Below are 57,671 nucleotides of genomic sequence, written 5' to 3' on the forward strand. Positions count from 1 at the left end.
TAATCCTAAAATAAAAGCTAATAATATAAATCCATCTAATCCTATATATTGTGCAAATGGATTTAGAAAGTTTGCTACATGACTTATTATACTCATATCACCTATATAAATATTACCAAGTATCCAAATGGCTACTCCTGCAGGGGCAGCTATAGCTACTGCTCTTCCTAAAACGAATATTGTTCTATCTATTATTGAAGTATATAAAACACTTCCAAACTTCGGTTTTCTATAAGGTGGTAATTCTAATGTAAAACTTGAAGGAATCCCTTTAAGAAGAGTTTTAGATAATAAATATGATACCCCTAATGTTATAAAAATTCCTAAAATAACTATTAATGAAACCATAAGTGCTGGTATTATACTTGATTTATCATTTATTGTTGCAACTCCAAAAAATACGGTAGAAACAGCTATCAAAGTAGGAAATCTACCATTACAAGGTACAAAGTTATTGGTTAAAATAGCTATAAGTCTTTCTCTTGGAGAGTCTATAATTCTGCAACCTATTACCCCAGCTGCATTGCACCCCAATCCCATACACATAGACAAACATTGTTTTCCATGAGCACAAGCTTTTTTAAATACATGATCTAGATTAAATGCTACTCTTGGAAGATACCCAAAATCTTCTAGCAACGTAAATAACGGAAAAAATATTGCCATAGGAGGAAGCATAACAGAAATAACCCAGGCCATGGTTTTATATAGACCTAAAATTAAAACTCCATGAAGCCACTCTGGTGCGTTTAATTTAATGAAAATATCAGTTAATACATCTTGAAATTTAAATAACATATCAGCCAAAACTTGTGATGGAACATTAGCTCCTGCTATAGTTATCCATAAAACAACGGCTAACATCAGTATCATAAGAGGAATTCCAAATCTCTTTGAGGTTATAATGTCATCTATTTTCTTATCCCTATCAACCTTTTTATTTGATATTTTTACATAACTGTCCCTTAAAAGTTCTGCTTGTTTATAGTTTTTAGAAGTTATATCTTCTCGTATCTCTTTATTATTAATTGAATCAATCAAATCTTTGTTTTTTTCTATAATATTCTTTATTTCGTCGTTTCCTAAATACTCTTCTACACCCTTTATTATAGACTCATCACCATCAATTAATCTTAATGATAACCATCTAGAGTTTAAATCAATACTTAATTCCTCAACATCCTTTTGAATTATATCTATAGCTTTTTCAATTTTAGGGTAATATTTTATATAATTATGCTTAACTGTCCCCAACCTTTTAAACTTTTCAGCAACCTTTTTATCTATTTCTTCCTTTAAGTTATCCATTCCTATATTGTTTCTAGCAGAGGTTAAAACAACTGGAATTCCTAAATCTTTTTCTAAGCCTTTTCCATCTATAGTTATTCCTTTTCTTTCTGCTTCATCTATTAGATTTATACACAAAATCACATCGGAGGTTATCTCCATAACTTGAAAGGCTAGATTTAGATTTCTCTCTAAACTGGTTGCATCAACTACAACTATAGTTAGGTCAGGTTTTCCAAAACATATAAAATCTCTTGCTACAGCTTCTTCAACAGAGGTTGCAAATATAGAATAAGTTCCTGGAAGATCTACTAAAATATATTTTTTATCTTTATATTGAAATTCACCTCTAGCATTAACTACAGTTTTTCCTGGCCAATTACCCGTGTGCTGATGTAACCCAGTTAAGGTATTAAATACAGTACTTTTACCGGTGTTAGGATTACCAGCTAATGCGATCACATACTCTCCGTCATTTTTATCTATATTAAACATGTCTTTTAAAGCATCTTTTTTAACAGATTCATAAGTAAGCCCCATAATATTTACCTCCTAGGCTACTTCTATTAATAAAGATTCTTCTTGCCTAAGAGCAATCATGGTTTCTCTTACCTTAAAAACTGTAAGATTATTTTTAGGCCCTTTTCGAACAATTTCAATAACTGTCCCCTTAACAAAGCCTAAAGCTAACATTCTTTCTCTCATTAATCCATCGCTTAATAAATTTTTAATCATAACTTTTTCTCCAACTTGAAAATCACATAATCGTTTCATAATCTTACTCCTATCAATTAATTTGTTACTTAGGTTAAACATCTTAACCTAAGCTAACTCTTACTTAATAACCATAGTATGTATTTTATCTAAAGTAGTGAATATATTTTACTAATGGAGAACTAATAATAAGGATGGTTTTTAAATGCAGGAAAAATTTTTTACCTTCTCTCAATATATGAAAAATGACACTAACATAATTTCAGCTTCTGCCGAGGATTACATAGAGATGATTTATAGACTTTCTCTAAAAAATGGTTTTACAAGGGTGAATGAACTTGCGATTTCATTAAATGTTCAACCGCCATCTGTAACTAAAATGGTAAAGAAATTATCTTCTCTTAATTTAATCAAATACGAAAAGTATGGAGTTATAATCTTGGAGGAAGAAGGCAAATACATTGGAAAGCTTTTATTAAAGCGTCACAATACAATTGAAAATTTCTTAAAGCTTTTAGATATTAATGATAAGGTGCTAGAAGAAACTGAAAAGATGGAGCATACTATAAGCAATGATGTACTTAATGGAATATGTAAGCTTTTAGATTTCTTTGAATCAAATCCAAGCTTAAAAGAAGAGTTATCAAAACATATTAGAAGTGATATTGAAGAATAGCATCTTATTAATTTGGATAATATAACCTTATAAGCTACTGTTGTTGGAAGGAATGATATTATGAACACAGAAAACCCTATAATATGCGCAAAATGTAATACTAAAGATTTTGTAATGAAACGTGAAGCTACTTACTTATACACCTATGATATAGATAATACGAATATCTTAAGGTCACTTATGAATGCTGAAGAAACACCTTATACCTTTAATAATAGAGAGATGGTTGGAGAAGATGATTTTCTTATATGTAAAAATTGTGGTGAACGTTACTCTTACTCTTTAGATAAAGTTAATTCAAAAATCAAACTAACAATTGTTCAAAGAGCAATTAGATCTGATTATCAAGATGTACCTGAATTTTTAGGATGATAGAACAGATGGGCCTAAGCTTAGGCCCATCTGCTTATTTCTTAACTATCTTATTACTTTCTAATTTTTCTTTTTTAGTTCTTTCAACAAATCGGCCCATGAAGAAGGCAATTATCCCCACTCCTATAGCTGTTTGTACACAAAATAATAAACTTTCAGTTTCACCTGGAATTTCTCCACCTATCCATCTTTCCATAACAGGCGTCGCCCATGGTTCATATTCTTCCCCTGTGATTTCAGAAATAACCTGACTCCCAGCATCATCAGAGCCTCCAAATTCAGCACCTTTTAAAATAAATAATGGTACAAGAACAATCAATATGGTAATAAGTAATAGTATGATAACTTTTTTCTTAGTTTTTGTCATTATTTCTCACTCCCCTTTAAAAAACCTATACCTTTTAACTCTGACTTTGCATATGTTTCAAGGCCTATGATAATAATTACACTTAAGATTCCCTCAATAATTGCAAGTGGAACTTGAGTAGGTGCAAACACTCCAAGGAACTTAACTGCTGATGCTAAAACACCACCAGTTTCAGATGGGTATGCAATTGCAAGTTGAATACTTGTTACACAATAAGTAAATAAGTCTCCTAGTGCCGCTGCTAAAAAAATTGAGAAGTGTTTATTAACCTTTGATTTTTGAAGCAATTTATATATTCCATAAGCAAGGAATGGACCTGCGATAGCCATAGAAAAAGTATTGGCCCCAAGGGTTGTTAAACCACCATGAGCGAGTAATATAGCTTGAAATAGAAGTACAATTATTCCGAGAATACTAACCATGCTTGGTCCAAATAAAATAGCACCAAGACCTGTACCTGTCATGTGAGAAGAACTTCCTGTTACTGATGGAATTTTTAAAGATGAAAGCACAAAAACAAAGGCTCCTGCCATTGCAATAAGTGTTATAGCTCTTCTGTTTTCTGCTATAGTTTTTTTAAGTGAAATATACCCTAAAACTAAAAATGGAAGACTTATAACTCCCCATAAAATACAGTACTTTGGTGAAAGGTATCCTTCCATTATATGCATAGCATTTGCTACAGGCGTTACTCCAAAAATTATTGCAAAAGCTATCGCAATAATTATAAACTTCTTTTCTTTTTTATTCATATTATTTTCCCCCTTGATTTCTTAATCTAAAAAATATTCTTTAATTCCTGAACTGTTTTAGGATAGAGATTTTCATCTTTTAATAATTCTTTTTCTAAAAGTAAATCATAAACCTCTAACATAGTTGGCTTTTTAAGGTTTGCTTTTTCTAAAACTTCTTGATTCTTAAATATTTCTATAGGTGTACCATCAGCTATGATTTTTCCATCAGAAAAAACAACAACTCTCTCTGCCCATCTATAAACAAAATCAACATCATGGGTAGATATGAGCATGGTTTTCCCTTCTAAGCTTAACTTATCTAAAACGTCCTCAAGCATTATGGAGTTTACAGGGTCTAACGATGCTGTAGGTTCATCAAAAATTATGATTTCAGGTTTCATAGCGATAATATCTGCAATACTTACTCTTTTCTTTTCTCCTCCACTTAAATAATGAGGAGGCCTATCTTGAAAATCTAATAGATGCATGTACATTAGGGCCTGATGCACCCTATCTAGCACCTCTTGTTTTGAAAGTTTTAGGTTCATGGGCCCAAAAGCGACCTCTGATTTTACAGTAGATGCTATTATCTGATTATCAGGATCTTGAAACACAATCCCTATATTTTTTCTTAGCTCTTTCATGTTTTTCTTGTTTATGATGGTACCTCTATATGTGATTTCTCCATCATCAGCCATGAATACCCCATTCATGTTTAAGAAAAAAGTTGATTTCCCAGAACCATTAGATCCTACTACTGCTATTTTTTCTCCTTCATGAACCTCTAGATTTACTCCCTCTAAAGCAACTTTTCCATTTCCATAGGTGTAATGTAAATCCTCTATTTTTAATATTACTTTCTTCATAAAAATCTCCTCTTACTTTGTAAAACTCCAAAGCCCAACTAAAAAAATTACAAACACAAATGCCCAAAACATTAGCTTTTTATCTAGCTTTTTTTCTTCCTCTAAAAATATAAGTTCCCCATCATAACACCTTGCTTCCATGGCATCATAATAGGCATTTGCTTTCTTGAAGGAAACAATCAACATGTTGCTCCCAATCCTTCCAAAGGTATAATAAGAAGTTTTGATGTCACAGTACCCAAGACGGGCCTCTGCTGAATTTTTCATTTTAGTTGATACATCCATCAAAATGAAAATATATCTATAAATCATATTCATAAGTTCTATAATAAGTTTTGGAACATGGGCCTTTCTAAGTACATATATAACCTCAGAAGATGGAGTAGAAAGTGACATCATTTGAAGAGCACTTATAGCTCCTAAAATCTTTAGAAGTAAAAATAGCCCTTTTGTAAGCATCTCTTTTGAAGTAAACACATACCCAACACCTAGATAAAGGTTGTACTCTCCTACTGGATTTTTTGAAATATCCACACTTATGGTAAAAACACTTAGTAAAATAAATACAATAGGAATCATAAGTACTGATAAATAATCTCTTAAAGAAAGACCACCTTTTATAATAGTAAGATAGGCCATCCCTAAAATTACTGAAACAGATACGTATGGGTTATCTAATAAAATACACACAGCTATCACGGTCATTGAAAAAATCATCTTAAAACTTGAATTCCAATTTTTTATCTTTGAAGTATAAGCATAAAAATCAATTGAAATATTTTCTCCATGTTTATGTCTTATTCTTTTATTACTTTTTTTCCTTAAGATATTGTTTTTTCCCACCTAATGACTCCTTTGAATCTTATTTCATCTACTCTACAAGCCTTAACTCTATTCATAAATACTTAAATTCCCCCTTATATATATACTAATAATATTGATTCGCCAAAATTATTCTAAAAAAAAGCCCCTCTAACTAAAAGTTAGAAGGACACAACAAAAAACTATACCCATATAAGTATATTAAGTACATCTTTATTATGACTCCTCCATCGCTCGTAGAGATTTTAGTCAAAAATATAGGCAGGTCTTCTGACTCAAAGATCATAATTTAAGTACGTCTTCCCTAAAACTTAAGTGACATCTTGTACCTAAACTCCCTTAATACAGCTACGGGATAGCTCAGGATTCCCACCTGATTCCCTTTTAATCAATCACGTTACTGATTAAACCTATATTTCATTATTAAATTTACTAATAGATTCCAATATTATCATGGTAAGAATACCATTATTATGCTGAAAAATCAATACTACATTTAAAATAGAGTTTGAATAAGTCTATCAGATGGTGATGGAATAACTTCAGCATTAACAAGTAAACCCTTCTGTTCCATCTCAGCTTTCCCTGCTTCTATCCCTACTTCTACTGCTCCTACATTACCTGTAAAAGTAAAATAGGATTTCCCTCCGAGGCCTGTACCAAGTCTAAGTTCTATAGGTTCTAAACTTGCAGATTTTAAGATTTTATCTGCTGCAACTACCATGTTAGCTATTGAAAAAGCTTCAATTACACCTAAAGCTTGAACTTTCTCTGGTATTGTTGCCCCAGTAATTGCTGGAAAAACTAGAGGACTTACATTTGGTATTATTATTGAATCAATCCAAAACTCATCTGCGGTTTTTTCTCCAACACTTACTGATTCCTTAACTGACTCCACATCTCCAGTAACTATTGCAATATATTTTCCTGGACATGTGGAACTTGCAGTAACTATCTCAACATCAGAAACCTTAACCATTTGGTCTGAGGAAAAAATACCTCTTGATATACTTGTAAATTCAACTATTCCTATTGCGTTAGCCATATTAATTCCTCCTTATAGATATAAACTCATTTGTGATTTCTGTTATAGTTCCTGATATACTTGCATGAATAGGTGCACCTAAACTGCCTTCTGGTATACCTCCTATTAAATCTCCTGCTTCAACATGGGTCCCTACTGAAACAACTGAAGTTGCTGGAGCACCAACATGTTGACTTCTTAGTACATGTACCTCTTCAGGTTCAACAAAACCATCCATGAAAGGAGCAGGTCTATCAAAACTTTTTAATCCAAGTCTTGCAATAAGTCTTTTACTTGGTACCAATCTATATTGACGGGCCTTTCTTGGTTCAAACTTATCTTTGATTGGCCTATATTTAATCTTTTGCTCAAAAAGCTTTTCTTTAAAATATACATTAGAGGCCTTAGGATAAAGTCCTGCTGGACAAGAAAATAACTCACATAAATTACATTGACAACATAGTTGAGCATTTTTTTGCCCCTCAACATTTTCAAGATTATAGGCCATAGCTCTCATCATCTTATGAGGCTGGGTATCATGTCCCAAAAGATAACGTGGACACATATCTGTACACATTCTGCATTGTTCACAAGAAGCTCTATTTACTCTTCTAGCTTGATTCATTTCCGTTGATTTTTTACGTATTAAGGAATGTTCTTTTTTAAGTATTACAAAACCCTTATTTTTCTTAGTTACATATCCATCTAGATTTTTCATAACTGGGCCCATCATGGGTCCACCATCAATAACTGCATAATCATTAAACTCTGTTATACCACTAAGTTTTAATACATCAATTATCTTAGTCCCAACTGGTACACAAGCTGTTATTGGACTTGGTACATCACCTGTAACAGTTATATATTTTCTGGTTACTGATTTTCCAAGTGATGCATTATAAATGTTTAGTGAAGTTTCGCTATTTACAACTACACATCCTACTTGAATGGGAATTCCAGCCTCAGGAACAACTCGTCCTGTTAATTCATAAACTAAAACCTGTTCATCTCCAGCAGGATAAATATCAGGAAGTTCTTTAACCTCAATCTTTTCATTAAGGTTAAATTCAATTATTCTATTTCTCAAAATAGAAATTACCTCTTTATGTTTTTCTTTTACTCCTATAATTCCTTTCTTTGCTGAAACTAGTTCTCTTGCAGCTTCAAACCCCTTAATTATTTCATTAGGATATATTTTCATAAGCTGCTGATCCACCCTTAATAATGGTTCACATTCAGCTCCATTTAAAAGTATAAATTCTGCCTTACCAGATAGTTTTGCATGAGTAGGAAATCCTGCCCCTCCTGCACCAATAACTCCTGCATATTTTACTTTATCTAAAAGATTCATAGTTTGTACTCCCCCCCTTAATTTTACAGTAATAATGTTAAACGGACTTTAATGAAATCCTAGCAGGATTTCTACAGTAATAATGCTAAAAGGATTTCTACTGCACTAATGCTAAAAGGATTCTAATGAAGTCTTTGCAAGACTTCTACAGCAATAATGTGTGTAACGTTTTCAAGTTATCTGTTTAAAGGTATTGTAGCACAAATTTAAAGTTGACAGTTAGTAATATTAAGTACTCTTAGAGGTCTGTTTTTTACCTAAAAAAGTCTCTATGAAAATTTAAATACTCCACCTATTCCTTTTTAAGACCTTGGTCGATTATTACAAAATTTCGTGCTTTTATTACATAATTTTAGCTTGTACGTATATACATGGTATAATATAGTAAAGATTATTTATATTAAAAGGAGGAGTTATTTATGTTTTCATTTAAAAAAGAAGATGTTTGGATTGGCTACTCTTTAAAGGATTTATCAAAAGTTATTAGAGTATTATTAGATAATAATATAGAATATACAAACAATAAAGTTAGTACCTTAAGAAATGATGAAAGTACAAATTTAAGAAGATATGATGAAACTCAATATACTATAACTGTAAGTAAAAGAAATGCCAAGGAAGCTAAATATCTTATAAATAATGTTTTAAGTAAAGATGTCTAACTAGTGCTTTCTTTTAATTATCTAATATAAAATACATAAATACCATAAAAGGAGGCTTTCCTATGTCAACTATAGGTGAGAGAAGCTTTGAAGGTTTCTCGAATGAAACTATAGATTTTTTAAAAAATCTAAAAGAAAATAATAATAAATTGTGGTTTGAGGAAAATAAAGAAAAATATATACATCATTTACTTACTCCAATGAAATACTTAGTTATGGATTTAAGCAGTTTTATCCTTTCTATTGACCCTTTGCTTGAGGTAACTCCATCTTCTGGATACACAATCTCAAAAATTTACCGTGACACAAGATTTTCAAAGGATAAATCTCCTTATAAAATTAGGATGTGGATAACCTTTAAAAGAAGATCAAAAGAATGGTCCTCAAATCCAGCCTTCTTTTTTGAGCTGTCTCCTGATTCCTATAGATATGGAATGGGGTTTTTTCAAGCTAACCCAACTACTATGAAAATATTTAGAGAAAACATTGATGCCTCCTTAGATACATTCAAAAATGCAATATCTTTTTACTCAAAACAAGATGTTTTTGTTGTTGAAGGAGATAAATATAAACGAATTTTAGATAAAGAAAAAACTGAAGATATAAATGAGTGGTATCAAAGAAAAAACTTATATTTAGTTTGTAATAAAGAAATAGACAACTTATTATTTTCAAAAGAACTTGTTGATAAGCTAATCGCTGATTTTAGCTTAATAAAAGACTTCTATACTTATCTGAACCAACTTAAAGATTAAATAAACCATATTTTTAAATAAAATCTAATAAAAAATAAATTGCCCTATTGTATTTAGAAAACTCTATTGTTATAATATAACTACAAGCTGATATTACAATATAAGTTTTATCTACAAACTCTTATACATATGAAGTTATATACGCAGTTTAAATGTAGCAATTATCAAAATATAATTTATTTCAATATTCATATTAAGAATGCAAGTTTTCAGCTTGCAGGCAGAGTTTGTAAACGACTTCCCTAAAAATGTATATTATAGGAATAGGATTCTTCATGAAACCTATTCCTTTTTTTATATAAGTTTGTATTTTTGCTTTCTACTCCTTATGTTTGATGGTACAGTATAAGTTATTAACTTATGTTCTAACAACTTACAAATAGCTCTTTTTAGATTCCCACTCTTATCTCCATATCCTAGATAGTTTGATAGTTCTTTCTTTGATAAAGGTCCCTGAGCCAAAAGTTCTAATATTTTCTCTTCTCTTTTGTTTAAAAGAATATCTCTTTGTTCCTTTTTATTTGATTGCACAGCTTGTTTTTCTTTTTCATCCATAAAATGAGAATTTACATATAATTTGACCATGAAATATGATCTCTTCTCATCAGTTTCAAATATAGGTTGTTTTGAATTATTATTTTTCATTGCTTTCATGATTTTTGATAGACCTGTAGCTATCCCCCTTGATAACTTAAGGTTTTTTAAACTTTCACCTATTCTCTTGTTTCTATATCTTCTAACTAAAACTTCGCCTTTATATATATCCTCTTTTTTTATAAACTTATCTGGTCCTGGATAATTTATAATAACAATTTTCTCCCTATCTATTTTTATTTCTGTAGGTGTACCATTTAAATAGTCTCTATGATAAAAAGCATTTACAACAGCTTCTTTTATCGCCTCTAATGGATAGTTGTAAACTCTATCCCCTTCTATATATTTTAACATTATCACGTAGGTTTCCATATATCTTAAAACCCCTCTTATATTCTCATGAATAGGCCCATCAAAAGTCTGTTCTATGATCTTATCAGAAGTAAGTCCTACAATGTGTACCAACTGCAACTGACATCCTTGAATAAAATTTTCTGGTTTCTCATTAAACATCAAAAGTCCTATGTTTTTAGGTTTTAGTTCATCATCAATCATATCTAGCTCTTTTAGTAACTTTTCTTTTGAAGTCTTTAATCTTTCTTCAAATAATGGACTTTCTATATCATAAAGATATTGTCGTATGAATCCCAATCTTAAATCCTCAATATTTCCTTTTGGATGTACCATGTCATCATAAGAGGTTACTTCAAACTCATTTATTTTTACCTTGTTGCTTTCATATTTTCTCATAGATCTCATCATCTCCTAATTAAAGTTCCATGTATTATATGTTAAGGTATTAATTTCGGTTAAAAAGACAAAAAACTCAGCTTCACTGAGTTTTTTATTTTTGATATTGATTGTACCAATCAAAATATCATACTATATGATTTTATTTATTAAATATGCATTTTGTTTCTGCACCAAAACACTTGGTACATGAAATACATTTTGCTGGTGTCTTATCACCACTTATCCAACGATTAACAAGCTCTGGTTCTCTTATGAAAGGTCTACTAAGAGAAACGTACTCAATTTTTGTTTCCTTAATAATATCTGTTAAGTTATCTATATCTCTATGACCGCCAACACATATAACTGGAATGTCCACTTCTTCTGCAATTTCTTCTGCATGTTTTCTAAAATATGCTTCTGTTTCTGAAGTTACTCTTCTAATTGTTCCTTCATTAGCTCTAGATCCTGCTGTCCCCCCGCTAATTTCAACAGCACTTAATCCTGCTTCCTCTAACACTTTACATACATACTTACACTCTTCAAGATTTAATCCTTGCTCCATAAAATCTTCACAATTTATTTTTGCTAGAATAGGATAATCAGGATCAACTGCTTCTCTAATACCACTACAAATCTCCACAACCACTCTTGCCCTATTTTCTATATTTCCACCATATTCATCAGTTCTTCTATTAAAATAAGGAGTTAAAAAGCGACTAAGTAAATATCCATGTGCTACATGTAATTGCACTCCATCAAAACCAGCTTTTTTTGCTCTTACTGCTCCATTAACAAAGCTTTCTTTCATAATTTCTATATCATCTTTAGTCATTTCTTTTATTCCAGGCATTGATGCTAAATCTTCAATTACAGTAGGCGCCCATAATGCACCTTCATTATTACTTCTGTTTTGAGCTCCATTACAAACAAGTTGCATAATAATATTAGTATTATGCTTATGCACGACATCTGTAAGTTCTTTATACTCTGATATAAATGAATCATTATAAATTGCCATTTGTCCTGGAACAATTTTTTCTATATCTGTTACATTTGTTAGCCCAGTTATAATGGTTCCAACGCCGCCTTTTGCAAGTTCTTCATAATGATTAATAAGCCTTTCTGTAACATGTCCTAAGCTATCAGCTCTACCATCATGAGTTGCTGAACGAACAAATCTGTTCTTCATATTCATTCCTGACAATTGTGTTAAATCAAATAATGTTTTCATAAAAATACTCTCCTCTTAATTAATTTTTAAACATAGCCAATAAATTATCTACTATATGATGTAACTTTTCTTTGCTCACTGAAGTTCTAGTATATACCCTAATTCCAAGCAGTGTGCTATGTAAAATTCCCGCTAAATCATCCGCATTAAAGTTTTTTGAAAATTCTCCTGTCTGTTGTCCTTTTCGAACAAGTTCCGCAAAAAGACTCTCTGTTCTTAAAAAAGACTCTTCTGTCTTTTCCTCAACCTCTCTATCTCTTAGCGCCAGTTCAGTAGTTGCATTTACAAGTAAACATCCTAATGATTTATCTTTTTCTCCTCCAATAGCATATTCAAAAATAGTTTCTATAGCTTTACTTGAAGTTTCAGCATTTAGCGTTTTTTCTTTTATCTTCTCTTGGATATATTCTTTATAGCAATCTATAGCTTTAAGATATAAGGTATGTTTATCACCAAAGGTATCATATAAACTTTTTCTATGTATTCCCATATGATCCACTAAGTCTCCCATAGATGTCTTCTCATAACCTTGCTCCCAAAATAATTCCATCGCTTTATGAAGAGCAACTTCTTCATCAAACTCTCTGCTTCTTCCCATTTTTACCTCCCAACATATACTTTCTTTATTTGAACTTATTTTCATAATTTAGAATTAAAGAATGACCGTTCTTTAATTTATATACTGAGTATATCAATAAGAGAATGAACGGTCAAGTATTTTTTTATTTAATTAAATAGTTAAAACCCCAATATAACAATCACTACAAATGATCTCGTTATATTGGGGTTTTATAATGTTTTTATTTCACTATGACTGTTATAGCATTTACACAAAAACTTACTCTAAAAGTAATCTAATATTTATATCACTCCAAGTATCTTGCTATAAAGAAAAAACTTAAATACTCCTATTCTCTCCTTAGAGTAATGTGGAAACTTATTATAAAAATCTATTATAAATTTTAGTTCCTTCTCATCAACAGAAGTATTACTATACCTAGCCTTTATAAATATATAAGTTACGCTATTAAATTCTGATAAATTGGAGTTTTCTACTACTCTCATCGAATATTTTAGCGGAGTCTCTCCTGGTTCAAGCTTAAGTCCTTGAACAGAAAGAGCTTTTAAAAAATAATCATAAAATTCTAATACTTGTTCTTCAGTAGTTAATTTTTTTAATTTATCCATATAATATCTTCGTTTAATTGGAGAAAAGCCTGCTATCCATAATACTGATATTAAAAATATAGCTAAGCCAACTTTTAAACCTAGGTTTTTAGGATCAGAACTTTTATTAACTGTTTGAGTTTCCTCTTCCTTCTCTTCTCTTAAATTCTTGTTGGTACTTGAGGAGCTTTCATTTCTCTCAGGTTGATTTTCTCTATTATCTACAGGATTATTTATAGGATTAGCAACAGCTTCTTGACTTAAATTTTGTGAAAATGCTGCTGTAGGTTCAAAAGGAATCCAACCTAAACCTTCAAAATAAACCTCAACCCAAGCATGTGCTCTATTATTTGTAACTTGATATGTTGTACCATAAGTTGGACTATTGGGAAGAACATATCCCTCAACATATCTAGCCGGAAGTCCTAAAGAGCGAGTTAAAATAGTCATAGCTGAAGCAAAATATGTGCAATAGCCAACTTTTTTATCAAACAAAAAGTAATCTACAAAATCACTCCCTTGAGGTACACTTCCAGGTTTTAAGGTGTATTTATAGTTTTGAGATAGATAACTTTCAATGGCTTTTACTTTATCATAATCACTTTTTTGCTTAGATGTTATTTCTAAAGCTAGTTCTTTTACTCTACTTGGTACACTAGCTGGAACTTCTAAATATTTCGAATACCTATCATTTGAAATCTCATCATACTTTTTAATATTCCATTGTGATGATGAACTTAAAGCATACTGACCACTCTTTTTAGCTCCACTTAAATAATCTCTATATAGTCCTCTGCTGCTTTTTGAACCTAGATAATCCAGTTGTTCTCTATTTTTATTGATATCATAGACATTCACCATATACTCAAATCGTCTATCAAATAAAATGTCACTAGATACTACTCCATAATTATCAACAAAAACTCTTGTATTTTTATCACCAAAATTTAACTCCTCAGTTTTTGATGGTACAAAAATCGTATTTGTTTGTAGATTTTCATAAGTGATTTTTATTGGTACCTTATCAAAAAGCTCATCTAAAAAAATAGGCCCATCAAGTATAAGTTTGCTTCCTTCCGATAGTTCAAGTAAATCCTCATTAAATGATAAAAGTGTATTCACTTCCCCTAAATTCGTAAGCTCTGAATCACTAGTTTCCCAGGAGTAGCCAGTATATGTATCTCTTACTGCACCCTTTAAATATATACCTCCCCTAGGGGACTCCACACTCATCACTAGTGTATTATCAAGATCTGTATCTCCTCCTAGTTTTGAACCTTTAGGATTAAACCCTGTAGAACTTAAGTTAAAAGGTTTTGTGGTATTTATATTTAGTTTTGTTCTAACATAGCTATGAGCTGACTTTATCTTTAAGTCCATCCACTTCCACTTTATGTCTTCATTGCTTAAAGGAGGAATCATATAGGCAAATATAAAAATCACTAGGCATATTGGAAGAGCTGAAAGTAAAAATGATGCTGGAACTTCACTAGAACTTCTTTTATCTTTAGGAATATTTCTTATGTATATATGCTTAAAATAGGAAAGCAAAATCAGAAATACATAAAGATAAAAAGATGATTTAATAAAGAATTTATTGATCCATAGTATGGAAAATAAAGTTCCCCCCACAATCAATAGAAAATAGAAGTTAAACTTTCTAACTGTAAATATATATACTAACAGTGAAACAACAATAGCTATTCCAAAAAAGATGTATTTTTGATGTTCTATTGTAGGAGTTTCTTCTCCAGTTATATAACTTTCGATAATCTTAAAGGTTTGTTGATTTTTGATAAAATAAAGAAATAAACCTAATGAAATTAAGAAAAAAGCTAAAGCTGAAATTTTTTCATTTCTTTTATCTCTTAATATGATGGTGTATATGGAGGTAAATATAGAAACCACTATAAATACATATAATGAGTTATAACTTGACTTCATAACTGTAATCTGAATAATTGAGTGGATAAAGCTGAAGCTAAAGAATATACTCATTATTACATTTATAAAAGTATTCTTAAATTTTTTCATCTATTATATCCCCTCCATTTTCAAGCACAGTTTTTATATCACTTGTTATATTTATATAATATAAGCTTATTCCAATCTCCTTTAGCCCTTTTAGAATTCCGCTTATATCCTCACTTTCGCCTTCAATCTCTTTGGGAGATACATAAATTAATCCTATATTATTACTAGCCGTTTTTACCTTATATAAAACTTCATAAAGTGAATAACTTATATTTGAAGTTGCTATAAGTATGTTTTGCATATTTACATTTTCATCTACCATAAGGGTGATAATATCTTCAATATTTATATCTTGATTAAACTTAACTGTGGAAAAAAATCTATAAAGATTTTCAAAATCCATAGGGCTTCTGCATTCCAAATTAACTATCTTTTTGTCGTAATAAGAAAATTTAACTTCAGCACTAGTATCTATCAGATATTTTAAAACCCCAATTGAAGCCTCAATTTGTTTATCTTCAATTAGGTTATTCGTTTCTTCTTTATAAGAGTTTTTCTTAAGGTCAAATATAAACAGTAGATTCTGAGCTTCAGTTCCTTCAAACTTCTTTACCATCATCTCATTCATCTTTGCTGTAAGCTTCCAATGTACCCTATTTAAGCTATCTCCATAATTATATTTATTTATTTCATCAACTACAGAAGTATCCTCATATATACCCTTGTGATTTAAAGAGTTATAAGCGTGCATATCTTCCCTTACATAAAATCTTTCTATATTTATAACTCTAGGATAAACCTTGACTTTAAGAGGTTTTTTAGCTTTATATCTTAATTTAAATATTCCGAGGAAGTCCCTCATTTCAATGGTCTTAACTCCTACTTGAAATTCTCCTCTATATTTATAAATATACTCAAGCTTAAATCTTCTTTTACTAAAAGGAGGGATGAACACATTTTTACTTGACGCCTTTTGGGATTTGTTATTAGCGCTGTCATGTAATTCTATATTCACATATGGAAGAAGAAATAATCCATTGTTTATAACAGTTAAGATGTACTTTACCTTTTCCCCCTTTTCAACTGAGTTTCTCTCTAGTTCTTGTGAATATTTAAAACCAAAATATCCAAAAACAAGATTTGAAAATGATACTATAGGAAGGGTTAGTACTGTATATAAGAGCATATATGGAACCTTACCTCCATAATAGTATACAAACATCAGTACCATGAAAAGAATGAATATATATGAAACTCTATTTGCTTTCATCTATCTCACCATAGGAACGCGTACACTTTGTACTATATCTTTAAGAATATCTTCTGGTCCAATTTTCTTAAGCTTTGCTCCTTGACTTAAAACTAATCTATGAGAAAGTACTGGTACCATCATTTTTATAATATCATCAGGAATCACATAATTTCTGCTATTATAGAAAGCCCACGCCTGTGCTGCTCTAAATAGAGAAATAGATCCTCTTATACTTGAACCTATAACTACATCAGGATGATTACGAGTTTTCTCAACTATAGCTACTATATAGTTTCTTAAGCTTTCATCTAAATGAATCTTTTTGATTTCTTCTTGAACCCAAATTATATCACTGCTATCTGCAACAAAACTAAGATTATTAAGTGGATTTTCATACTGAAGATTTGCAAGTATTCTACTTTCATCTTCATTTTTAGGATAACCTATTGATATCTTCATTAAAAATCTATCAAGTTGTGCCTCTGGAAGGGGATAAGTACCTAGATACTCTATTGGATTTTGAGTTGCAAGAACCATGAAAGGTTTAGGAACCTTATATGTTGTACCATCAACTGTTACTTGATTTTCTTCCATTACTTCAAGTAAACTTGCCTGAGTTTTAGGTGAAGTTCTATTTATTTCGTCTGCAAGTATTATTTGACTCATTATTGAACCATGACGATACTCAAACTCTCTAGTCTTTTGATTAAACATAGTAAATCCAGTTATATCTGATGGCAAAATATCAGGTGTAAATTGTATTCTCTTAAAACTTGCATTTATTGATTTTGCAAGAGCTGAAACAAGACTAGTTTTCCCAACACCAGGGATATCCTCTATAAGAACATGTCCATTACACGCCAAAGAAATTACAACTAACTCAACAGTTTCTCTTTTTCCTATTATTACATTCTCAACATTATCAACAATTCTTTCTAGTATGTTCGCAATATCCTTCATTATTCACCTCGATTATCTAACTTTTCTGTAATTATATCCAATTTTCTTACATATTATAATTTTATCACATAATTCTACTTTTTTTCAGTTAATATATGTTATCATGTGGTGAAAAAGTGGTTACAGAATTTTTGAGTATTACTTAATATTTTATCATTTTATAAAGATGAATGTGTAAGTTTAATAGTATTCCATCCAACATTTATATAAATATTATTTCAGTATATTTTCCCATATAAGTCATATATAATAAAGAAAACATTATTTTAATAAAATAGTTTATACACCACATCAGTTATAAATTTATAGGGGTGAATTATATGAGTGACAACAATAATAAAAATAATAACAATTACTATTTTCCTATTTTTGTCGGAATTGGACTTTTATTTGGAATATTATTTGACCAATTAGCACTTGGACTATGTCTCGGTATCGCAATTGGACTTGCTTTAGACAATAAAAAGAATAAATAAAAAGGAGTTACTTGAACTCCCTTTAATCTTTCTTTTCAGTATAATACTCACTTATTAAATCCACATATCTTATAGCTTCTCTAAGTTTAGCTCCAGTAACTATCCTGTATCGCTTAGCAGCCATGATTTTCTCACCTTTTAAAATGAGGTTTTTTAATTCAATGTCTTCTAGTTCTGTTACTAGACCATGAATTCCATCAAACTTTATTGTTTGTTTAACCCATATTGAAGAACTCATTTTTATGCCTAGAAATATTAGTATCATTATATATAGTACTGATAACAAAAAAACTTTTACAATATTATAACTTGGTACACCAAATATGTAATTTGTGAGTACATGCAATCCAATAATTAATATTATCATAAATGCAGTAAACTGCACTGTTCTAAATACTATAAATTTTTTCTCACCTACAGTTTTTTGTTTGTTCCATACTTCTCTTTCTTTCTCTATCTTGTTTTCACTCATAAAATCCCCCTATAGTTATCAAAATTAAAATATAAAAAACGCCGCCCCAATTATCGCATATACTGCTAATAGTTGAACTCCTTCAAGCCAATTTGATTCTCCATCACTTGCTACTCTATTAGCTATAAGTACTGCAACTATAAGAGATATAAGCTCAAACTCATTAAAAACTATATCCATAGGAGTAAATAATAAGCTTAAGAATATAAGTACTGGTGTTACGAATAAAACTATCTGCAGGCTTGATCCTATAGCAATTTCAATAGCTACATCCATCTTATTTTTTATTGCCATCACTATAGCAGTGCTGTGCTCAGCTGCATTTCCTATGATAGGAATAAGAATTATACCAACAAAGAAGGTGCTTAATCCCAAAGCTTCTGTCATTGGTTCCACTGCACTTACTAAAAATTCACTTTCTACAGCTATTAAAACTGTTGCAAATACTAAAACCAAAATAGATTTCTTTAAAGACCACTTAGCCTCTCCTTCTTCTTCATGCTCAACTGCGTAAACATCCTTATGAGTATAAAAATTAAAAAATAAACTGAGTAAATAAATAATAAACATGATTGCAGCAACTACAATACTTAAGCCTTCATATGTACTATTTAAAAGTTCTGGACTCACCGTATGAGTAAATATTGCAGGGATAGCAAGTCCAATTACTGCAAATAAAAGCATACTTGAGGATACTTCTACTACCTTTTTATTGAAGGTTTGAGTTTTATACTTTATTCCTCCAGCTAATATACTAGCTCCAAGTACCAAAAGTATATTTCCTATAACAGATCCTGCTATAGAGGCTTTAACCACATCAAACAGTCCTTGTTTTAGTGCAAAAAATGATATTATAAGTTCAGTAGCATTACCAAAGGTTGCATTTAAAAATCCTCCAAGCTTAGGGCCTGTGTATACTGATATTTCCTCAGTTGCCTCTCCCATTAATCCAGCTAAAGGTACTATTGCAAGTGCTGCAAGTAAAAACATTATTGTAGGTGAAAAGTGTAAAAACTCCCCAACTATGCTGATTGGAATAAAAATTAATAGGTATCTTAATATCTTCATAAGTCTTCACCAATATGTAGGGTGTACTAGATAATTCCAGTACATCTTAGATAATAACCTTTCTTTGTTTAAGTATTTTTATAATGATTACAGTTATAATTCCACCAGCTATTGCAGTTATGAATTGAGTAAAGCCCATTGACACTGCAAGTTTTGCTAATATTTTTTCTGGTAGGTTTAATCCAAATACATACACAAGCTTTGTAGCTGATAAATATAAGAATATAAATTTAATAAATGCCCCTGCTAAAATTCCTATATAAAGACCAAAATTTTTATCTTTTAATAACCCAAATACAACTACATATAAAATATTTCCTATCATTATAAAAGGTATAAAAGGCATCATTGGTGAGGCAAGTTGTCCAACAAGTAATGCCATTATAGGTGTTAAAGCTCCTGTTATTCCTCCCCATTTAGTTCCACAGATAAATGCTGTTAACAGAAGTACACTGTTTACTAAAGGCCCAACTAAAAATTGGTTTACTTCTGGAACATTTTTTCCTATAAACTGTACCACTATAGCTATTGCTAATAGTATTGCTGCTCTTACGATATTTTTTGTATTTTTATTTTCCACGACATTCCCTCCTTTTAATAAAATTATATACTTATATTATATTATTTTCCATATCAAACAATTAGAAGCCATCAGAATTTAATTCCTAATGGCTTCTTCAAAATATATTCTAAAGGTAGTTCCTTCTCCAACTTCACTTTCTACTTCTATTTTTGCAGAATGCATCTGCAGTATACTTTTAACTACTGTAAGTCCAATACCATTGCCTTCTGTTTTGTGCCTGCTTTTATCTCCTCTATAAAGCCTTTCAAATATAAAAGGCAAATCCTCCTTATTAATACCTACTCCATCATCCTGAATCTCAACTATACTTTTATTATTCTCCGAGTATAATCTTATAGATATGTTACCTTTTTCTTTAGTGAACTTTATTGCATTTGATATTAGGTTTATAAAAACTTGCTTTAACTTATCAACATCAGCAGAAATACTAAAGTCATTTTTTGATTCTACAAAATAACTAAGTTGTATATTCTTTCTTTTGGAAATCATATAATAATCCTTACATATATCATCTAGTAGTTCTTCTAAATTTATTATTTCAAAGTTGTATCTTATGCTTTCTGATTCAAATTCCTTTAGAGTATCTAGATTATTTAGAAGTTTTCCAAATCTTATAACTTCCTCATTTAGATAACTAAGTCTTTCATCTGTAACTGGAAAAACTCCGTCTATCATTGCTTCTAGATTATTTTGAAGTACATTTAGAGGCGTTCTTATTTCATGGGACATATCAGAAATAAGTTGTTTTCTAAGTTTGTCTTGATTACTAAGTTTTTGAGCTAATACATCAATACTGCTTTTTAGCTCTTCTAATTCTTTGATATTAGTTTTCATGTTTGATGTACCTTCAAATTCCCCATTAGATAAATTTACAGACCTATCTATAACCTCTTTAATAGGAGATGTAAACTGTTTAGAGAAATACATACTTATACCTATTATTAATATCGTAGCTGATATTCCACTTAAGATGATACTCTTATTTATAGATGACTTAAAGTTGATATCCTCTTCTGTTAATAATACAGAGGAATATTGTCCTATGTCTACATATCCAACTATTTGATTATCAACAACTATATCAAATTTTTTAGTTGAATATACTCCATTATTCTCCATCATCATGGAGTTAAACTTTATATCTTTAGGGTCCATGCCCCATACAACATCCTTATTTTTATCATAAAGAGTGATGCAGTAACTTCCCATATAAGCTTCATGAGCTAACTCTTTTCCCGAACTCTCACTCCACTTTCCATCTTTCTTATATACTTCCTGCATGTAATCAACTATTCTTTCATACCTCTTATCTTGTATATCCTGCATGTATTTATTAAACTTATTATTTATAGTAAGATTAACAAACAGAATTATAAAAAGAATAGCTATAATAGAGCATGCAACAAACAGTATACTTAATCTTCTTCTAATTGATTGCACTAACTATCACCACCAAATTTATAACCTACCTTCATTACAGTTATTATATATTTAGGATTTTTGCTATCTTCCTCTATCTTCTTACGGAGATTTTTAATATGTACATCTATTGTTCTATCATATCCATCAAAATCTAAGCCAAAAACCTTATCTATAAGTTGTTCTCTTGTTAGTACTTTTCCGTTATTTTTTGCTAATACATATAAGATATCAAACTCATTGGGAGTAACTGATATCCCTTTCCCATCTATCAAGACACGTCTTTCATCATAGCTTATTATGAGTTTACCATCATTAAAAGAAAGTATATCGGCTTTATCCAAAGCTCCTATTCTTCTAAATAATGCATTTACCCTTGCTGTAAGTTCTCTAGGGCTAAAGGGTTTAACTAAGTATTCATCAGCTCCCATATTTAGGCCTTCTATCTTGTTTTCTAATGACCCTTTTGCAGTTAACATGTACAGATATACCTCTGATTTATTATCAGAAAAACTTCTTATTTCCTTGCAAACTTCTTCTCCACTGATATCTGGAAGCATCAAATCTAATATAACAAGTTTGAAATCTATTTTCTTGAACAGTTCAAGGCCCATCAGTCCTCTTGTTTCATGGTACACCTTATACCCCTCTTTTTCTAGATAGGCCTTAATGACCTCTCCAACCTTTTCTTCATCTTCTATTATCAATATGTTGTTCATGTTTCACCTCTAGTTTTATAGATTCTCTTAAATTATATCAAGTTTTTTTAAAGATTATATGAAGAAAACAAAAAAGATGCTGCATGATATCACACAACATCTCTTATCTTATACAAACTTAGCCATCTTTATTATTCTTTCACCGAAGGTAATCTTATCATATATCTTTTTGTAATCTAACTTCTCATAGAATTTTGATACCTGTTCATTCTTAGCTAATAGCGAAACACCATTGTACTCTTCCTTCTTAGCGGTTTGTTCAGCATATTTCATAAGAGCTTTACCTATTCCTAAACCTCTTGCTCTAGACGAAGTTGCAATATTAGATACATATAAATCACCTTTTTTACATTCACGAAATCTTATATAATTAACTCTTTTCATTAAAAAATAGAGCTTATCTCTTAATCCTTCAACCCAATTAATAACTCTAAAATCAGTTCTAATTGTTAGTTTATCTAAATCTTCATAGGGTATCATAACTATTGCACCTAAAACTTCATCATTAAAAGCAGCTACAGTTATATTTTCTTTACTATACCTTGAATCTTCTTCTCTGATTAGTTCTTCTAAGTTTTCTAATGTTTCCTCCGGAGTTTCTCCCCCTCAAACGTATTTAGGATCTGGCTCAGTATTGTAAATAAGAGTCGCTATTTTACTAATATCCTTATCTTGTGCCTCTCTAATAATAATATCTTTCATAATAAAACCTCACTTTTTAATCATCTTACTTATATTATAGTAAAGAAGATCCTATTATTAAATTCACTTATATGCTCACATATTAGTACTAAAGCGATGAATTCTACCTCTTCATAAACTTACCAAACCTACAAAAGTACTTTTAATTACTCATATCTTTCCTTCATTGTACTTACTAAGCTTTTCATTTAGCTGCTTTGCTTGAATATTTTCATATTCAATACTTAACTGCAAAAGAGGCCCATCAAACAACTTTCTTGTTTGATGGGCCTCATGTTAACTACTATCAACTATGCTATTGTTTTTCTTCTTCTCTTTTCTCTAACTAATACAACTGTTCCAAGGACTGCTATAACTGCTCCCAATCCTCCCAAAGTATCTAAATCTATTAATGAACCTGTTTTAGGAAGATTTCCTCCTGATGTTTCTCCACCATTATTTCCTGGAGTTTGTGGTTCTTCATTTCCACCTGAAGTTGGAGGTTGTCCAGCTATTGCATATTCTACTTTAGTAACTGATAATTCTTTACCCTTAGCCTTTAGCTCTTTTAAGCTTTCAACTAGGGCTTCTCTTATTGGAATTCCTGTATCTAATACATTCTTAGCACCAGTAAAGTCATAAGCATCTCCACCAGTTGCCATAAAGTCATTAGTAACTACAGTATAGTACTTATCCATATCAACCTTAGTTCCGTCCATTAGGTACATTCCTAGTATTCTGCTTCCTAAAGGTTTATTTATATCATAATATACCTTTACTCCTGTGAATTGTCCCCATCCTATAGATTCATTTCCTATAGCATTTTCTAAAACTCTTTTTAAATCTGAACCTTTAAGTTCCATTTTTACTAAGGTGTTATCAAATGGCATCAACTCATACATTTTACCCATAGTGATATTACCTTTTTCGATTAATGGTATTCTAAGTCCACCACCATTTGTTATAGCTATTTGAGTATCAGCTTTTGCTTTCATAACATCTGATGTCCATTGTCCTATTAGTGAAACTCCTGGAGCATTTTTATCATGAGTTAAATCTTTATCTGTGCTACCAACAACTTCATCAAGTATAGGTTTTAATTCTTCATTATATTTATCAACAATCCCCTTAACTGTACCATCAACTGCTAAAGTAGCAACTCTTGTATAAAGATCGTCTCTAGATGGTGTTACCCCTAAAATCTTATTGCTTGAATCTAAGTTTATAGTTAATCTCGCAAGTGATCTTCCATTATAATAACCTTCAACTATCGGAATGTTATTAACTGTTCCACTTACTTGTAAATGTGTATGTGCAGCAATTATTCCATCTATTCCAACTGCACCTTTAGCTAAATCTGCTGCTTCCCCAGTAATAACTCCAGTTTTTGAATCTTGAGCTGCTCCAAGATGAGTTAAAGCTATTACTACATCAACTTTACCTTCTGGAACTTCACCGCTTTTTAGCTTAGCAGCCCATTCATTACCAGCTTTAACTGGATCTCTAAACTCTAAATTTTTAACATTTTCAGGTTTTGTTTTGTATGCTGTTTCTGGTGTAGTAAGTCCAATAAGACCAACTTTTACTCCATCTTTTTCTATTACCTTATAAGGTTTTGCCCAAGTTACAGGTTTTCCTGTAGCTTTGTCATATATATTAGATGCTAAGAAATCAAATTCTCCATCTTTTGCCCATTGATTTATATAATCTAGCCCCCAATCAAATTCATGGTTTCCTACTGATGATGCCTCAATTCCTATAGCCTTAAGCATATCTGATACTGGCTTACCATATTTAAGATTTGACATAGCACTTCCTTGGTAAATATCCCCTCCAGCAACAACTATTGTGTTAGGATTTGATTTTCTTACATCATTTATAGCTTGAGCTAATTTAGCCGCTCCAATGTTTTTCCCCTCTTCTTTAAGTGAACCATGGAAATCATTAAAGGATACCACATCAATATTTTTATATCCTAATCCTTTTAAATCACTAAAGTTTATAGATTTAACATTTGGAGTTCTACCATCTTCTGATGTTGGTAATTTTAATGTACCATCATTTATTAACTTAACTGCTGTAGCTCTTTGTACAGAGTCCCAATTGTTGCCTATTATCTTCCAGTTATTATCTACTTCTGGAGTAATAGTTCCACCTTTCACGTCTTTAATGTATTGTCCTATTAAATCTCTTACTCCAACTCCACCTTGTACATCGCTTTCTATAAGTTTTGGAAGTTCTTCTCCTTGTTTATATACTTCTCCAGCTTTTAGAAGATGTGAGTTAGCTCTATAATTATTTACTGCAATAATAAAACTTTCATCCTCTTTAACAGCTTTTCCTGTATCTGCCCAGGTTAGATTTTTAATTCTACTTCCTTCTGGCTGAGATATATCAACATCATATTTAACTCCGCTAAACATATCATAGTTATATGCTCTTACATTTGGATTAAAGGATATTGTTAAATCTCCTTGTTTAAATTGGTTATAGTATTTCGCTGACCATTCCATATAAGCTTTAAGTTGTTTTCCATTCATTTGAAGTTTATATAAAGTATTATCATATGGATAGATTAATGCTGATCCTGATTTTTGAATATTTCCTTCTTTGATGTTTGCATTAGCATTAAACATTGCAGAAGAAGCTACTTTTGCACCGGTGTAGTTCATTTGAACATTATTTATAAGGTCAATCATAGCTGTATCTTGAACTTGAGCGCTAGGAATTCCACTTACCTCATTTGATGGTACTAAGTCTCCACCTTTAAGTGTTCCTATAACTGTTTCTGCATCTGCTTTCGCTCTTTCATGGTACGGCATAAACTTAGAAGATAAATCTGTATCTGCTTCATAGTTTATAGCTTTTGTAGTTTGATCTTGAACCCATACAAGTTTAGATGTAACATCTTTTGTTTTATCTTCAACTACATATTTATTATCTTTTTTAACAAGTTTTATATTCATTTGAGCTAAAGTTGCTGCTCCATTTTTGTTTTCGGTAGTTAAAATATTATTATGGAATGTTTGATTCATTGCTTTGTGTTCGTGTGCTGCAACTATTGCAGTTAAATCAGGGCAAGCATTTGCTAAATCTATAGCTCCTGACCCTTGTTCATCATATTCATTACTTTCTGACATATGAACTACCGCAATTATTACATCAGCTTTTTCTTTAAGTTCTGGTATTAATTTTTTTGCTTCATCAACAGGATTTGTTACTACATAATCTTTTAAATTAGCAGCATCCCATCTTACAATATTAGGAGTAACCATTCCTAATATTGCAACTTTAACTGTATCACCATCTAATCCTGGTCTTTCAACAATTTTGTAAGGTTCTGCAAGTCTTGTTACGCCATCTTTTTCGTATACATTTGCACATAAAGCTGTTGTCTTTGAATTTAATTCAGAAGTAATCTTTTTAAGAGTAGGAACTCCATAATTAAATTCGTGATTACCATAACTCCAAGTATCATATCCCATTTCATTCATGCCAAGAATCATTGGATGAATTGGATCGTTTAAGAATAATTGAGATGAGTTACCTTGTATAGTATCTCCAGCATCAACTAAAATGGAATTAGGATTGTTAGATCTAAGTCCTTTAAGTATAGTCTGAAGTTGCGCCATACTACCTGTCTTATCCTCTTTGTTAGTTGCATAATCCCATGTGAAAAACTTCCCATGTAGATCACTTGTAGCTAATAATTCTACATTTATGGAATCGCTACCAGTTTCCGCAAATGCCTTAAGTGTCGGTGTTGCTAAGTTAAAACCAATAAACAAAGCAACCAGTGAAGAAATAAGCTTTTTTGATTTAAAAAATTTAAACAAAATGTTTCCCCCTTCTTTTTTAGACTCTCAAGTATAGTTTAATTCAGTTTAAAGGAAAATGTTGTTAATATTATGTTAATTTTTAACACATTTGTAATCTTAATGTTAAATAAATTTTCTATATTTTATGTAAAGTTAAAAGATGCTGCAAACTAATTAAATATAAGTTTACAACATCTTTCCCTAAAGTTTGTTTAATTATTTTCTTTTTAATATTTCCTTTGCAATTTCATCTTTTACATCAGTCATGAACTTAATTCCAGTCTCTTTTTCCGTTTCTCTATTAGCTGAGAATATATCCTCTCTTGAAATATCACTTACATTAAACTTTCTTACACCTGCCATAAGCTGTTGTAAGCCTGCTGAAAGTTTATCTGCTAAAGTCCATACAGCTATAGCCCCAAGTGGAATGTTTCTCATTTCCTCTTCCCCTATTTTTTTCTTTACATCGTAGTAACCTGCAAATATTTTTTCAGGAGTACCTCCAAATTCATCTAAGATATGTTTAGGCATTGAATTCCAATTACCATTTATCTCATCTTTTCTATCTGGATATAGAACGCCCTCTATATTTGCTCCTAGGAAAGCTGGTATCATTAATCCTCTTCCCATACAAACTAACTTAGTAAATGGACCACCTAATGCTAACGCTTTAAATATTTGATCTTCCTTAGCAAGTCCACCTGCAAATGCCATATCTACTACATCATAACCTAAGTCCTCTAATATTTTTCCATATTCATAAGCTTTAGCATGGAGATTTATTGATGGTACACCCCATGACTCCATCATGTTCCATGGACTCATTCCTGTACCTCCTCCTGAACCATCAATTGTAAGTAAGTCAAGTTTAGCCTCTGTTGCAAACTTTATAGCCATAGCTAAAGCTTCCATTCCATAGGAACCTGTCTTTAAAGTAATCCTCTTATAACCTAAACTTCTTAATCCTTCTATTGACTTCATAAACTCTTCTCTTACTTCATCAACACTATTTAGGTCTGTATATCCTAGTCTACTATGTCTTGCAAAAGCTTTTATAGCACCAGCTTTAAAGGCTTCTTGAACTTCTTTTATACTTGGGTCAGGATCTACTATATATCCTCTATCTTTTAAGAACAACGCATATTCTAGGGAATTAACTTGTATTTCTCCACCTATATTTTTTGCACCTTGTCCCCATTTTAATTCTATAATTACATTATCTCCATATTTATTTATTACGTATTCCGCTACACCATTTCTAGTATCTTCAACATTCATTTGAATGATTATAGCACCATATCCATCATAATATTTTAAATATTCTTTAATTCTTCTATCTAATTCTGGAGCCTTAACTATCTTTCCACCTTCTATAACTGCATCTTTATCTATTCCTACTACATTTTCTCCAACTACTATAGGAAAACCAACTAAAGCTGCTCCAACAGCAAAAGATCTCCAATATTTTTGTGCAATAAATGTTGACCCTAATGCCCCTGTCATAATAGGAATTCTTGATTTTGTTTTATGTGTTTTTCCAAACTCAGTTTCTAAACTAACGTTAGGGAATATGCAATCATCTGCATTATTAGTCAGATTTACTGCAAGTCCACTTGCTCCGTAGTTATATCCTTGAATTCTAATATTACTATAACTGACACCAATATGATTTATATTAGAGCTTCCTGCTGTAACTTTTCCAAAATCTCTTGGATACAGTATTTTTCTTCCCTTCATACTTGACATCCAATTTTCACATTTTCCATTACAATCTGCTCTACATAGAGTGCATAGCCCCGATTCTGCTGGATTTCCTCTGTTAACGGTTCCTAAAACGTCGTTGTTTTTTTGATACTGTAACATTAAGTTTCCTCCTTCAAAATATACACTAAGTATTTAATTTATATATTAATGCCATTATTTATGGCCATTAAACAAAACTTAAAAACCAAATCCTAATCAGTTAATACATTTAAAATTATCAACAATTAATTGATATATTTGTATTATATCATTAATTTTCTTAATATTCTTTAATAAAATAAACATTTTTCTTTATGATTTGTTATTTTTCGTTTTATAAATCATCTATCTTTATAGTGCAGTACTGATTTAGAAGATAAGTTAAGATATATGCTAACTTCCGAAGTTAAACTTCCCTAACACTATTTTATCTATTTTACTAATCATAATTTTGGTGATAGTATTTCCATATAAGTGGAAACCTATTTTTATAGGTTTTTTATTATATTTTAAGGAGAGATGTATTAATGAAGGCTGGTAATGTGCTATTACGGCAGGAAGTTTTTTCATCAGATGCCTTTGAACTTATAAAATGGTTAGAGGATTCAGATGTAACTCAATATCTAAATGAAGATCAGAATGTAGGTAATAGCATTAGACAAGTCATGAGCAGGGTGAACCTGCCTGTTTTAACTCATTTATTTAGTCAAAATGGAAGTTTCTTTATTTTAACTATAGGTGATGATTCTCCAATTGGATTTCTTAAACTTATTCCTAAAGGAAAGGTTGTAGAAATGGTTATCGTTATAGGAGAAAAAGAAAAGTGGGGTATGGGTCTTGGTACAAATGCAATCTTCCAAGGATTAAAACACTCATTTTTTCACTGGAGGGCAGATAAAGTTATTGCAAAAATCAAATATAAAAATCATCGTTCCATGAATGTTTTTAAGAATATAGGATTTAAAAAAGAGAAAGATTTTAAGGTTGAAGCCCAATATTCAATATCAATAAATGAGTTTTTAAATATTGCTGCTTAAATATAAAAAGATGTATCATAAAACACAAATGTTTTTATATGATACATCTTTTTAACGTTTGTTATTTTTTATCATCTATTTCTTGAATGACAAATTTATCAAAATCAATATCTTCTATGAAATTATGTTCATTAAATATTGTTTTGCTTCTTTGATTATATTGATCTAAATTTATAGGTAACCAGTAAGGTTTTGAGATATCAAATTTATCACATAACTGAATTAAGCATTGCTTTAAATTCTCTTGATAAGTCCCATCTATATCTGAAAAAACAACATCATCCTTGATTATCTTGCCATTTTTCATTATTCTTCCCCAGATTTTTAACATATTCTATAGTTATCCTCCAATTATGTTTATATTTTTATTGAATTATAACTTAATACTATATTATTATCAATACTATAAGACTTACATAAAGATATTTTAATAAGTTAATATTAATCTTATACATGTTTTTTAGGAGTAAAGAAATGAACTATATAATAATAGACTTAGAATTTAATCAAGCTCTTAACGCTTCAGGAAATGAAATCAATTATAAATTGCCTTTTGAAATCATTCAAATAGGTTTAATTAAATTAGACGACCACTTTAATACTATATCTACCATGAATTCACTTATTAAACCTGAACTATATACAACTTTAAATCCATATGTGGAAAAGTTAACAGGTATATCAATGAATAACTTATCATCTTCAAAATCCTTTAAAGATGTTTTTAATGATTTAACTAAACTTTTTGATGGTGAAAGCGTACTATGTGTTTGGGGAGTATCTGATATAAAAGAACTTTATAGAAATACGCTTTATCATGGTTTAGATGTATCTCTCCTTCCAAAACTATATATAAACGTCCAAAGACATGCCTCTAATAAACTTAACTTTAAAAAAGGAATGAATATAGGTTTGAGTTCTGCAACTGAAATATTTGATATTCCTACTAGCAATAATTTTCATGATGCATTTTATGATGCTTTATATACAGCAGAAATCTTTAAAAAAATCAACTCATCTAATTCTGGTGAAGGCTCTTCTTCAAACTTAAATAAACTTATTTCACGTTATTCTTATAATAACTCTAGAAATACTGAGCCTAAAACTAAACTTGATAAAGATAGCTTATTTAATCAGTTTGAAAAGATGTTTTCAAGGGAACTTACTTATGAAGAAAAGTCCATGATAGAATTAGCCTATAAAATGGGGAAAACAAATCAGTTTCAAATATCAACTTCTAAACAGAAAAACTGAGATTAACTTCAATAATCTCAGTTTTAAATATTCTATACTTAATTATTTTTAACGAATCTTTCAATTCTTTTTAAGGACTCTATTATATTATCCATGGATGATGCATAACAGGCTCTTATAAAACCTTCTCCACAATCCCCAAATGCATTTCCTGGAACTACTAATACCTTTTCTTGAATAAGAAGTTTTTCACAGAATTCATCTGATGACATTCCAGTTGATTTTATACTTGGAAATACATAAAAAGCTCCTAAAGGTTCAAAACAATCTAATCCAATCTTTCTAAATCCATCTACCAAAACTCTTCTACGTCTGTTGTATTCCTTAACCATATTACTAACACTACTATCAGAATTTTTTAATGCCTCAATAGCTGCATATTGAGCAACTGTTGGTGAACACATTATTGCATATTGATGTATCTTCTTCATAGCTTCTATTAAAATAGGATGACCACAAACATATCCAAGTCTCCACCCTGTCATGGCATATGCCTTTGAAAAACCATTTATAACAAGAGTTTTATCTCTCATTTCTGGAAAAGATGCTATTGAAACATGTTCCTCTCCATAAGAAAGCTCTGCGTATATTTCATCAGATATTACTATTACATCTTTATTTTTTAAAACTTCAACTATTCCTGCAAGTTCTTCTCTTGTCATTATTGCACCTGTAGGGTTATTCGGAAACGGAACTATAACCACCTTTGTTTTTGGAGTTATAGCTTCCTCTAACATCTGAGGAGTTAATTTAAACTCATCTTCGGCTCTTAAATTTAAAACCTTAGGTGTTGCTCCAGTAAAAGCAGTACATCCTTTATAAGCAACAAAACTTGGTTCTGGAATTATAACTTCATCTCCTGGTCCAACTAAAGCTCTTAGTGCTATATCAATTCCTTCACTTCCACCTACAGTAACTATTATCTCATCATCTGGATTGTATTTTAAATTAAATCTTCTATTTAAGTAACCTGAAATTTCATGTCTAAGTTCAACAAACCCTGCATTAGAAGAATAATGTGTATGTCCTTGCTCTAAGGAATATATTCCAGCTTCTCTAACATTCCAAGGAGTTACAAAGTCAGGCTCCCCTACTCCAAGTGAAATAACATCCTTCATCTCATTTATCATATCAAAGTATTTTCTTATTCCTGATGGAGGCATATTTTTAACATTATCCAATATCATATTTTCTAAAATCATATAAATATAGCCTCCCTATCATCTATTTGCTTTTCTTTAAATATTGTTCCATGATCTTTATATTTTTTAAGAACAAAGTGTGTAGCTGTACTTAAAACATATTCTTGAACTGCAAGTTTTTCAGATACAAACATAGCAACATCCTTCATTGTTTTTCCTTCAACTATTACTGTTAAATCAAAACCTCCAGACATTAAATAACAAGCTTTAACCTCAGAAAACTTATATATTCTTTCTGCAACTTTATCAAAACCTTCCCCTCTTTGAGGAGTTACCTTTACTTCAATTAATGCAGTCACAGTTTCTTTTCCTGTATTTTCCCAATTTACTAAAGTAGTATATCCAGCTATTATACTTCTTTCCTCATAATCTTTTATGGCATCTCTTACTTCATCTACAGTTTTTCCCGCCATAACAGCTATTTGCTCATCTGTATACCTACTATTCTTTTCTAAAATCTCTAAAATTTCATCCATTTTAAAATGCCCCCTATTTATCAAATTTTTTTAAATAAAAAAAGTCCTCATCCCAATAAAGGGACGAAGACTCTACTCCGCGGTACCACCCTAATAAGCAATAAATTGCTCACTCAGTTAGAATACTTTTAATATTCTATCCTCTATAACGTGAGGTCGACGTTGACATCTAATTTAAGAATAATTCTTAAGTTCTCAATGTAAGATTCAAAGACTGCTTCCATAAAGACCCCTTACTAAAGTTCCACCATTCTTCAGCTCTCTTAAAAGTTTTCCACATGTACTCTTTCTCATCATCATCTTTAACTATATCTATATTTTTATATTATAAACTTAAATATCAAAATATTTCAATAGTTTTGTGTAATAATTAATAATTTAAGTTTTTTTCAAAGCTTTTGCTGATAAAATGCTATTTTTTATTTATGGTATTATTAGTATATCTTTTATATTAGTTTAGATCTAAATTTAACTATATACCTTTTCTTACTCTTTTCTCAATAAACTTTGCAACCGCATCATCATTATTACCTTCTATTACTGCAGTAGCCATATCTTTTAAAACATCATTAGCATTATTTACTGCATAACTTTCATCTGATACCTTAAACATAGGAATATCATTTAAGTTATCTCCAAAGCATATTACTTTATCTGTTTGTACGTACCTTGATAAAAATTTTATTCCATTAGCTTTTGATGCTTTAGAACTATAGGCATCTAAATAGTACCAGCCTTTTCTATATATCTCTTCATAATAATCAACTGTTATTCCTTCGAGTTTTGAAAGTTCATCATATATATTTTTTATAACTTCAAGCTTATCATAAGCTATAAAATTTATTATTTTTGAATTCTTAGTAGATTCAATATACTCATCTACCTTAAGAAAAGTTTTATATGGACTGTTGCATCTTTCTTTATAAAAATCCTTTTCTACTTCATAAACAAATTCCTTATAATATACCAAAAGCTCATCATCATTAATTCCATACACTAAAGGACTTTTTTTATTATTTTCAAAAACCTTTAGTATATCATGAACTAAAGACCTTTCAACTGATTCTATATTAATATATCTTTTTTCATTAATGTCATATATTATAACCCCATTCATGAGAATTACAGGTAATTTAATGTTTAAATCTTCAAGAATATCTATTACTGTAGCAGGTGTTCTAGCTGTAGCTACTGTAAAATTAATTCCTTCATTAATTAAATTATTTAACACTTTTTTAGAATAAACTGATATCTCTTTATTACTGTTTAGCAATGTACCATCAAGATCTGATATGAATAATTCCACTTAATCAACTCCAATTGTTTTAATCTTTGTATATAAGATTATTTTATTATACTTATATTTATTAAGTTCTATAGCTTCATTATTATATCATAAAATAATTGCAATTTTAAAATACAGCCTGTCCATTTGATTCTCTATCTTTAAAACACATAAAAATTCCCTACCTTATAATTTTATATAAGATAGGGAATTTGTAAACTTTTAGTTCATCCTCTTTAAAATATTAATCAATGAGAAAGCTATAGCTGATAAAGATGCTGCCATAAACAGTGTTACATTTACACTAAAATATCTCGTTATTGCTCCTGCACAAGTTGGTATTAAAAGCGAAGACAGTCCTGTGAAAATACTTAATGCATATAATTGTCCTGTAGATTTCATCTTATTATTAGTTAATTCAAATATTAAGTTTTTTGAAGCAATCAATAATAGTGGTGTTGTGAGAACTTGAAATAAACTTAATATAATAATTCCAACTACACTACTGCTAAATCCAAATAATAAAAACTGAATCGTTAATGCAATTGCTGAAGTCTTTAATAAAGAATAGTGATTAAACTTCCTCAAAAGATATCCTCCAAATAAATATGTTGGAATCTCAATAACAGATTGAATAGACCACTTGTAACCTATTTGTGAGTCTGTAGCTCCTAAAATAAGCATTTTATCTACAACTGCACTATTATTTGTTACAATAACACAATACATTAAGAAAAGGACAAATACTAATAAGTTATATTTTTTATTCAGTATGAGTTCCTTTATATCATCTAATCCCGCTTTTTCTATATCCTTACTACTGCCTTGTACATCTTTTATAAAATATATCACTCCTAATGAGAATATACATAATATCAATATCCCATTACCTAGACCAACATACCCAAATCTATAAATAATTATTGGTAATATAATACTTCCTACCGCCCAACCAATTGATCCAAATGCTTTTATAAAGGATAAACGACTTCTCAAATATTCAGTATTTCCAAGTATCCATGTATCACTTAGCCCACAACAAGTATTAATAAGTCCTCCACTAATTGCAATCACAATCATATGAAAGATGAAGTTTTGTACTTCCTTTGAATAAAACATATAGGATGAAACTGCATATATTAATAAAGCAACTACCATAAACTTTTTTACTGTTTGATATTTATCTGATAAAAACCCAAATAATAATTGTAGTATTATAGTCATCACTGCAAATGATGATAACAACACCCCTCTTTCCATTGAGTCATATCCTAACTTTGATAAAAATGGTGTAAATTGCGTCATAGCAAACGAAAAAGCTATATATATTAATACATATAATACTGTATATAAATATTTTTGTTTTCTATCTTCCACTTTATTAGCTCCCTAAATCTTATATATTGCTACTTTATTTCACTCTATATTCAATTACAGTATTTTTCCCTCCATATACTTCTTGTCCAATTGCACATTTATCTATATCATATTTTTCACTTTCTATAATAATAACTGGGGTTACTAAGCTCATTCCTTTAGATTCAATAAAAGCCCTATCAATTTTAATAAGTGGTGTTCCTTCTTTTACTTTATCATTTACATTTACAAGTAAAGTGAATCCTTCTCCTTCTAGTTCAACTGTCTCCAGTCCAACATGAATTAATATTTCCACTCCATTGTTAAGTTGCATTCCAACTGCATGCTTTGAATTTACAATTGTTGCAATCGTTCCGTCTGCTGGTGCATAAACTATATCGCCTGTTGAATCAATTGCAATCCCATCACCTATCATCTTTGAAGAAAATACTTCATCTTTCACTTCCTCTAATGGAATGCATTTACCTGATATAGGTGCTTTAATTAACTCACTCAAGCTTGTTTTCTTAAAAAACTTAAACATAAATTACTCCTTTATCATTAACATCATATCTGCATTTAAATATTTGAGCCACTGATGAGTGGCTTTTTTTCATAGAATTTTCTCATCAATGACTCATGTTATTTGTGTATATTATTTTAGTATTGGCCAGAATTCTTTATTTGCTTCAATTAAATCATCTAAAATTAATTTTGCAACTTTAGCACTTGGTACTGTTTTTGACATTGTAATTGCCTGCCATAACTTTTGGTATGATCCTTCAATCCAAGCTTCAACAGTTAATTTTTCAGAAGCTACTTGTTGTTCCATTAATCCTTTTTGGAATGTTGGAATTGCACCCATAACCATTGGTTCGTATCCATCCTTACCTACTATACAAGGAATTTCAACCATAGCTGTTCTATCAAAGTTTTCTATTGCACCCTTATTTTCAACTATTAAAAGCATTCTTTCTTTTGTATTGTAAGCAAGAGCCTTCGCAAGATCAATTATATAAGTAGAATGTTCACTAGACTTTATTCCACAACCTTCTGAAGTTCCATCTTTTATAATCTTGTTACAAGTCTCAAATATTTGTTTTTCTCTACGATCCATAACTTCATTCGCTCTTGTATAATCTTTATTTGCATGAGCAACAGTATCATCAGCCATTAAATAATACTTTAAGTAAGTATTAGGTAATGTTTCTGGTTCAATTTCTAAAAGCTCTTTAGCTGCTCTCATTGCTTCAAGCCAGCTTTCTTCTTTGTGTTGACCTGCTGGTATATCTTCTGTATAACCTCTAAGTCTAACATGCTCTTTTATCTTTTCCATTAAATCATTTCCATCTTTATCTTTTATACTTGTCCACCAACCAAAATGATTTAATCCGTAGTATCTAACTTCCATATCTTTTCTTGAATTAAGTTTTAATACTCTTGCCATTATCTCTTCAAGACAAACTGGCATATCACATATATTAATTATTCTTGAGTTAGGTCTTAATCTTCTAGTTGCTTCAGCTACTATTGCTGCTGGATTTGAATAGTTTAATAACCATGCATTTGGCGAATATTTTTCCATATAATCTATTAGTTCAATAACTGGTCCTATTGATCTCATTCCATAAGCTATTCCACCTGGTCCACAAGTTTCTTGACCTACTACATCGTATTTTAATGGAATCTTTTCATCTTGTTCACGCATTGCATATTTTCCAACTCTTAGCTGAGCCATAACAAAATCTACATCTGTAAATGCTTCTTCTGGATCTGTTGTATATAAGAATTCAACTTCTGGTGTCTTTTCTGCTATTATTATTTTACAAGCTTCAGCTAAAGTTTCCTGTCTTTCTTTATCATTATCATATAACTTGATCTTTCTTACAGGAAATTCATCCATATTTTCTAGCAACGTCATTACGATTCCTGGTGTGTACGTACTTCCGCCTCCTGCGATAAGTACTGAATTCTTCTTTTTCATCTTACTACCTTCTTTCATTACAATAATTTAATCAAACTAACTTTTTCAAGTATTTTCTTTATAATAAATTTTCAAATTCTTCTCTAATTGTTGGTACAGATAATCCAACTATTACTTGAATTGCATCTCCATTTTTCACAAGCCCATGAGCCCCAGCTTCTTTGAATACTGTATCTGAAGCTATCTTAGTACTATCTTTTACAGTGATCCTTAATCTAGTTGCGCAGTTAGTAACATCTTGAATATTCTCTTTTCCACCTAATGCAGATAAAAACAATTCAGCTTTCACAGCATTTTTATTCTTTTTAGTTACTTCTGTTGCTGAAACTTGCTCTTTCATTTCTTTATATTCTTTCTTAGTATATAATTTAGCATCTTCATCATCGCTTTCACGACCAGGTGTTTTTAAATTAAATCTCTCAATTAAGAACTTAAATACGAAATACCATATTGCGGAGAATATTAACCCTATTATTACTTGTGCTAAGTAAGTATTAAAATGGTATTTTCCTAGAGGTATCCAATTTAATGCAAACCAGTTAATAAGTCCTCCACCAAAATCTCCAACAACTCCAAACATAAATGCTACTGTAGATACAGTTGCAGCTAAAAGTGAGTGAACTACAAACAATCCTGGTGCTATAAATAAGAATGTAAATTCTATTGGTTCAGTAATACCTGTAAATATTGCTGTTAACGCAACTGGAACCATTAACCCTGCAACAACTTTTTTCTTTCCTGGTTTTGCAGTTTTATAGAAAGCTAAAGAAATACCTATTGAACCAAATACTTTTGACATACCTGATAAAGAGAATCCAACCGGATACATTTCCTTTAATGACCTTGCTGATGTAGCAAATTCACTTAAATGTGTTGGCCAATATACCGCAGTACCTCCTTGAACAATTGCATTATCATATACAAATGGTGAATAAACAAAGTGATGTAATCCTGTAGGAATTAATATTCTTTCTAAGAAAGAATATACCCATACCCCAAAGCTTCCTGCCGATACGAAGAAACCTTGCATTGAACGCATTCCAACTTGAACTTGTGGCCATACAAACGCAAATAGTACTGCAAGTGGAATCATAACAAAGAATCCTATCATAACAACTAATGATGACCCTCTAAATATACCTAACATTTCTGGTAATTCTTTATCAAAATATTTATCGTGAATGTAAATTACTATTCCTGATATAATAAGCGCGCCTATCATTCCTGTATCCAATGTTTTAATACCTGCTATCATAGTAAGACCACTTGAACTTCCTACAGCAGCTTCCATATTTACACCAAAGTTTTGTCCCCAATATTTTAATATTGCTGATAAGAAATAATTAAAAGTTAAATATGTTACTACAGCTTCTAAACATGCTCTTGCATTTTGTTTTTTAGCTAGAGCAACTGGTAATCCAATTACAAATAATAACGGCAATTGCATAAATACTGTCCATGCTCCAGAAGCAACAACATCCCAACATTTGTACCACATACCTGAAGGGTCTGCTAAACTTCCCATAACTTCCTGATTCATAAATAAGCTTGAGAACCCTACAGCTATACCTGCAAATGCAAATAATAGCGTTGGAGTAAACATTGCTCCACCGAAACGTTGAATTTTTTTCATCATAATAAACCTAAACCTCCCCTATTCATTATCAACAAGACGTCTTGACAAATATTATACTAGCAATTAACAATATCGTTTTCAATAGCTTAATCTCTTTTAGTTCTACCACGCCAAAACCTGTGTTTTATCACATTTCTTGTGAATTTTCACAGCTAATATTTTATAATTGATAAATTTTTGTCAATTAATTTGATTAAAAAAGAAAACAGTATAGTTAACTTATATAACCAAACTGTTTTCTTATAATTAATTCTTAAAGTCTTTAAATGTCTTCTTTTCAAGATTTCTATTCTTTTTATATAAACCATATCTAACAAACAATATTTCAGCCACAATATATAAAATAGTATAAGATTCAAAGCTCCTATAATTGCTATCGTAGTTTACTTGTGAAGTTGTTATATAAATATTCTCATCACTTAAACTAGCTAATGTATTGTCTTTTAATTTTGTTATAGACACTACTTTTACATTAAGAAGATTCATCTTTTTAGCAAGTTCCACTACTTTATTAGATTCACCGTTTAATGATATTAAAATCACTAAATCATTTGGATTAACTAAACTAAAGAATGTTTCATCTACTGATAATCCTTCAATATCATATAAACATTCTCCCCCATGTAGAAACATCAACTTTAGCTGCTTAGCTACAGCCATTTGAATATCTCCTGAACCATAAACAAAAACTCTATTAGCTTCATAAATTAATTTACAAGCTCCAGTAAAATCTCTTTTAGCTAAATCGTTAATTGCTCTATTATAACCATCACACATAACTTTAATAGCCTCAGTCTCCATCTGCACTTCTTCAGAAGTTTCCCATTTAAGATATATCTTAAGTTCACTATAACCTTTTAATGAAAGCTTCTGAGCAAATCTTAAAATGGTTGTTCTTGATACATTACAACGGCTTGCTAGCTCTTCTATAGTTAAATTACTACAGCTCTTTTTATTTTTAACTATGTATCTCCAGATATGAATATCATTTTGATTTAATTGGCTATAATGTTTATTTACCAGTTCTTCTAAACGCATATTCAAAAATTTCTCCCTTCACTTATATATAATTAGACGTTATTTCTAAGATTCCGATTTTTATTTGTACTTAATATAATTACAAACTAATAACTGTATATATGCTATTTTATTCCTAACACTATCTCTAGAAATTGTATCATAAATTAATCATATAAGATAAATGAAAAAAATTTTTCTTAAATAGTATTTTATGAATTTTTAATATAAAATTCAACACACGCTCCACCATCATCGTTGTTTTTCACCTTAATTTCTCCACCATGCTTTTCAACTATAATTTTAGCTATATTCATACCTAATCCAAAATGGCCTTTTTCCTTAGATCTGCTTTCATCTCCTTGATAAAACTTTTCAAAAATTCTTTTTTTATCTTTCGAGGAGAATCCTATTCCGCTATCTTCTATTTTAAAATGTAATTCATCAATATAATTAGTAATTTTCAACTTAATAAACCCACCTTCTGGCGTAAATCTATTACTATTTGATATTATATTATCTAAAACCTGACCTATCCTATAAACATCTATTTTGACATTTGATTTTTCTTCATTAAAATCCATATAATCAACTGAAAATTTTATATTCTTTTTCTTACATATAACTTCATAATTACTTTTTATCTCTTCTACAAAATTTTCTAAGTGTACATCTTTAGGTGATAATTTGAAATCTATTCGCTCTAATTTAGATATAATATTCATATCCTCAATTAGTTTTATAGCTCTATTGGTATTATTAGCTATAGTATCTATATATTTGTGTAATCTTTCCTTATTATCAAGGTTACTTTCTTGTAGCACTTCTATATGTCCTTTAATTACTGTAAGGGGTGTTCTTAAATCATGTCCTATAGCAGCGATCATATCACTTCTTTCTTGCTCTATTAACCATTGGGTATTTAATGAAATTTGAAGTTCATCTCTCATAGCTTCAAAAGCTTTAGTAAGCTCCCCTAATTCATTATCAGCTTCATATTCCATGTGAAAATCTAAATCTTTGTTTTTTATCTTCTTAGCTGCATTTATTAAATCATCAATAGGTTTATTTATATTTCTGCTAAACCTTCTTACAAATATCCATGTACATATACTTATATATATAAATGGGGAAAATAGAAGAACTCCATCAGATGGAACTAAGAAATTCCACTTTTCATTTTTTGCTGTGGCCTTCAAATAATATCTTATTAAAACGACGCCTTTTATCTCTCCCTCTTTCTTTATAAACTTAAAAACACTTATATTTTGTCCGTGTATATATCTACTTTCATTTTCTTCTAATGATTTCTTTTCATTCGGTGATATCTTTTCTATATCTCCATATATAGGATTATATTCGTTATCTAAAACTATATATTCAATACCGTTTTTAGGAATCACAGTCTCTAATTCTTGCCGATTAGCTTTATTTAAAACTGATGTTCCTTGCGACTCTATATAATCTATGATACCAGGAACCATTTTCTCATAATAATTGCTTGGAAGAATTAAATTTTTGCTCATAGCTATAAAATATCCGCTATAGGTTATAATTGATAACAGCAAACTTACAGAAATTATAAATACAAAACATAAAACAAACTGCTTTTTAATAGAAAGATATTTAATCATTTATTTTTCTCCCACTTATACCCGACTCCCCATACTGTAGAGATATAATCTAAGTTCTCATTAATTACAAGTAGTTTATTTCTTATATTTTTCACATGTTCAGCAACAGATGAGGAGTCACCTTCAGCATCATATCCCCAAATCTTTTCATATATCTGTTCTTTAGAGAAGACTTGCATAGGATGTAAACATAGAAGTTCTATAATATCAAACTCTTTTTTTGTAAAACGCACCTCTGTTTTCTCATTATCATAATAAAGTTCTCTACTTGAAATATCTATACTTAAACTTCCAAAATAAATAATATTTCTTCTTTCTCCTTGATAGGTCCTTCTATCTCTTCTTATATGAGCAGATACTCTTGCCTTAAGCTCTCTTATGCTAAAAGGTTTTGTTATATAATCATCTCCACCTAAAGCTAATGCTTTTAACTTATCCATTTCATCTTGTTTTGCGCTTAAGAATATTATTGGACAATTTACTTTATCTCTTATTTTATTACAAACCTCATACCCATCTTTACCAGGCATCATAATATCTAGAAGAATTAAATCTGGTTGTTTATTAATCATAGAAACAGCCATATCTCCATCATAAGCTGTTATTACTTCATATCCTTCATCAACTAAAGCATCTTCAATGAAATCAACTATTTCTTTTTCATCATCACAAATAAGTATTCTTCCATGCATAAAATCACCTTCTTAAATTTAATACAAAAAGTCTTTTCTTTTCCACAAAGTTAAAGTTGAAGTTATACCTATTATTATAAATGATACTACAATTATATAAAAACTATAAGATTGTACATTTCCTAAAACATCAAAGATATCTTTCCCACTACTTAAAAAGAAAAAGAAATCATCTCCTAATACATATATTCCTCCAATAAAAAATCCTACTATGCTCATAAATGCCAAAACTACATTAGGTATTATAGTACATATAAGGGTACTTAATGAAAGAACAGTAATTAATATAACAAATTCAACAAAATAATACTTTGCTCTGTATATAAAAGCTCCAAGAAAACTAAAGTTTCCTGATACTTTAAAGAACTCTGTACTATCAACTTTATCAAAACACAATTCTCCTAAAATACTTGTTAGAACAAACATGATAAAAACAACAATAAATGTAACTATTATTTGAGCAATTATTTTAGAAACTATAAACTGCCACTTCTTATAGGGTCTAATCATTACATTTCTATAGTATCCTAAACTATGTTCCCCATTAAAACAATCCACATAAAGCATAGGTAATACAACAAAAACTAATAGGGGATGAATGTCTCTAACAATAAAAACTCCAAAATTTAGAGAATTAAGTTTCATAATAGTATCAGGATCATAAAACCCCATATCAGATTGCTTCATAAAAAATCCCCACAAAATTGTTATACCTATAAATAAAATCAGTAGCCCTTTAGTTTTTCCTCTACTCCAAACTCTCTCTAATTCGCTAATTACTAAATTTTTCATAATTCTCTCCTCCTAAATATTCTTATCACTTCTTGTAAATATCACATAAGATGTGGTTATAAACACAACTATATAAACCACTAATATTAAAGTGCTCCAGCCCAAAAACAGAGACCTTTCACCTAATGCCATTGCTATTCCCATATGTTGAATATGAGTAATAGATAACAATTGAATCTTCATAGTTCCCACACCCTTTATGGAACTAAATATATATACTAACTGTGGATAAATAAGTGAAAATAGCAAAAATCCTACTCCTGATCCAATAGCTGTTGTTATACTTCTACTAATAATTCCAATAAAAATTCCTACTGATGCAAAAGCTAAAAGTGTTATAAATGAATAACTATAATATTTAAGTGCATATATAAAACTTTGAGATATAGTGAAAAAACCATCATAGTAGAATATCTTTATATTATCTACCCGTGGCATAAGAAAATATCCAATAACCAAACTACATATAAAATAAGTAATAAGCATCATAAGTATAGTAGTAAACATAGCAAAGATCTTACAAACAAATAGCTGCCCAAAGGATTTACACCTAATTAACACCATTCTTATTTCTCCGGTTCTATATTCTTCTGTTATAGATAAAGCAATAATTAATAGTGCTGAAGCATTAAAAAAAGTAATAAGTTGCTCTTGTATTGTAGCGGCTGGAAAATTACCAAAGGAAGTAAATTCTGCACTAGCTAGATCTACTGCAATATTATGTGATAAATAGTATTTTCCTGAAGCAAAAATTACGAAAGGAATTAACAAAAACAAAAGCCAAGTACTTTTTTTACTCCATATCCTTTCAAATTCACATACAAATAAGTTTTTCATTAAATAATCCTCTCATTTCTTGTCATTATATTTATAAATGCATCTTCTAATCTTCCACTATTACTTGATTCCTTAATTAGTTCTTTTGTAGTTCCTGTCCAGATTAATATTCCTTCCTTTATTAGTACTAACTTATTACAAACTTGTTGCAGTTCATCTAATAAATGACTAGATATAAAAAAGGTTATTCCTTTTGTTTCCTTAAGCATAATGATAAGTTCTCTAAGCTCTTTCATTCCCATTGGGTCTAGACCATTTGCAGGTTCATCTAATATAACTATCTCTGGATCATTTAAAAGAGCCTGTGCAATTCCAAGTCTTTGCTTCATACCTAATGAATAAGTTTTAACTTTATCCTTAGCTCTATCTTTTAAACCAACAATTTCTAAAACCTCTTCAACTTTTTCTAGCTGCTTTTTTCTTTCCATCCCTTTATTGAGCCTAGCTAAATTTTGAAGATTTTTTCTTCCTGACATATAAGGGAAAAATATAGGACTCTCTACTATTGCTCCTAAGTTTTCTAAAGCTTCACCTCTGTTATTTATTATATTTTTTCCTGATATAGTGATTTCTCCGCTAGTTGGCTTTATAAGACCTGTAATCATCCTTATGGTAGTTGTTTTTCCTGCTCCATTAGAACCTAAAAATCCGCAGATATCTCCTTTATTTACTTCAAAAGATAAATCTTGAATTATCTTTCTTCTCCCAATATTTTTATTAAGATTCTTTACACATAACTTTGTATTACTCAAAATAAATACCACCTTTATTCTTATTTTTTCTTTAAAATAAGAATAAAGCTAATTTTTAAAGATTTTATAAGGTTTTCTAATATTTCCATCAAAAAAGGCCCATCAAAGCATAATTTACTTTGATGGGCCTCTATCAAATCTAGTTGATATGTACTGTTGCTACCTTATCACCATGATTTTTATTCCCTAAATCTAATTTTATGTCTGTTACTAGATTCATGTTAGTTATGATTACTGGAGTTATATTACTTTTTGCTTTTTCTTTGATAAGCTCATTATCAAATGTTAGTAATAAATCTCCTTTTTTAACTTTATCCCCTTGATTTACATGTGCAGTGAAACCTTCTCCATTTAAGCTTACAGTATCAATACCTACATGAACTAATACTTCTAAAGCTTCTGGCGTTTCTATTGCTATTGCATGTTTAGTTGGGAAAAGAACCTTGATTTCTCCGTCTGCTGGAGCATATACTTTGTTGTCTGATGGTACAACTGCATATCCATCACCAAGCATTTTTCCTGCAAAAACTTCATCCGGAACCTCTGATAATTCAACTGCTTTACCATCAATTGGATTAAGTAATTCAGCTACTGCACTAACTGCTGGTTTTGCTTCAACTTCTTCTACTTTTTCAGCCTTAGTTTCAGCTTTTTGTGAAACATATCCACCATTTGCTATTATTGCTTTGATATCATCTTTAATCTTTTCTGCTTCTGTTCCAAATATTGCTTGAACATTGCTTCCAGCAACTAAAACACCTGCAGCACCTAAAGCTTTTAATGTACCTTGATCAACTGCCGCTGGATCTTTTAAAGTAAGTCTTAGTCTTGTTATACATGCATCTAAAACTTCTATGTTATCTTTTCCACCTATAGCTTCTAAAACCTTAGCTGCTCTTTCACTTCCTTTGAAGTTAAGAGGTGCTATATCTTCACTACTTTCATCTTCTCTACCTGGAGTTTTAGCATTAGTAGCTCTTATTACAAAGTAGAATACGAAGAAGTATAATGCAAAATAAGCTATACCTACAAGCCATATAAGAACAGGGTGTCCAGCAAACTTAAGTCCTAATAAATAGTCAATAAATGATGCTGAGAAAGTGTAACCAAGTCTTATTTGTAATAAGCTAGTTATTATACCTGATAAGAATGCTGCCGCAACATGGAATACAAAAAGTATTGGTGCAACGAATATAAATGAAAATTCTATTGGTTCAGTGATTCCTGTTAAGAAAGCAACTAAAGCTGCTGATATCATCATACCAGATACTTTTTTTCTGTTTTCCTTTTTAGCTGCTGCTATCATAGCTACAGCTGCTCCTGGAAGACCAAACATTAAAACTGGATATTCAGATGCCATAAATATTCCGGCAGTTGGATCTCCATGGAAATATCTAGCTGTATCACCAAAGTAAGTTACTCCATTAGATACATATTCACCAACTTGATAAAGGAATGTTGGATAATACATGTGATGTAAACCAACTGGAATAAGAAGTCTCTTACCTGCTGCGTATAATGCAGGACCAAATACTGATGAACTTGCCCATTGAGAGAATACGTTAATTCCATCTTGTATAGGAGCCCATATTTGAACTCCAACAGCAGCAAAAATTAAGGCTGCAACAGATGTTATTATTGGAACAAATCTTTTTCCACCAAAGAAACCTAAAACTTGTGGTAACTTAATATCATGGAACTTGTTGTATAAAACACCTGCAATTAAACCTATTATGATTCCACCAAAAACACCCATGTTAATATTTGTTTTAGAAACTATATCAGCATATGCGGCAGTTTGCATAAATGCATCTAATGATACCCCTTGCTCAGAAGCAGTTTTTGTAGCTAATGATAAAGCTGCGTCTGCGCTTGCAACCTTTATAATTGCTTGAAGTATAAGCTGACCAACAACTGATGCTAATGCAGCTACTGCTTCTCCACCTGAAAATCCTATAGCAACTCCAACAGCAAATATCATTGGAAGATTAGTAAATATAGCATCTCCTGCTTGAGCCATGTAAGGAATGTTTAATAAGTCCGGCTGTCCAAATCTTAATAAAAGTCCAGCTGCTGGTAAAACTGATACTGGTAACATCAATGATTTACCTATTTTTTGAAGAACTGAAAAAAGTTTTTTCAAAATAATACCTCCTAAAAATTATTAATATTTATATATAATTCTGTATTATTCCTATTTTTACAGAATTAATACCAAAACAAAAAAACACGAACTAAGAAACATAACTATACTTGTAGTTATATTTCTTAATTCGTGCCTAATTTAATAGTAACACTAATTACATTTCTTTAATCCTATTTATATGGAGTGCCATATATCCAATTTCATCTTCTGGCACCTTTAAAGAAAATATGTTTTCAATTTTCATAGCAACCTTAATTGCAATGTCGTATTGATTATAGTATTCTTTTTTTATGTTGTCAAGCAGTTCATTTTTAATATATTTTTTCTTAATTACTCTTTCAATCATAAAATTCAGATGAGTTATAGTTCTTACATAACTTAAAGTTCCCCTATCAACAGGCTTATTTAGAAGCTTATATAAAAACTCCATAACTTCTCCTATTTTCCTAGTATATGCTAAAGTATCACTAACGTTTTGATTACCCATAGCAGCTTTTATATGCATACATATAAAGCCAATTTCTCCTTTAGGTAGGTTCACTTTAATATCTCTGTTTATCATATTTAATGAGGTTTCTGCTAATCTATACTCTCTAGGATATAAAGCTTCTAGCTCACTTAAAAAAGGATTTTCGATATTTATGCCTTCCGAAACTCTTCTAATTGCAAAGTTAATATGATCTGGGAGAGAAACATGTATGGCTTCACTTAATTTCACATTTAATTCTTTTTCGCATAAGGATATTATTTCTTCAGAAATACCTATGATTTCACTACTAACATTCTCTAATACCTTGTTAAAGTTTTCCTTATGTTTTTCAGATTGCTTTACAAAAATATTCTCTATTCTATTGTCTTCAATCTTTTTACCTTTATTAGTATTAAAACCTATTGCATTACCTACTAAGACAAACTCTTCTTTATCTTTTTCAGCAATTACAACATTGTTGTTTAACACCTTTTTAATTATATAATTTCCCATGATTCCTCCCAGTATTACTAAAAAACGATTTGCACTTCTATTCTGTAGAAACTCTTCTTCTCAAGAGTTTCATTAAATTCCTTAACTAAATTGATTAGACTGAAGCTGATAATCACTTCTACAGTATTAATGTGCACTTCTGCTCTGTAGAAACTCTTCTCCTCAAGAGTTTCATTAAATTCCTTAACTAAATGATTAGACTGAAGCTGAGGAGCGCTTCTACCGAGCTAATGTGCACTTCTATTCTGTAGAAGTTTGCAAAACTTCATTAGATTCCTTAACAAATGATTTGATGAAGCTGGGGATCGCTTCTACAGTATTAATGTGTTTATTTTATACTAGCTTCTATTTATTATCAACAATTTATTTTAAGTTATTCTGTAAAAAACTTAGTGTCAGAAATCTATTAATCAGACTTCTGACACTTTATTTTCTCTATTTAAGACTTTTATAAATCTTTTCTAAATTATCTCTCATACTCTCAATATAATTTTTGTTGTCTTCTTTACTCTCAATTGTGTATATCTTTTCTACAGTTGCTCCAACCTCTTTCGCAAGGGTTTCAGAAACTTTAGGGCTTGCAAGCTCTTCCATAAATATAGTTTTTACTTTATGAGTCTTTGAATACTCTATAAGTTTTTCTAACTTTTGTGGAGTTGGTTCACCTTCTGCAAAAACATCTTCAACACTGTTTTGTTCTAATCCGAAATCTCTACATAAGTATCCAAAAGCAGCATGACCAGTTACAAACACTTTATTAGAAACTGAATCGAACTTCGTCTTATAGTCATTATAAAGAGTATCTAATTCAGCTGCAAACTCTGTATAGTTAGCTTCATAAAAATCTTTATTAGTTTCATCAACTTTAACTAAAGCATTTTTTATGTTTTCTGCTTCTATCTTAGCACTTTGCAGACTTAACCATGTATGTGGATCAAATTCCCCATGTTCATGTTCTTCTCCAGCTTCTTCTTCATGCTCGTCAGCATGTTCATCTTCATTCTTTATAGGATCTATGTTATCAGATGCTACAACTATACTTAATTCTTTATTATCCACTGCTTCTAAGGTTTTTTCTACCCATTCTTCCATCCCTAATCCATTATATACAAATATATCAGCCTTGCTTATCGCTTCCATATCTTTTGCTTTTGGCTCAAAATCATGTGGTTCTGTCCCTTCTGAAATTACTGTTTGCACATCAACCTTATCTTTTCCTACTGCTTCCACAAATTCCTTTAATGGATTAAAAGAAACTATAACTTTAACTTTGTCATCTTTATTACCGCTATCAGCCTTATTAGTTTTCGTAGCACATCCTCCTAATATAGAAACACTTAGCGCCAAAACCATGGCTGATAAAAATTTTTTATTCATTTTTACACTCCTTAAGAAATTATTTGTTGCAATCCATTTGCATTTACACTTATAATATACTTATGGACAGTTGCTTGTCAATATGATTTTTTTAAGTAATTTCCATTAATATATTTTTTTGTTAGTAATAACTTTAGTCTCAGGAGGACCAAATGCTTCAATACGGTTTTATGCAAAATGCAATGATAATCTCATTATTAATATCAATACTATGCCCTTGTATAGGAATATTCTTAGTCTTAAAAAGACATTCAATGATAGGGGATACCCTTGCTCACAGTTCTTTGGCAGGTGTATCTATAGGGGTTCTTTTCGGATTTAATCCGTTATTAAGCGCTTTTGCCTTTACCTCAGTTTGTGCGGTATTAATAGAAGTTCTAAAGAACTATTATAAAAAATATGCAGAAGTAATATTAGTTATAGTTTTATCACTCAGTGTCGGTATAGCAATAACTATAATGAGTTCTGGCAAAATTAAATCAAATGTTAACTCCTATCTTTTTGGTAGTATTTTAACAGTTTCAACTCAAGACTTAATAACAGTTGGAATTTTAAGCTTAATTACAATATTAGTACTTATATTTTTCTTTGATAAGCTACTTTATACAACTTTTGATGAAGAAGGTGCTCAAGTAGCTGGAATTAAAGTAAAGTTTATTAATTTTATTTTTTCACTACTAGTTGCTGCAACAGTATCAGTATCTATAAGAGTTGTTGGGGTTTTAGTACTTACTTCAATGATAGCTCTTCCTGTTGCTACAGCTCTTCAATTTAATCAAGGTTTTAAGAAAACTTTGTTTTTATCAGTAATTATAAGTGTTGTAGATATTCTTTCTGGACTTATAATCTCCTATTATGCAAATTGCGCAGCTGGTGGAGTTATATCTTTAGTTTCTGTTGGAATGCTTATACTCGTAATTTTGTTTAAAATAGTATTCTCATCAGTATCTCATAAAGCTGCTTAGATATACTAATTGTAAACAGCTCTTTAAGGATGAATATAATTTATCCTTAAAGAGCTGTTTTATTTTCTTAATAGAATTATTTTTCTATAAGTGTTATCATATTTCTAATAAAAAAATAATATATAACTTGGGGGCGATGATAAACATGAATAATAATATTAAAATTTATCAAGGCAATGTTATTTTTACTAAAGCACCAAAAGAATTTAAAATTTATAATAAGGGCTATATAGTTGTTAAAGAAGGAAAAGTTGAGGGAGTTTATGAAAATCTTCCTGAAAAATATTCATCTCAGGATGTAATAGACTATGGAGACAAATTAATAATTCCAGGAATGAATGATCTTCACTGCCATGCGCCACAATTCAGAAACTTAGGCATGGCTATGGATAAAGAATTAATACCTTGGCTTAATGATTATACTTTTCCTGAAGAATCTAAATACAAAGACTTAGAGTATGCAAAAAAAATGTATGGAAGATTTATAAAAGAAATATGGAGACAAGGGACTACTAGAATAGCTATATATGCAACTATTCACAAAGAAGCTTCTGCTTTATTGGTAGACATGCTTACAAAATCAGGACTTGGTGCCTTAGTTGGCAAAGTTAACATGGATAGAAACTCACCTGACTTTCTTATAGAAAGTTTAGAAGATTCTCTTAAAGCTACAGAAGAACTATTAGATAAATATAGTAGTTCACAGCTTGTAAAACCTATAATAACTCCAAGATTTGTCCCAACTTGCAGTTCTGAACTTATGTCTGGACTTGGAGATTTAAGTGAAAAATATAATGCACCTGTACAATCTCATCTATCTGAAAATAAAGGAGAAATTAGATGGGTACAAGATTTATATCCTAATTCAAATTACTATGGAGAAGTCTATAATGACTTTAAACTCTTTGGGCAAAAACCTACACTAATGGCTCATTGTAGTTTTTCAACTGATGAAGAACTTGAATTAATGAAGAAAAATAATGTAATGGCTGTACATTGTCCAAGTTCTAATTTAAATGTTGGAAGTGGTATGATGCCAATTAGAAAGTTTCTAGATAAAGGTATCTCTGTAGCCCTTGGTTCTGATATAAGTGGTGGACATACATCATCTATTTTTAAAACCATGGTATATGCTATTGAGGTTTCGAAACTATTTTGGGCAAACTCTGATAAAAAAATAGATTTTTTATCTAACTCAGAAGCTTTTTATCTAGCTACTAAGGGTGGCGGAAGTTTCTTTGGAAATGTAGGTAGTTTTGAAAAAGGTTATGATTTTGATGCTTTAGTTATAGATGACAGTGACTTAAATCATGATAACTATACTTTAGAAGAAAGATTAGAGAGATTTATATATATTGGTGATGATAGAAATATCCTTCATAGATATGTATGCGGTAACTTAATTGATGAATCTCGAATTTTAATGATTTGATAAACATCATACTTCTACCATAAAAATCGGCAACTCCAAAGAGTCGCTGGTTTTTATTAATCTATGTTAAACTATAAAAAAAGGATCTTAAGACCACTTGATAATTTAATAAGAGTTTTAACAGAATCTATAGTCTTATATTACTTATTACTTTCATTCTTTTTAAATCCCATTATCTCTTTTATATAATCAGTATTACTTTTAGAAGTTAAAATTTCTAGAAGCTTAAATGCTACGTCTATTGCAGTTGAAGGATTCCAACAAGTTATTATTTTCCCATATATAACTACTGGTTCATTAATTACATCTACCCCAAATTCTTTTAATTGTTTTTGTCTATTTCCGTTATTTAAATTATATGTGGTAGCCCTTTTATTTGTCAGAACTCCACTTTTTCCAAGTGGTAATGCAGCTACACAAATTGAGGCTATTACTTTATCCTTATTATAAAATTCTCTTATAAGATTTAAAAACTCTTCACTATAGGAATCTTCATAAAAACCATACTCTTCAAAACCTCCTGGAATTGCTAAAGCGTCATAATCATCAACATTAACTTCTTCAAGTATTATATCTGTATGTACCACAAGTCCAAATGTACTAACAACTTCTCTATTTATTCCACAGGTAACTATCTTAGTTGTTTTGTCTCCATCTAATAAGTTCCACCCCATAACATCAATAAATACGCTTGCCTCATAAGTTTCAAATCCTTTTGCTAATAACAATAATATCTTCTTCATGATTTCCCCGCCTTTAAAATATATAATTATTTCAATTATACACTAATCTTTAAAAACTCAGATAAAAAAATATTTTTCTAATACTTTAGCAACACCATCCTCGTCATTTGTAGCTGTAATATCATCAGCCTTCTCTTTAACTATATCTGGAGCATTTCCCATAGCTATTCCTACCCCAGCATATTGAAGCATGTCCATATCATTATAGTTATCCCCTATTGCTATCACTTCTTTTTTCTCTATATTTAGCTTATTACATAAAAATTCTATAGCAGAAGTCTTTGATGCTTTCTTAGTCATGATTTCTAAATAAGTTGTTTTAGATGGATATATATTTAGCCCTTCAAACTTTTCTCCTTTTAGTTTATCTGCCAACCTAGAGATATTTTCTACATCTGACATAGATAGTATTTTATTTGCTCCTTTTTTTTCTTTTCTCCATACCTCTATTAACTCTTGAAAGTTTATTATTGTAGGAATTATTTTTGTTATTTCACTTTCCTGTCTTACCCATTCATCTATTTCTTCTACAAACCATTCATTATCTCTATATAAGCTAATATGAATATTCTCATCTTTAGCTGTATTATAGATATTTTTTATATCCTCTATCTCGATTTCTTTTGTTGTTAGCACTTCTCTTTTTTCATCTATTATTAAAGACCCACTATAACAAATAATCGGTTCAATTATTCCAAGCTCTTTTTGAAAAGGCAGTATTCCCTTAGGCATTCTAGCAGAAACTAAAATCACAGTAATGTTCTCTTCCTTAGAAATTATTTTTATGATATTTTTTGTTCTTTTACTTATTTTGTGCCTAGAATTTAATAATGTACCATCAATATCAAGGCAGACCATTTTAAAATTTCTCATATTACACTCCCCCATTTCCTTCTTAAAATTTAAGTAATAATAACTTCTATGTTATCTTTATTATAAAAAATCTATTAAGCACTTGAAGATGAATATAAAAAGCCTTTCTTTATAAGATAAGTTAACAACTTTTTTAGGGCTTATATGTATGTTTAAGCAATTGCCTATCGCACCAAAAGCCATCACAACTAAATTGTGATAGCTTCCTTAATTTAATGATTATGCTAATATCCCCAATGCATATCCTATTATCCCTACAGCAAATAATGAGAAGATTATAACTATAGGATTTACTTTTTTCTTTAATAATTTCATACAAACAAAAGTCAATATTAATGGTAAAATTCCTGGTAATAATTGATCTAAAATCCCTTGAACAGTTGTTGTTACAGTTGTTCCATCTTGTGCCACATATTCTGAAAGTACATATGGTACATTTATACTTGTCCACTTTGAAACTAATGCACCCATTACAAATAATCCTAATATTGATGCACCTTGAGTAAGTTTTTGTAGTGTGTTACCAGCCATATCTGAAACAATTTCTGTTCCTTTTTGATACCCATACTTTAATCCAAACCACTTTGTTGCAAGTCTTAGTACATTAAAGATTACAAAGAACAATAATGGTCCAAGTAAACTTCCTCCAATTGCTATAGAAGCTCCAAGTGCTGCAACTACAGGTCTTAGAGTTCCCCAAAACACTGGATCTCCAACCCCTGCAAGTGGTCCCATAAGTCCAACCTTTACACCACTTATTGAAGCATCATCTATTTCTACACCATTAGCTTTTTGTTCTTCCATAGCTGCTGTAACACCCATTATTGGCGCCGATATAAATGGTTGAGTATTAAAGAATTCAAGATGTCTTTTTAAAGCTGCTTTTTGATCTTCTTTTTTAGTATATAATCTTTTAATTGCAGGAATTAATGTAACGCAAAATCCTACAGACTGCATTCTTTCAAAATTAAAGGAACCTAATAAAAACCAAGAACGCACGAACATCTTTTTAATATCACTATTAGTTATTTTATTTTCACTCATTTTTAATGCCCCCTTCTAAAGTTCGTCAAAGTCATCTGCTGCAACTTGACTTTTATTAAATGTAGGATTTAATTGAATATAGAATATTGCAAATACAACTCCTAATATTCCGAATCCAACAAGATTTATATTTAAGAATGCTGCTAGTACAAATCCAAAGAAGAAAAATGGCATAATGCTTTTAGCTTCCATCATGTTAATAACCATTGCATAACCTACAACAACTATAAATCCACCTGAAATTTGTAAACCTCTTGTTACTACTTCTGGAATAGAATTTAACATAGCTGTTACTGTATCTGTTCCTGCTACTGCCGCAACTAATCCCGCTGGCACCGCTACACGTATACCTTGTAATAATAAAGCTATAAAATGACACATTTCTATTCCTCTAAAATTAGCCTCTTCTGCATACTTATCCGCAAGATGCTGAAAAAACACTGTTATGGTTCTAACAAATATAGTTAAAACTTGTCCAGCAGCTGCTATTGGTATTGCTACTGCTATACCTGCACCTATAGATTGATGTCCTACTATTACTAATATTGTTGATATAACACTTGCTAAAGCTGCATCTGGAGCCATTGCTGCCCCAACATTCATCCATCCAAGTGCCATCATTTCTAAAGTACCACCTAAAATAATTCCTGTTTTAATATCCCCCAAAACTAATCCTATAAGAGTACATGCTACTAATGGTCTATGAGTTTGTCCTTCATCTAATACACTACCCATACCACAAATAGCTGCAACAAGTATAACCAATATCATTTGAATAGTATTCATTGTTATTCCCTCCTAATATATTTATTCTTTTAATGAATCCAATTTACTAATTAAATCTATTTTAGGATTGCTAGCGATTTGTCTAATCTCTAGCTCTACTCCTAATTCATGAAGTTTTCTAAAGGCTTTTATATCTTTTTCATCTACTGATACCGCCCCGGTTATTTGAGTTTTTCCTTCTTTATAACACATTCCTCCAACGTTTACAGACTTTATATCAACACCTCCTTCTATTGCTCTTAATACATCCGTTGGATTAGTGAATAAAAACATTGATTTGAAATCCTTATATTTAGGATTTTTATAAGCTTCTATAGCTTTATCAATGGATACAACATAAGCTTTTATATCTGCTGGTGCAACTTGAAGCAACAAGGTTTTTCTTAGCTTGTCCTGAGCAACCTCATCACTGCAAGCTATAATCTTATTACACTTTGTTTCTTTAACCCACACCGTAGCAACTTGTCCATGTATTAATCTATCATCAATTCTTACAAAATTAATTTGCATTTTATAATTCCTCCTCTATGTTAACAAAATTTGATTTAAAACTTTTTATTCCCATATTTCCCGCCGTTTCTGCAACCTTAACTAACTCTTCAATATTCATTGAATCTCTAACTGCAAAAACCTCTAATAACATGGGAAGATTTACACCAGTAACTATATCAATATGTTCTTCCTTAACAGCTACTCTACTTGCAGCATTATATGGACTTCCTCCAAATAGATCTACCATAAAAAGCAATCCATCCTTATAATCTAACTCTTCCATGATACTCTCATATTTATTTATAAGATCATCTGCACTCTCACCAGGATTAAAAGTAACGTACTGTATATTCTCCTGTTTTCCAAATATCATTTCTGATGATTTAACTATTTCTCTTGAAAATTCTCCATGAGTTCCTACTATTATTGCTACCATATTTGTCACCTCCATTATTTCTTTCTACACCATTTAATATAGCAATTGCCGTGCCAATCTCTTGTATTAGAATATTTTTGTGCATAACTTAGCTTAATTCTTAATATTTGAGCTTCATTTTTGAGTAAATATGATATCTTTGATACAAAACTTTTAGTTTTGATACAAGTTCATATTTATAAAAGTGCTTTTTGATACTTCTCAACTAAAATTCTGCAAATATAATATTTTTCATCATCAGTTAGATTTATCTTTAAATTTTTATTAAAAATCTTACAGGAATTATCTACTGCATTTATAACTCTTTCACTAAATCCATCCTTTTCATCACTATACATTAGTCCCTCTCCTATAATCATTCTTTCTAAGGCATATGCAACATGACTAATTAATGATATTTTCATGCTATTATCTAATTCCATTTCAAGATTTTTCTCTAGTTCTACTATAAATCTTAACAATATACCTATTATCTTATGTGGATTTAAATAAGTCAGGAATTCAACTAAACTATTTTCACATAAGTCTTTTATTACTAGATTTTTATCTTCGGTTACTATAGTTAAGTTATTGTTAGTTAGAATTTCTCTTAACATCACTTCTCCATTAGCACCTAAAAGTTTTTCTACTGAAATAAAGGGAATATTCTCTGTTGGCTTTTTTATTCCTATTACTGCTAATATATTTTCCTTTTTAAATTGTTTAATAGTTTTATCAAGTTCTTTTACGCCTACTGGAATGATATTAATATTTTCACCAGTTAAACTTATTACAGTTTTCTCAACTATTTCTTTAAGCTTTTCCGCAGTCCCCCTCCCTGAGGAACATACTGTTATAATGGTTTTATTTATGAAGTTACCCTTATTAAATAAATTGTCATCATATCCTCTAAAGTTTTTAAGAGAATGGTATATATCTTCAAGAGGCATATCTAAAATACTTGATTTTCTTACTGCCTCTAATATAATTGGAGTAGATACCATGTCTATACTTCTAACCTGTATTCCTGTTCTTTCAGTTATTGTGGATTCAAACATAGCTAAGGAGCCCATATCTACTAAAAGCAGAACTCCTTTTCCATCATCCATCTCTTGTACCTTGGCAATAACTGTTTCTAATATATCTTTGGGACTTACTTCTAATGGCATATCTACACCACATAAATTACAATTTCCAAGCAAACTCTTTACCACGTTAACCATACTACTTGCTGTAGAATTACCATGAGCCGCTACAATAATTCCAACTTCCCCGCCTTTTTCTTCTTGTACTGATTTTAAAAGAATTGCAATATAAGTAACTTCAACTTCTGGAACCTCTATCTTAAATCTTTCACTTATTAAGCTTCTTATTTTTACAGCTAAAAAGTGTTCTTTATCCATTTCATTTGAAGAGTTATAAACCTTCTGCTCTTGATATTTTTTATCCTTTATCCTCTTTAATAGAGAGCTTAAATGAAGGCTTAAAGCGTAAACAAATCTATCACTATACAATCTCTCCATTTCTTTTTCAGCTAATATTTTTATCTCTTTTGCAAAATACAATATCTCTTTATCAACAATTTTTAGTAAGCCACCTTTACTTTCTTTATTCTTAGCAAACTTATTATAAAAACTCTTTATGTGTATGTTTACATCTGTCGTTATAAAGTTATTTATATACTCATCATCCATCCCCTCTTCTTTTAATATAAGAAGCTTGTCTTCTATGAGCTTATATAAATTAAAGGGAGGTTCATAAGAATCTTTTCCTTCATTAATGACCTTATATCCATCAGGATTTATATAAAGACTTGAATCCAAAATTGAATTTAATTCCTGAAACTGCTTTCTATCTCTACCTATTTCAAAAAATCCATCTTTTATATTAGAAGATAAATCTTTAAAATCTAGTTCTATATAATCAGCCTGACTATTTAT

At 30.3% G+C, this 57,671-nt stretch carries 55 protein-coding genes, 1 riboswitch and 1 other annotated feature (2 of these 57 cut by a window edge); of the genes, 9 read left to right on the forward strand and 46 right to left on the reverse strand.

The genetic code is table 11. The annotated features are described in order from the left end of the window. Both feoB and B3N22_RS16650 read right to left on the reverse strand, forming a co-directional pair. Nucleotides 1–1,827, reverse strand: the 5' portion of a protein-coding gene (gene feoB / locus B3N22_RS16645) for a ferrous iron transport protein B (RefSeq protein ID WP_286908797.1). It extends 300 nt beyond the left edge of the window; only the first 1,827 of its 2,127 coding nucleotides appear in the window; the start codon lies at nt 1,825–1,827; the stop codon falls past the left edge of the window. Nucleotides 1,828–1,839: 12 nt separating this feature from the next. Further along, nucleotides 1,840–2,061 (reverse strand): FeoA family protein, encoded by a 222-nt coding sequence (locus B3N22_RS16650; RefSeq protein WP_238906439.1) that lies wholly within the window; start codon nt 2,059–2,061, stop codon nt 1,840–1,842. A 145-nt stretch (nt 2,062–2,206) separates the two neighbouring features. Between B3N22_RS16650 and B3N22_RS16655 the strand changes: the two genes are divergently transcribed. Both B3N22_RS16655 and B3N22_RS16660 read left to right on the forward strand, forming a co-directional pair. Continuing rightward, complete coding sequence (locus tag B3N22_RS16655) at nt 2,207–2,677, forward strand: metal-dependent transcriptional regulator (RefSeq protein WP_286908799.1); 471 nt, start codon at nt 2,207–2,209, stop codon at nt 2,675–2,677. Nucleotides 2,678–2,737: 60 nt separating this feature from the next. Next, complete coding sequence (locus B3N22_RS16660; protein ID WP_286908801.1) at nt 2,738–3,049, forward strand: hypothetical protein; 312 nt, start codon at nt 2,738–2,740, stop codon at nt 3,047–3,049. A 34-nt stretch (nt 3,050–3,083) separates the two neighbouring features. On the opposite strand, the gene B3N22_RS16665 is transcribed toward B3N22_RS16660, so the two are convergent. From B3N22_RS16665 to B3N22_RS16690, 6 genes are all read right to left on the reverse strand, one after another. Continuing rightward, a complete protein-coding gene (locus tag B3N22_RS16665; RefSeq protein ID WP_286908803.1) occupies nt 3,084–3,416 on the reverse strand; it encodes an energy-coupling factor ABC transporter substrate-binding protein in 333 nt (110 codons plus the stop codon). Further along, nucleotides 3,416–4,168, reverse strand: a complete 753-nt coding sequence (locus tag B3N22_RS16670) for an energy-coupling factor ABC transporter permease (RefSeq protein WP_286908805.1) — start codon at nt 4,166–4,168, stop codon at nt 3,416–3,418. The genes B3N22_RS16665 and B3N22_RS16670 overlap by 1 nt, the downstream gene beginning before the upstream one ends. 26 nt (nt 4,169–4,194) lie before the next feature. Then, on the reverse strand, nt 4,195–5,016 hold the full coding sequence (locus B3N22_RS16675; RefSeq protein ID WP_286908807.1) for an energy-coupling factor ABC transporter ATP-binding protein: 822 nt from the start codon (nt 5,014–5,016) through the stop codon (nt 4,195–4,197). A 12-nt stretch (nt 5,017–5,028) separates the two neighbouring features. Further along, entirely contained in the window at nt 5,029–5,859 is an 831-nt protein-coding gene (gene cbiQ, locus B3N22_RS16680) for a cobalt ECF transporter T component CbiQ (RefSeq protein ID WP_286908808.1), read from the reverse strand. A gap of 222 nt (nt 5,860–6,081) precedes the next feature. Beyond that, a riboswitch (cobalamin riboswitch) is annotated at nt 6,082–6,267 on the reverse strand. Nucleotides 6,268–6,334: 67 nt separating this feature from the next. Continuing rightward, nucleotides 6,335–6,883 carry a BMC domain-containing protein gene (locus tag B3N22_RS16685; protein WP_286908809.1) on the reverse strand — a complete coding sequence of 183 codons (549 nt, stop codon included), beginning with the start codon at nt 6,881–6,883 and terminating at the stop codon, nt 6,335–6,337. A 1-nt stretch (nt 6,884) separates the two neighbouring features. Continuing rightward, nucleotides 6,885–8,213, reverse strand: coding sequence for a 4Fe-4S dicluster domain-containing protein (locus B3N22_RS16690; RefSeq protein WP_286908811.1), 1,329 nt, complete (start codon nt 8,211–8,213; stop codon nt 6,885–6,887). A 419-nt stretch (nt 8,214–8,632) separates the two neighbouring features. Here B3N22_RS16690 and B3N22_RS16695 point away from each other — a divergent pair, with 419 nt between their 5' ends. Continuing rightward, nucleotides 8,633–8,875, forward strand: coding sequence for a hypothetical protein (locus B3N22_RS16695; protein ID WP_238906456.1), 243 nt, complete (start codon nt 8,633–8,635; stop codon nt 8,873–8,875). Nucleotides 8,876–8,937: 62 nt separating this feature from the next. Further along, the gene (locus B3N22_RS16700) at nt 8,938–9,630 is read left to right on the forward strand and encodes a DUF2461 domain-containing protein (protein WP_286908812.1); all 693 of its coding nucleotides are present in this window, start codon (nt 8,938–8,940) and stop codon (nt 9,628–9,630) included. A 294-nt stretch (nt 9,631–9,924) separates the two neighbouring features. On the opposite strand, the gene B3N22_RS16705 is transcribed toward B3N22_RS16700, so the two are convergent. From B3N22_RS16705 to B3N22_RS16730, 6 genes are all read right to left on the reverse strand, one after another. Continuing rightward, nucleotides 9,925–10,974: an ATP-binding protein gene (locus B3N22_RS16705; protein WP_286908813.1), complete on the reverse strand. Its 1,050-nt coding sequence runs from the start codon at nt 10,972–10,974 to the stop codon at nt 9,925–9,927. A gap of 142 nt (nt 10,975–11,116) precedes the next feature. Then, complete coding sequence (locus B3N22_RS16710) at nt 11,117–12,190, reverse strand: NADH:flavin oxidoreductase (RefSeq protein WP_286908814.1); 1,074 nt, start codon at nt 12,188–12,190, stop codon at nt 11,117–11,119. Between the two features lie 19 nt (nt 12,191–12,209). Beyond that, nucleotides 12,210–12,788 (reverse strand): TetR/AcrR family transcriptional regulator, encoded by a 579-nt coding sequence (locus B3N22_RS16715; RefSeq protein WP_073018520.1) that lies wholly within the window; start codon nt 12,786–12,788, stop codon nt 12,210–12,212. A gap of 263 nt (nt 12,789–13,051) precedes the next feature. After that, nucleotides 13,052–15,391 (reverse strand): transglutaminase-like domain-containing protein, encoded by a 2,340-nt coding sequence (locus B3N22_RS16720; RefSeq protein ID WP_286908815.1) that lies wholly within the window; start codon nt 15,389–15,391, stop codon nt 13,052–13,054. After that, nucleotides 15,378–16,601, reverse strand: coding sequence for a DUF58 domain-containing protein (locus B3N22_RS16725; RefSeq protein WP_286908816.1), 1,224 nt, complete (start codon nt 16,599–16,601; stop codon nt 15,378–15,380). The genes B3N22_RS16720 and B3N22_RS16725 overlap by 14 nt, the downstream gene beginning before the upstream one ends. Then, entirely contained in the window at nt 16,602–17,543 is a 942-nt protein-coding gene (locus B3N22_RS16730; protein WP_286908817.1) for an AAA family ATPase, read from the reverse strand. A 320-nt stretch (nt 17,544–17,863) separates the two neighbouring features. On the opposite strand from B3N22_RS16730, the gene B3N22_RS16735 reads away from it, so the two are divergent. After that, on the forward strand, nt 17,864–18,019 hold the full coding sequence (locus B3N22_RS16735; protein WP_286908818.1) for a glycine zipper domain-containing protein: 156 nt from the start codon (nt 17,864–17,866) through the stop codon (nt 18,017–18,019). A gap of 22 nt (nt 18,020–18,041) precedes the next feature. Here B3N22_RS16735 and B3N22_RS16740 read toward each other — a convergent pair whose 3' ends face one another. The 8 genes from B3N22_RS16740 to B3N22_RS16775 all read right to left on the reverse strand — a co-directional run bounded on the left by B3N22_RS16740 (nt 18,042) and on the right by B3N22_RS16775 (nt 28,642). After that, nucleotides 18,042–18,491: a hypothetical protein gene (locus B3N22_RS16740; RefSeq protein WP_286908819.1), complete on the reverse strand. Its 450-nt coding sequence runs from the start codon at nt 18,489–18,491 to the stop codon at nt 18,042–18,044. A gap of 24 nt (nt 18,492–18,515) precedes the next feature. Further along, nucleotides 18,516–19,559: a calcium/proton exchanger gene (gene cax / locus B3N22_RS16745; RefSeq protein ID WP_286908820.1), complete on the reverse strand. Its 1,044-nt coding sequence runs from the start codon at nt 19,557–19,559 to the stop codon at nt 18,516–18,518. Nucleotides 19,560–19,605: 46 nt separating this feature from the next. Continuing rightward, the gene (locus tag B3N22_RS16750) at nt 19,606–20,139 is read right to left on the reverse strand and encodes an ECF transporter S component (protein WP_286908821.1); all 534 of its coding nucleotides are present in this window, start codon (nt 20,137–20,139) and stop codon (nt 19,606–19,608) included. Between the two features lie 78 nt (nt 20,140–20,217). Continuing rightward, nucleotides 20,218–21,582: a sensor histidine kinase gene (locus tag B3N22_RS16755; protein ID WP_286908822.1), complete on the reverse strand. Its 1,365-nt coding sequence runs from the start codon at nt 21,580–21,582 to the stop codon at nt 20,218–20,220. Beyond that, a complete protein-coding gene (locus B3N22_RS16760; RefSeq protein WP_286908824.1) occupies nt 21,582–22,280 on the reverse strand; it encodes a response regulator transcription factor in 699 nt (232 codons plus the stop codon). Before B3N22_RS16760 ends, B3N22_RS16755 begins: the two co-directional genes overlap by 1 nt. 108 nt (nt 22,281–22,388) lie before the next feature. Further along, nucleotides 22,389–22,841 carry a GNAT family N-acetyltransferase gene (locus B3N22_RS16765; RefSeq protein ID WP_073018508.1) on the reverse strand — a complete coding sequence of 151 codons (453 nt, stop codon included), beginning with the start codon at nt 22,839–22,841 and terminating at the stop codon, nt 22,389–22,391. A 431-nt stretch (nt 22,842–23,272) separates the two neighbouring features. Continuing rightward, the gene (locus tag B3N22_RS16770; protein ID WP_286908826.1) at nt 23,273–26,797 is read right to left on the reverse strand and encodes a 5'-nucleotidase C-terminal domain-containing protein; all 3,525 of its coding nucleotides are present in this window, start codon (nt 26,795–26,797) and stop codon (nt 23,273–23,275) included. Nucleotides 26,798–26,995: 198 nt separating this feature from the next. Next, on the reverse strand, nt 26,996–28,642 hold the full coding sequence (locus B3N22_RS16775; protein ID WP_286908828.1) for a glutamate synthase-related protein: 1,647 nt from the start codon (nt 28,640–28,642) through the stop codon (nt 26,996–26,998). A gap of 407 nt (nt 28,643–29,049) precedes the next feature. Between B3N22_RS16775 and B3N22_RS16780 the strand changes: the two genes are divergently transcribed. Then, nucleotides 29,050–29,559: a GNAT family N-acetyltransferase gene (locus B3N22_RS16780; RefSeq protein ID WP_286908829.1), complete on the forward strand. Its 510-nt coding sequence runs from the start codon at nt 29,050–29,052 to the stop codon at nt 29,557–29,559. Nucleotides 29,560–29,620: 61 nt separating this feature from the next. Here B3N22_RS16780 and B3N22_RS16785 read toward each other — a convergent pair whose 3' ends face one another. Next, nucleotides 29,621–29,890: a hypothetical protein gene (locus tag B3N22_RS16785; protein ID WP_073018489.1), complete on the reverse strand. Its 270-nt coding sequence runs from the start codon at nt 29,888–29,890 to the stop codon at nt 29,621–29,623. A 143-nt stretch (nt 29,891–30,033) separates the two neighbouring features. Between B3N22_RS16785 and B3N22_RS16790 the strand changes: the two genes are divergently transcribed. Continuing rightward, nucleotides 30,034–30,813, forward strand: a complete 780-nt coding sequence (locus B3N22_RS16790) for a 3'-5' exonuclease (protein ID WP_286908832.1) — start codon at nt 30,034–30,036, stop codon at nt 30,811–30,813. Nucleotides 30,814–30,851: 38 nt separating this feature from the next. On the opposite strand, the gene B3N22_RS16795 is transcribed toward B3N22_RS16790, so the two are convergent. The 16 genes from B3N22_RS16795 to B3N22_RS16870 form a co-directional block, all read right to left on the reverse strand. After that, a complete protein-coding gene (locus B3N22_RS16795) occupies nt 30,852–32,015 on the reverse strand; it encodes an aminotransferase class I/II-fold pyridoxal phosphate-dependent enzyme (RefSeq protein ID WP_238906485.1) in 1,164 nt (387 codons plus the stop codon). Further along, a complete protein-coding gene (locus tag B3N22_RS16800) occupies nt 32,012–32,491 on the reverse strand; it encodes an Lrp/AsnC family transcriptional regulator (RefSeq protein ID WP_021800814.1) in 480 nt (159 codons plus the stop codon). Before B3N22_RS16800 ends, B3N22_RS16795 begins: the two co-directional genes overlap by 4 nt. A gap of 56 nt (nt 32,492–32,547) precedes the next feature. Next, nucleotides 32,548–32,797 (reverse strand) — a binding site (T-box leader). Nucleotides 32,798–32,963: 166 nt separating this feature from the next. Beyond that, nucleotides 32,964–33,797: an HAD family hydrolase gene (locus B3N22_RS16805; protein WP_286908834.1), complete on the reverse strand. Its 834-nt coding sequence runs from the start codon at nt 33,795–33,797 to the stop codon at nt 32,964–32,966. 201 nt (nt 33,798–33,998) lie between these two features. Then, on the reverse strand, nt 33,999–35,153 hold the full coding sequence (locus B3N22_RS16810; protein ID WP_286908835.1) for an MFS transporter: 1,155 nt from the start codon (nt 35,151–35,153) through the stop codon (nt 33,999–34,001). Nucleotides 35,154–35,187: 34 nt separating this feature from the next. Continuing rightward, nucleotides 35,188–35,676, reverse strand: coding sequence for a PTS sugar transporter subunit IIA (locus B3N22_RS16815; protein ID WP_286908837.1), 489 nt, complete (start codon nt 35,674–35,676; stop codon nt 35,188–35,190). A 111-nt stretch (nt 35,677–35,787) separates the two neighbouring features. Beyond that, entirely contained in the window at nt 35,788–37,116 is a 1,329-nt protein-coding gene (locus B3N22_RS16820) for a 6-phospho-alpha-glucosidase (protein WP_286908839.1), read from the reverse strand. Nucleotides 37,117–37,174: 58 nt separating this feature from the next. Beyond that, nucleotides 37,175–38,752 (reverse strand): alpha-glucoside-specific PTS transporter subunit IIBC, encoded by a 1,578-nt coding sequence (locus tag B3N22_RS16825; RefSeq protein WP_286908841.1) that lies wholly within the window; start codon nt 38,750–38,752, stop codon nt 37,175–37,177. Between the two features lie 246 nt (nt 38,753–38,998). Then, complete coding sequence (locus tag B3N22_RS16830) at nt 38,999–39,790, reverse strand: MurR/RpiR family transcriptional regulator (protein WP_021800809.1); 792 nt, start codon at nt 39,788–39,790, stop codon at nt 38,999–39,001. Nucleotides 39,791–39,981: 191 nt separating this feature from the next. Then, entirely contained in the window at nt 39,982–41,403 is a 1,422-nt protein-coding gene (locus B3N22_RS16835; protein WP_286908843.1) for a HAMP domain-containing sensor histidine kinase, read from the reverse strand. Further along, on the reverse strand, nt 41,400–42,095 hold the full coding sequence (locus B3N22_RS16840) for a response regulator transcription factor (protein ID WP_286908845.1): 696 nt from the start codon (nt 42,093–42,095) through the stop codon (nt 41,400–41,402). The genes B3N22_RS16835 and B3N22_RS16840 overlap by 4 nt, the downstream gene beginning before the upstream one ends. An 18-nt stretch (nt 42,096–42,113) precedes the next feature. Beyond that, nucleotides 42,114–42,887 carry a hypothetical protein gene (locus B3N22_RS16845; RefSeq protein ID WP_286908847.1) on the reverse strand — a complete coding sequence of 258 codons (774 nt, stop codon included), beginning with the start codon at nt 42,885–42,887 and terminating at the stop codon, nt 42,114–42,116. Nucleotides 42,888–42,899: 12 nt separating this feature from the next. Continuing rightward, entirely contained in the window at nt 42,900–43,724 is an 825-nt protein-coding gene (locus B3N22_RS16850) for an ABC transporter permease subunit (RefSeq protein WP_286908849.1), read from the reverse strand. Beyond that, nucleotides 43,724–44,476, reverse strand: a complete 753-nt coding sequence (locus tag B3N22_RS16855; RefSeq protein WP_286908850.1) for an ABC transporter ATP-binding protein — start codon at nt 44,474–44,476, stop codon at nt 43,724–43,726. The genes B3N22_RS16850 and B3N22_RS16855 overlap by 1 nt, the downstream gene beginning before the upstream one ends. A 139-nt stretch (nt 44,477–44,615) precedes the next feature. Then, nucleotides 44,616–46,574, reverse strand: coding sequence for a glucose PTS transporter subunit IIA (locus B3N22_RS16860; protein ID WP_286908899.1), 1,959 nt, complete (start codon nt 46,572–46,574; stop codon nt 44,616–44,618). 202 nt (nt 46,575–46,776) lie between these two features. Then, entirely contained in the window at nt 46,777–47,604 is an 828-nt protein-coding gene (locus tag B3N22_RS16865; RefSeq protein ID WP_021800802.1) for a PRD domain-containing protein, read from the reverse strand. A gap of 435 nt (nt 47,605–48,039) precedes the next feature. Further along, nucleotides 48,040–48,981, reverse strand: a complete 942-nt coding sequence (locus B3N22_RS16870; RefSeq protein ID WP_286908852.1) for a metal ABC transporter solute-binding protein, Zn/Mn family — start codon at nt 48,979–48,981, stop codon at nt 48,040–48,042. A 152-nt stretch (nt 48,982–49,133) separates the two neighbouring features. Between B3N22_RS16870 and B3N22_RS16875 the strand changes: the two genes are divergently transcribed. Both B3N22_RS16875 and guaD read left to right on the forward strand, forming a co-directional pair. Then, nucleotides 49,134–49,946, forward strand: coding sequence for a metal ABC transporter permease (locus tag B3N22_RS16875; protein ID WP_286908854.1), 813 nt, complete (start codon nt 49,134–49,136; stop codon nt 49,944–49,946). Nucleotides 49,947–50,091: 145 nt separating this feature from the next. Further along, nucleotides 50,092–51,378 carry a guanine deaminase gene (gene guaD / locus B3N22_RS16880; protein ID WP_286908855.1) on the forward strand — a complete coding sequence of 429 codons (1,287 nt, stop codon included), beginning with the start codon at nt 50,092–50,094 and terminating at the stop codon, nt 51,376–51,378. 140 nt (nt 51,379–51,518) lie between these two features. Here guaD and B3N22_RS16885 read toward each other — a convergent pair whose 3' ends face one another. The 7 genes from B3N22_RS16885 to B3N22_RS16915 form a co-directional block, all read right to left on the reverse strand. Next, nucleotides 51,519–52,121: a DJ-1/PfpI family protein gene (locus tag B3N22_RS16885; RefSeq protein ID WP_286908857.1), complete on the reverse strand. Its 603-nt coding sequence runs from the start codon at nt 52,119–52,121 to the stop codon at nt 51,519–51,521. A gap of 57 nt (nt 52,122–52,178) precedes the next feature. Then, complete coding sequence (locus B3N22_RS16890) at nt 52,179–52,994, reverse strand: Cof-type HAD-IIB family hydrolase (protein WP_286908860.1); 816 nt, start codon at nt 52,992–52,994, stop codon at nt 52,179–52,181. Nucleotides 52,995–53,213: 219 nt separating this feature from the next. Further along, the gene (gene manZ, locus B3N22_RS16895) at nt 53,214–54,038 is read right to left on the reverse strand and encodes a PTS mannose transporter subunit IID (protein ID WP_286908862.1); all 825 of its coding nucleotides are present in this window, start codon (nt 54,036–54,038) and stop codon (nt 53,214–53,216) included. A gap of 15 nt (nt 54,039–54,053) precedes the next feature. Beyond that, entirely contained in the window at nt 54,054–54,824 is a 771-nt protein-coding gene (locus B3N22_RS16900; protein WP_286908863.1) for a PTS mannose/fructose/sorbose transporter subunit IIC, read from the reverse strand. 21 nt (nt 54,825–54,845) lie between these two features. Beyond that, nucleotides 54,846–55,334: a mannose/fructose/sorbose PTS transporter subunit IIB gene (locus tag B3N22_RS16905; protein ID WP_021800793.1), complete on the reverse strand. Its 489-nt coding sequence runs from the start codon at nt 55,332–55,334 to the stop codon at nt 54,846–54,848. Nucleotide 55,335: 1 nt separating this feature from the next. Continuing rightward, nucleotides 55,336–55,752 carry a PTS sugar transporter subunit IIA gene (locus B3N22_RS16910; RefSeq protein ID WP_286908866.1) on the reverse strand — a complete coding sequence of 139 codons (417 nt, stop codon included), beginning with the start codon at nt 55,750–55,752 and terminating at the stop codon, nt 55,336–55,338. 176 nt (nt 55,753–55,928) lie between these two features. After that, nucleotides 55,929–57,671, reverse strand: the 3' portion of a protein-coding gene (locus B3N22_RS16915) for a sigma-54-dependent transcriptional regulator (protein WP_286908868.1). 1,044 nt of this gene lie beyond the right edge of the window; only the last 1,743 of its 2,787 coding nucleotides appear in the window; its start codon lies beyond the right edge, outside the window; its stop codon occupies nt 55,929–55,931.

Origin of the sequence: Clostridium sp. UBA1652, assembly GCF_002320975.1 — a bacterium.
Taxonomy (GTDB): domain Bacteria; phylum Bacillota; class Clostridia; order Clostridiales; family Clostridiaceae; genus Clostridium_T; species Clostridium_T intestinale.

Bases quoted from the DNA above. Each gene is read 5' to 3' on its own strand.
- B3N22_RS16795 (WP_238906485.1), bottom strand. From the start codon at position 32,015: ATGATTTTAGAAAATATGATATTGGATAATGTTAAAAATATGCCTCCA.
- B3N22_RS16850 (WP_286908849.1), bottom strand. From the start codon at position 43,724: ATGAAAAACTTATTTGTATGTGAATTTGAAAGGATATGGAGTAAAAAA.
- B3N22_RS16875 (WP_286908854.1), top strand. From the start codon at position 49,134: ATGCTTCAATACGGTTTTATGCAAAATGCAATGATAATCTCATTATTA.
- manZ (WP_286908862.1), bottom strand. From the start codon at position 54,038: ATGAGTGAAAATAAAATAACTAATAGTGATATTAAAAAGATGTTCGTG.
- B3N22_RS16870 (WP_286908852.1), bottom strand. From the start codon at position 48,981: ATGAATAAAAAATTTTTATCAGCCATGGTTTTGGCGCTAAGTGTTTCT.
- B3N22_RS16710 (WP_286908814.1), bottom strand. From the start codon at position 12,190: ATGAAAACATTATTTGATTTAACACAATTGTCAGGAATGAATATGAAG.
- B3N22_RS16790 (WP_286908832.1), top strand. From the start codon at position 30,034: ATGAACTATATAATAATAGACTTAGAATTTAATCAAGCTCTTAACGCT.
- B3N22_RS16800 (WP_021800814.1), bottom strand. From the start codon at position 32,491: ATGGATGAAATTTTAGAGATTTTAGAAAAGAATAGTAGGTATACAGAT.
- B3N22_RS16830 (WP_021800809.1), bottom strand. From the start codon at position 39,790: ATGCGTTTAGAAGAACTGGTAAATAAACATTATAGCCAATTAAATCAA.
- B3N22_RS16670 (WP_286908805.1), bottom strand. From the start codon at position 4,168: ATGAATAAAAAAGAAAAGAAGTTTATAATTATTGCGATAGCTTTTGCA.
- guaD (WP_286908855.1), top strand. From the start codon at position 50,092: ATGAATAATAATATTAAAATTTATCAAGGCAATGTTATTTTTACTAAA.
- B3N22_RS16860 (WP_286908899.1), bottom strand. From the start codon at position 46,574: ATGTTACCAGTATCAGTTTTACCAGCAGCTGGACTTTTATTAAGATTT.
- B3N22_RS16780 (WP_286908829.1), top strand. From the start codon at position 29,050: ATGAAGGCTGGTAATGTGCTATTACGGCAGGAAGTTTTTTCATCAGAT.
- B3N22_RS16705 (WP_286908813.1), bottom strand. From the start codon at position 10,974: ATGAGAAAATATGAAAGCAACAAGGTAAAAATAAATGAGTTTGAAGTA.
- B3N22_RS16725 (WP_286908816.1), bottom strand. From the start codon at position 16,601: ATGAAAGCAAATAGAGTTTCATATATATTCATTCTTTTCATGGTACTG.
- B3N22_RS16835 (WP_286908843.1), bottom strand. From the start codon at position 41,403: ATGATTAAATATCTTTCTATTAAAAAGCAGTTTGTTTTATGTTTTGTA.
- B3N22_RS16655 (WP_286908799.1), top strand. From the start codon at position 2,207: ATGCAGGAAAAATTTTTTACCTTCTCTCAATATATGAAAAATGACACT.
- B3N22_RS16785 (WP_073018489.1), bottom strand. From the start codon at position 29,890: ATGTTAAAAATCTGGGGAAGAATAATGAAAAATGGCAAGATAATCAAG.
- B3N22_RS16890 (WP_286908860.1), bottom strand. From the start codon at position 52,994: ATGAGAAATTTTAAAATGGTCTGCCTTGATATTGATGGTACATTATTA.
- B3N22_RS16840 (WP_286908845.1), bottom strand. From the start codon at position 42,095: ATGCATGGAAGAATACTTATTTGTGATGATGAAAAAGAAATAGTTGAT.
- B3N22_RS16905 (WP_021800793.1), bottom strand. From the start codon at position 55,334: ATGCAAATTAATTTTGTAAGAATTGATGATAGATTAATACATGGACAA.
- B3N22_RS16715 (WP_073018520.1), bottom strand. From the start codon at position 12,788: ATGGGAAGAAGCAGAGAGTTTGATGAAGAAGTTGCTCTTCATAAAGCG.
- B3N22_RS16650 (WP_238906439.1), bottom strand. From the start codon at position 2,061: ATGAAACGATTATGTGATTTTCAAGTTGGAGAAAAAGTTATGATTAAA.
- B3N22_RS16735 (WP_286908818.1), top strand. From the start codon at position 17,864: ATGAGTGACAACAATAATAAAAATAATAACAATTACTATTTTCCTATT.
- B3N22_RS16815 (WP_286908837.1), bottom strand. From the start codon at position 35,676: ATGTTTAAGTTTTTTAAGAAAACAAGCTTGAGTGAGTTAATTAAAGCA.
- B3N22_RS16665 (WP_286908803.1), bottom strand. From the start codon at position 3,416: ATGACAAAAACTAAGAAAAAAGTTATCATACTATTACTTATTACCATA.
- B3N22_RS16760 (WP_286908824.1), bottom strand. From the start codon at position 22,280: ATGAACAACATATTGATAATAGAAGATGAAGAAAAGGTTGGAGAGGTC.
- B3N22_RS16885 (WP_286908857.1), bottom strand. From the start codon at position 52,121: ATGAAGAAGATATTATTGTTATTAGCAAAAGGATTTGAAACTTATGAG.
- B3N22_RS16700 (WP_286908812.1), top strand. From the start codon at position 8,938: ATGTCAACTATAGGTGAGAGAAGCTTTGAAGGTTTCTCGAATGAAACT.
- B3N22_RS16730 (WP_286908817.1), bottom strand. From the start codon at position 17,543: ATGAAGGATATTGCGAACATACTAGAAAGAATTGTTGATAATGTTGAG.
- B3N22_RS16740 (WP_286908819.1), bottom strand. From the start codon at position 18,491: ATGAGTGAAAACAAGATAGAGAAAGAAAGAGAAGTATGGAACAAACAA.
- B3N22_RS16845 (WP_286908847.1), bottom strand. From the start codon at position 42,887: ATGAAAAATTTAGTAATTAGCGAATTAGAGAGAGTTTGGAGTAGAGGA.
- cax (WP_286908820.1), bottom strand. From the start codon at position 19,559: ATGAAGATATTAAGATACCTATTAATTTTTATTCCAATCAGCATAGTT.
- B3N22_RS16675 (WP_286908807.1), bottom strand. From the start codon at position 5,016: ATGAAGAAAGTAATATTAAAAATAGAGGATTTACATTACACCTATGGA.
- B3N22_RS16775 (WP_286908828.1), bottom strand. From the start codon at position 28,642: ATGTTACAGTATCAAAAAAACAACGACGTTTTAGGAACCGTTAACAGA.
- B3N22_RS16660 (WP_286908801.1), top strand. From the start codon at position 2,738: ATGAACACAGAAAACCCTATAATATGCGCAAAATGTAATACTAAAGAT.
- B3N22_RS16695 (WP_238906456.1), top strand. From the start codon at position 8,633: ATGTTTTCATTTAAAAAAGAAGATGTTTGGATTGGCTACTCTTTAAAG.
- B3N22_RS16825 (WP_286908841.1), bottom strand. From the start codon at position 38,752: ATGATGAAAAAAATTCAACGTTTCGGTGGAGCAATGTTTACTCCAACG.
- B3N22_RS16685 (WP_286908809.1), bottom strand. From the start codon at position 6,883: ATGGCTAACGCAATAGGAATAGTTGAATTTACAAGTATATCAAGAGGT.
- B3N22_RS16865 (WP_021800802.1), bottom strand. From the start codon at position 47,604: ATGGGAAATTATATAATTAAAAAGGTGTTAAACAACAATGTTGTAATT.
- B3N22_RS16910 (WP_286908866.1), bottom strand. From the start codon at position 55,752: ATGGTAGCAATAATAGTAGGAACTCATGGAGAATTTTCAAGAGAAATA.
- B3N22_RS16690 (WP_286908811.1), bottom strand. From the start codon at position 8,213: ATGAATCTTTTAGATAAAGTAAAATATGCAGGAGTTATTGGTGCAGGA.
- B3N22_RS16820 (WP_286908839.1), bottom strand. From the start codon at position 37,116: ATGAAAAAGAAGAATTCAGTACTTATCGCAGGAGGCGGAAGTACGTAC.
- B3N22_RS16720 (WP_286908815.1), bottom strand. From the start codon at position 15,391: ATGAAAAAATTTAAGAATACTTTTATAAATGTAATAATGAGTATATTC.
- B3N22_RS16900 (WP_286908863.1), bottom strand. From the start codon at position 54,824: ATGAATACTATTCAAATGATATTGGTTATACTTGTTGCAGCTATTTGT.